This is a genomic window from Neorhizobium alkalisoli (assembly GCF_002968635.1).
GTDB classification, from domain to species: domain Bacteria; phylum Pseudomonadota; class Alphaproteobacteria; order Rhizobiales; family Rhizobiaceae; genus Neorhizobium; species Neorhizobium alkalisoli.
The window spans coordinates 1-56,312 of the sequence record NZ_PVBN01000008.1; the positions used below are offsets into that span (position 1 = coordinate 1).

General features: G+C 59.8%; 56 protein-coding genes and 4 tRNA genes (1 of these 60 running past the window's edge). 45 read left to right on the top strand and 15 right to left on the bottom strand.

Going from position 1 to position 56,312, the window contains the following annotated elements; all coding sequences use genetic code 11:
- Positions 1-172: 172 nt before the first annotated feature.
- From aat to C5L13_RS17510, 6 genes are all read right to left on the bottom strand, one after another.
- Positions 173-790, bottom strand: a complete 618-nt coding sequence (gene aat / locus C5L13_RS17485) for a leucyl/phenylalanyl-tRNA--protein transferase (protein ID WP_105384581.1) — start codon at positions 788-790, stop codon at positions 173-175.
- A gap of 12 nt (positions 791-802) precedes the next feature.
- The gene (gene accC / locus C5L13_RS17490) at positions 803-2,149 is read right to left on the bottom strand and encodes an acetyl-CoA carboxylase biotin carboxylase subunit (RefSeq protein ID WP_105384582.1); all 1,347 of its coding nucleotides are present in this window, start codon (positions 2,147-2,149) and stop codon (positions 803-805) included.
- 10 nt (positions 2,150-2,159) lie between these two features.
- Positions 2,160-2,621, bottom strand: coding sequence for an acetyl-CoA carboxylase biotin carboxyl carrier protein (gene accB / locus C5L13_RS17495; protein ID WP_105384583.1), 462 nt, complete (start codon positions 2,619-2,621; stop codon positions 2,160-2,162).
- Between the two features lie 28 nt (positions 2,622-2,649).
- The gene (gene aroQ / locus C5L13_RS17500) at positions 2,650-3,087 is read right to left on the bottom strand and encodes a type II 3-dehydroquinate dehydratase (RefSeq protein ID WP_105384584.1); all 438 of its coding nucleotides are present in this window, start codon (positions 3,085-3,087) and stop codon (positions 2,650-2,652) included.
- 131 nt (positions 3,088-3,218) lie between these two features.
- Positions 3,219-3,980 carry a DsbA family protein gene (locus C5L13_RS17505; protein WP_105384795.1) on the bottom strand — a complete coding sequence of 254 codons (762 nt, stop codon included), beginning with the start codon at positions 3,978-3,980 and terminating at the stop codon, positions 3,219-3,221.
- A gap of 308 nt (positions 3,981-4,288) precedes the next feature.
- On the bottom strand, positions 4,289-7,237 hold the full coding sequence (locus C5L13_RS17510) for an Rne/Rng family ribonuclease (protein ID WP_105384585.1): 2,949 nt from the start codon (positions 7,235-7,237) through the stop codon (positions 4,289-4,291).
- Positions 7,238-7,864: 627 nt separating this feature from the next.
- Between C5L13_RS17510 and C5L13_RS17515 the strand changes: the two genes are divergently transcribed.
- The 3 genes from C5L13_RS17515 (at position 7,865) to prfB (ending at position 13,056) form a co-directional block, all read left to right on the top strand.
- Complete coding sequence (locus tag C5L13_RS17515; RefSeq protein WP_407070441.1) at positions 7,865-9,109, top strand: N-acetylmuramoyl-L-alanine amidase; 1,245 nt, start codon at positions 7,865-7,867, stop codon at positions 9,107-9,109.
- A 250-nt stretch (positions 9,110-9,359) separates the two neighbouring features.
- Complete coding sequence (locus C5L13_RS17520) at positions 9,360-11,816, top strand: penicillin-binding protein 1A (protein ID WP_105384586.1); 2,457 nt, start codon at positions 9,360-9,362, stop codon at positions 11,814-11,816.
- A 108-nt stretch (positions 11,817-11,924) separates the two neighbouring features.
- Positions 11,925-13,056, top strand: a protein-coding gene (prfB, locus tag C5L13_RS17525) for a peptide chain release factor 2 (protein ID WP_170117283.1) whose coding sequence is annotated in 2 segments (ribosomal slippage) — positions 11,925-11,993 and positions 11,995-13,056 — 1,131 coding nt in all. Because the reading frame shifts where the segments join, the coding sequence is not laid out codon by codon here.
- 73 nt (positions 13,057-13,129) lie between these two features.
- On the opposite strand, the gene C5L13_RS17530 is transcribed toward prfB, so the two are convergent.
- Positions 13,130-14,332 (bottom strand): multidrug effflux MFS transporter, encoded by a 1,203-nt coding sequence (locus C5L13_RS17530; RefSeq protein ID WP_105384588.1) that lies wholly within the window; start codon positions 14,330-14,332, stop codon positions 13,130-13,132.
- A 166-nt stretch (positions 14,333-14,498) separates the two neighbouring features.
- Here C5L13_RS17530 and C5L13_RS17535 point away from each other — a divergent pair, with 166 nt between their 5' ends.
- A complete protein-coding gene (locus tag C5L13_RS17535; protein WP_105384797.1) occupies positions 14,499-15,155 on the top strand; it encodes a TetR/AcrR family transcriptional regulator in 657 nt (218 codons plus the stop codon).
- 46 nt (positions 15,156-15,201) lie between these two features.
- Here C5L13_RS17535 and C5L13_RS17540 read toward each other — a convergent pair whose 3' ends face one another.
- Positions 15,202-15,975, bottom strand: a complete 774-nt coding sequence (locus C5L13_RS17540; RefSeq protein WP_105384589.1) for an NAD kinase — start codon at positions 15,973-15,975, stop codon at positions 15,202-15,204.
- A 245-nt stretch (positions 15,976-16,220) separates the two neighbouring features.
- Between C5L13_RS17540 and C5L13_RS17545 the strand changes: the two genes are divergently transcribed.
- Positions 16,221-16,296, top strand: a tRNA-Thr gene (locus C5L13_RS17545).
- A 100-nt stretch (positions 16,297-16,396) separates the two neighbouring features.
- Here the strand turns inward: C5L13_RS17545 and C5L13_RS17550 are convergent.
- The 5 genes from C5L13_RS17550 to rlmB all read right to left on the bottom strand — a co-directional run bounded on the left by C5L13_RS17550 (position 16,397) and on the right by rlmB (position 21,876).
- Positions 16,397-17,284 (bottom strand): ABC transporter permease, encoded by an 888-nt coding sequence (locus C5L13_RS17550; RefSeq protein ID WP_105384590.1) that lies wholly within the window; start codon positions 17,282-17,284, stop codon positions 16,397-16,399.
- Positions 17,285-17,342: 58 nt separating this feature from the next.
- Positions 17,343-18,344, bottom strand: a complete 1,002-nt coding sequence (locus C5L13_RS17555) for an ABC transporter substrate-binding protein (protein WP_105384591.1) — start codon at positions 18,342-18,344, stop codon at positions 17,343-17,345.
- A gap of 300 nt (positions 18,345-18,644) precedes the next feature.
- Positions 18,645-19,949: a UDP-glucose dehydrogenase family protein gene (locus C5L13_RS17560; protein WP_105384592.1), complete on the bottom strand. Its 1,305-nt coding sequence runs from the start codon at positions 19,947-19,949 to the stop codon at positions 18,645-18,647.
- A 234-nt stretch (positions 19,950-20,183) separates the two neighbouring features.
- On the bottom strand, positions 20,184-20,981 hold the full coding sequence (cysQ, locus tag C5L13_RS17565; RefSeq protein ID WP_407070445.1) for a 3'(2'),5'-bisphosphate nucleotidase CysQ: 798 nt from the start codon (positions 20,979-20,981) through the stop codon (positions 20,184-20,186).
- A 16-nt stretch (positions 20,982-20,997) separates the two neighbouring features.
- A complete protein-coding gene (gene rlmB, locus C5L13_RS17570) occupies positions 20,998-21,876 on the bottom strand; it encodes a 23S rRNA (guanosine(2251)-2'-O)-methyltransferase RlmB (protein WP_105384594.1) in 879 nt (292 codons plus the stop codon).
- 203 nt (positions 21,877-22,079) lie between these two features.
- On the opposite strand from rlmB, the gene C5L13_RS17575 reads away from it, so the two are divergent.
- The 4 genes from C5L13_RS17575 to tuf (C5L13_RS17590) all read left to right on the top strand — a co-directional run bounded on the left by C5L13_RS17575 (position 22,080) and on the right by tuf (C5L13_RS17590) (position 24,321).
- A tRNA-Tyr gene (locus C5L13_RS17575) sits at positions 22,080-22,164 on the top strand.
- Positions 22,165-22,189: 25 nt separating this feature from the next.
- A tRNA-Gly gene (locus C5L13_RS17580) sits at positions 22,190-22,263 on the top strand.
- A gap of 120 nt (positions 22,264-22,383) precedes the next feature.
- Positions 22,384-22,881, top strand: a complete 498-nt coding sequence (locus C5L13_RS17585) for a histidine kinase (RefSeq protein WP_105384595.1) — start codon at positions 22,384-22,386, stop codon at positions 22,879-22,881.
- A 264-nt stretch (positions 22,882-23,145) separates the two neighbouring features.
- The gene (gene tuf, locus C5L13_RS17590; protein ID WP_105384596.1) at positions 23,146-24,321 is read left to right on the top strand and encodes an elongation factor Tu; all 1,176 of its coding nucleotides are present in this window, start codon (positions 23,146-23,148) and stop codon (positions 24,319-24,321) included.
- Between the two features lie 93 nt (positions 24,322-24,414).
- Here tuf (C5L13_RS17590) and C5L13_RS17595 read toward each other — a convergent pair whose 3' ends face one another.
- Positions 24,415-25,707 (bottom strand): capsule biosynthesis protein, encoded by a 1,293-nt coding sequence (locus tag C5L13_RS17595; protein ID WP_105384597.1) that lies wholly within the window; start codon positions 25,705-25,707, stop codon positions 24,415-24,417.
- 160 nt (positions 25,708-25,867) lie between these two features.
- Here C5L13_RS17595 and C5L13_RS17600 point away from each other — a divergent pair, with 160 nt between their 5' ends.
- The 10 genes from C5L13_RS17600 to rpoC all read left to right on the top strand — a co-directional run bounded on the left by C5L13_RS17600 (position 25,868) and on the right by rpoC (position 39,797).
- Complete coding sequence (locus C5L13_RS17600) at positions 25,868-27,259, top strand: capsule biosynthesis protein (protein ID WP_105384798.1); 1,392 nt, start codon at positions 25,868-25,870, stop codon at positions 27,257-27,259.
- A gap of 115 nt (positions 27,260-27,374) precedes the next feature.
- Positions 27,375-27,450, top strand: a tRNA-Trp gene (locus C5L13_RS17605).
- A gap of 197 nt (positions 27,451-27,647) precedes the next feature.
- The gene (gene secE, locus C5L13_RS17610) at positions 27,648-27,848 is read left to right on the top strand and encodes a preprotein translocase subunit SecE (RefSeq protein WP_105384598.1); all 201 of its coding nucleotides are present in this window, start codon (positions 27,648-27,650) and stop codon (positions 27,846-27,848) included.
- A gap of 15 nt (positions 27,849-27,863) precedes the next feature.
- On the top strand, positions 27,864-28,394 hold the full coding sequence (gene nusG, locus C5L13_RS17615) for a transcription termination/antitermination protein NusG (RefSeq protein WP_007770615.1): 531 nt from the start codon (positions 27,864-27,866) through the stop codon (positions 28,392-28,394).
- A 178-nt stretch (positions 28,395-28,572) separates the two neighbouring features.
- Positions 28,573-29,004 carry a 50S ribosomal protein L11 gene (rplK, locus tag C5L13_RS17620; protein WP_105384599.1) on the top strand — a complete coding sequence of 144 codons (432 nt, stop codon included), beginning with the start codon at positions 28,573-28,575 and terminating at the stop codon, positions 29,002-29,004.
- 1 nt (position 29,005) lies between these two features.
- Positions 29,006-29,701, top strand: a complete 696-nt coding sequence (gene rplA, locus C5L13_RS17625) for a 50S ribosomal protein L1 (protein ID WP_105384600.1) — start codon at positions 29,006-29,008, stop codon at positions 29,699-29,701.
- A gap of 352 nt (positions 29,702-30,053) precedes the next feature.
- A complete protein-coding gene (gene rplJ, locus C5L13_RS17630; RefSeq protein WP_105384601.1) occupies positions 30,054-30,575 on the top strand; it encodes a 50S ribosomal protein L10 in 522 nt (173 codons plus the stop codon).
- 57 nt (positions 30,576-30,632) lie between these two features.
- Entirely contained in the window at positions 30,633-31,010 is a 378-nt protein-coding gene (gene rplL / locus C5L13_RS17635; protein WP_105384602.1) for a 50S ribosomal protein L7/L12, read from the top strand.
- 254 nt (positions 31,011-31,264) lie between these two features.
- Complete coding sequence (rpoB, locus tag C5L13_RS17640) at positions 31,265-35,404, top strand: DNA-directed RNA polymerase subunit beta (RefSeq protein ID WP_105384603.1); 4,140 nt, start codon at positions 31,265-31,267, stop codon at positions 35,402-35,404.
- A 184-nt stretch (positions 35,405-35,588) separates the two neighbouring features.
- Positions 35,589-39,797, top strand: coding sequence for a DNA-directed RNA polymerase subunit beta' (gene rpoC, locus C5L13_RS17645; protein WP_105384604.1), 4,209 nt, complete (start codon positions 35,589-35,591; stop codon positions 39,795-39,797).
- Between the two features lie 340 nt (positions 39,798-40,137).
- On the opposite strand, the gene C5L13_RS17650 is transcribed toward rpoC, so the two are convergent.
- Entirely contained in the window at positions 40,138-40,431 is a 294-nt protein-coding gene (locus tag C5L13_RS17650; protein ID WP_105384605.1) for a transcriptional regulator, read from the bottom strand.
- A 484-nt stretch (positions 40,432-40,915) separates the two neighbouring features.
- On the opposite strand from C5L13_RS17650, the gene rpsL reads away from it, so the two are divergent.
- From rpsL to secY, 26 genes are all read left to right on the top strand, one after another.
- Complete coding sequence (rpsL, locus tag C5L13_RS17655; RefSeq protein ID WP_003507760.1) at positions 40,916-41,287, top strand: 30S ribosomal protein S12; 372 nt, start codon at positions 40,916-40,918, stop codon at positions 41,285-41,287.
- A gap of 84 nt (positions 41,288-41,371) precedes the next feature.
- The gene (gene rpsG / locus C5L13_RS17660; RefSeq protein ID WP_037151038.1) at positions 41,372-41,842 is read left to right on the top strand and encodes a 30S ribosomal protein S7; all 471 of its coding nucleotides are present in this window, start codon (positions 41,372-41,374) and stop codon (positions 41,840-41,842) included.
- Between the two features lie 33 nt (positions 41,843-41,875).
- Positions 41,876-43,975 carry an elongation factor G gene (gene fusA, locus C5L13_RS17665; protein ID WP_105384606.1) on the top strand — a complete coding sequence of 700 codons (2,100 nt, stop codon included), beginning with the start codon at positions 41,876-41,878 and terminating at the stop codon, positions 43,973-43,975.
- A 66-nt stretch (positions 43,976-44,041) separates the two neighbouring features.
- Positions 44,042-45,217 carry an elongation factor Tu gene (gene tuf / locus C5L13_RS17670; protein WP_105384596.1) on the top strand — a complete coding sequence of 392 codons (1,176 nt, stop codon included), beginning with the start codon at positions 44,042-44,044 and terminating at the stop codon, positions 45,215-45,217.
- A gap of 305 nt (positions 45,218-45,522) precedes the next feature.
- A complete protein-coding gene (gene rpsJ, locus C5L13_RS17675) occupies positions 45,523-45,831 on the top strand; it encodes a 30S ribosomal protein S10 (protein ID WP_003547547.1) in 309 nt (102 codons plus the stop codon).
- Between the two features lie 37 nt (positions 45,832-45,868).
- Positions 45,869-46,510 (top strand): 50S ribosomal protein L3, encoded by a 642-nt coding sequence (gene rplC, locus C5L13_RS17680; RefSeq protein ID WP_105384607.1) that lies wholly within the window; start codon positions 45,869-45,871, stop codon positions 46,508-46,510.
- A 13-nt stretch (positions 46,511-46,523) separates the two neighbouring features.
- Complete coding sequence (gene rplD / locus C5L13_RS17685) at positions 46,524-47,144, top strand: 50S ribosomal protein L4 (protein WP_105374401.1); 621 nt, start codon at positions 46,524-46,526, stop codon at positions 47,142-47,144.
- A complete protein-coding gene (locus tag C5L13_RS17690) occupies positions 47,141-47,434 on the top strand; it encodes a 50S ribosomal protein L23 (RefSeq protein WP_037151093.1) in 294 nt (97 codons plus the stop codon). The genes rplD and C5L13_RS17690 overlap by 4 nt, the downstream gene beginning before the upstream one ends.
- 11 nt (positions 47,435-47,445) lie before the next feature.
- On the top strand, positions 47,446-48,279 hold the full coding sequence (gene rplB, locus C5L13_RS17695) for a 50S ribosomal protein L2 (protein ID WP_105384608.1): 834 nt from the start codon (positions 47,446-47,448) through the stop codon (positions 48,277-48,279).
- Positions 48,280-48,295: 16 nt separating this feature from the next.
- Positions 48,296-48,574: a 30S ribosomal protein S19 gene (gene rpsS, locus C5L13_RS17700; protein ID WP_029620128.1), complete on the top strand. Its 279-nt coding sequence runs from the start codon at positions 48,296-48,298 to the stop codon at positions 48,572-48,574.
- 2 nt (positions 48,575-48,576) lie between these two features.
- Complete coding sequence (gene rplV, locus C5L13_RS17705) at positions 48,577-48,966, top strand: 50S ribosomal protein L22 (RefSeq protein ID WP_052638126.1); 390 nt, start codon at positions 48,577-48,579, stop codon at positions 48,964-48,966.
- Positions 48,966-49,709, top strand: coding sequence for a 30S ribosomal protein S3 (gene rpsC, locus C5L13_RS17710; RefSeq protein WP_105384609.1), 744 nt, complete (start codon positions 48,966-48,968; stop codon positions 49,707-49,709). Before rplV ends, rpsC begins: the two co-directional genes overlap by 1 nt.
- Before the next feature lie 38 nt (positions 49,710-49,747).
- Complete coding sequence (gene rplP, locus C5L13_RS17715) at positions 49,748-50,161, top strand: 50S ribosomal protein L16 (RefSeq protein ID WP_105374404.1); 414 nt, start codon at positions 49,748-49,750, stop codon at positions 50,159-50,161.
- Positions 50,162-50,173: 12 nt separating this feature from the next.
- Complete coding sequence (rpmC, locus tag C5L13_RS17720; protein ID WP_037151107.1) at positions 50,174-50,374, top strand: 50S ribosomal protein L29; 201 nt, start codon at positions 50,174-50,176, stop codon at positions 50,372-50,374.
- An 11-nt stretch (positions 50,375-50,385) separates the two neighbouring features.
- Entirely contained in the window at positions 50,386-50,622 is a 237-nt protein-coding gene (gene rpsQ / locus C5L13_RS17725; protein WP_037084728.1) for a 30S ribosomal protein S17, read from the top strand.
- Between the two features lie 235 nt (positions 50,623-50,857).
- Positions 50,858-51,226 carry a 50S ribosomal protein L14 gene (rplN, locus tag C5L13_RS17730; RefSeq protein ID WP_007770138.1) on the top strand — a complete coding sequence of 123 codons (369 nt, stop codon included), beginning with the start codon at positions 50,858-50,860 and terminating at the stop codon, positions 51,224-51,226.
- A 14-nt stretch (positions 51,227-51,240) separates the two neighbouring features.
- Positions 51,241-51,549 (top strand): 50S ribosomal protein L24, encoded by a 309-nt coding sequence (rplX, locus tag C5L13_RS17735; RefSeq protein WP_105384610.1) that lies wholly within the window; start codon positions 51,241-51,243, stop codon positions 51,547-51,549.
- The gene (gene rplE, locus C5L13_RS17740; RefSeq protein WP_038542155.1) at positions 51,542-52,099 is read left to right on the top strand and encodes a 50S ribosomal protein L5; all 558 of its coding nucleotides are present in this window, start codon (positions 51,542-51,544) and stop codon (positions 52,097-52,099) included. The genes rplX and rplE overlap by 8 nt, the downstream gene beginning before the upstream one ends.
- 33 nt (positions 52,100-52,132) lie before the next feature.
- Positions 52,133-52,438 carry a 30S ribosomal protein S14 gene (gene rpsN, locus C5L13_RS17745; protein ID WP_105384611.1) on the top strand — a complete coding sequence of 102 codons (306 nt, stop codon included), beginning with the start codon at positions 52,133-52,135 and terminating at the stop codon, positions 52,436-52,438.
- Positions 52,439-52,450: 12 nt separating this feature from the next.
- Entirely contained in the window at positions 52,451-52,849 is a 399-nt protein-coding gene (gene rpsH, locus C5L13_RS17750; RefSeq protein WP_007770127.1) for a 30S ribosomal protein S8, read from the top strand.
- A gap of 43 nt (positions 52,850-52,892) precedes the next feature.
- Entirely contained in the window at positions 52,893-53,426 is a 534-nt protein-coding gene (gene rplF, locus C5L13_RS17755; RefSeq protein WP_007770122.1) for a 50S ribosomal protein L6, read from the top strand.
- Between the two features lie 12 nt (positions 53,427-53,438).
- On the top strand, positions 53,439-53,801 hold the full coding sequence (gene rplR, locus C5L13_RS17760) for a 50S ribosomal protein L18 (protein WP_105384612.1): 363 nt from the start codon (positions 53,439-53,441) through the stop codon (positions 53,799-53,801).
- A gap of 151 nt (positions 53,802-53,952) precedes the next feature.
- Complete coding sequence (gene rpsE, locus C5L13_RS17765; RefSeq protein ID WP_105384613.1) at positions 53,953-54,522, top strand: 30S ribosomal protein S5; 570 nt, start codon at positions 53,953-53,955, stop codon at positions 54,520-54,522.
- A 14-nt stretch (positions 54,523-54,536) separates the two neighbouring features.
- Positions 54,537-54,746: a 50S ribosomal protein L30 gene (rpmD, locus tag C5L13_RS17770; protein WP_105384614.1), complete on the top strand. Its 210-nt coding sequence runs from the start codon at positions 54,537-54,539 to the stop codon at positions 54,744-54,746.
- A gap of 16 nt (positions 54,747-54,762) precedes the next feature.
- Entirely contained in the window at positions 54,763-55,242 is a 480-nt protein-coding gene (rplO, locus tag C5L13_RS17775) for a 50S ribosomal protein L15 (protein ID WP_105384615.1), read from the top strand.
- Positions 55,243-55,479: 237 nt separating this feature from the next.
- Positions 55,480-56,312: the 5' portion of a preprotein translocase subunit SecY gene (gene secY / locus C5L13_RS17780; RefSeq protein ID WP_105384616.1), read on the top strand. It continues 508 nt past the right edge of the window; 833 of the gene's 1,341 nt are visible here — the first part of the coding sequence; it begins with the start codon at positions 55,480-55,482; its stop codon lies off the right edge, out of view.

Sequence of the window (56,312 nt, forward strand, 5' to 3'; positions counted from 1 at the left end):
CCGAACGGCAGTTCTCACCGGCCACAACCGCCGCCACAACACGCTCGCGAAGATCATTCGAAAGAGCTCGTGTCATCAGATGCTGGCCTCCGCCCAGCCAGCACCTTGAATCACAAAACCGGCCCACAGGGAATCCCATCAGATTCAGTCAAGCGATGAAACGCTCTAGGCGTCAAAACTCCCTGTGCGGCAGATCGACCGCCTTCCTTAGAAGCTTGAGGTATTCATCCTTGGGAATATCGATTGTGCCGAAAGTCTTCAGGTGTTCGGTGGTGAATTGCGTGTCGAGCAGGGTGAAGCCATTTGCCCTTAATCGTTCGACCAGATGGACCAGGCAGATCTTCGAGGCGTTGGTGCGCCGGGAAAACATGCTTTCCCCGAAAAAAGCTGAGCCGAGCGATACGCCGTAGAGGCCGCCTACCAGTTCGTCGCCCTCCCACGCCTCGACGCTGTGCGCATGCCCCATTCGATGCAACTCGCTATAGAGCTTGCGAATGGTGGAGTTGATCCAGGTGCTTGGCCGATCTCCGGCCGGTTCGGCACAGCAGGCGATCACCCGTTCGAAGGCCGTATCGAAGCGAATATCGAACGGCTTTTTTCGGACCGCCTTGGCAAGGCTTTTCGAGACATGAAAACCGTCAAGCGGCAGGACGCCGCGCATTTCCGGTTCGACCCAGAAGATTTCCGGGTCTTCGGAGGACTCGGCCATTGGGAAGAGGCCGATGGAATAGGCGCGCAGCAGTATGTCCGGAGTGATTGCCGGGTAATATTTGCCGCGCCGCCCTGCCATTCAGGTCTTTCTCTAGTGCGCTTTGTCTCCGGCCAGATAGTTCTCCAGCCAGTGAATGTCGTAATCGCCGTTGGCTATATCCGGGTTGGACACGAGGTCCTGGAACAACGGCAGGGTTGTCTTGATACCGTCGACGACAAATTCGTCCAGAACGCGGCGCAGACGCATCATGCATTCGACGCGGGTGCGGCCGTGCACGATGAGCTTGCCGATCAGGCTGTCGTAATAAGGCGGGATACGGTAGCCCGCATAGGCGCCCGAATCGACTCGCACACCGAGGCCGCCGGGAGCGTGGAAATGGGTAATCGTTCCTGGCGAAGGCACGAAGGTGCGTGGGTCTTCGGCGTTGATGCGGCATTCGATGGCATGGCCGGAGAAGACGATGTCTTCCTGCTTCACCGATAGCCCGCCGCCCGATGCCACACGAATCTGTTCATGCACGAGATCGATGCCGGTGATTGCCTCGGTAATCGGGTGCTCCACCTGCAGGCGGGTGTTCATTTCGATGAAATAGAACTCGCCGTTTTCATAGAGGAACTCGATGGTGCCGGCGCCGCGGTACTTCAGTTTTTTCATCGCATCGGCGCAAACTTGGCCGATCTTCATCCGCTGCTCCACATTGAGGGCAGGCGAGTTGGCCTCTTCCCAGACCTTCTGGTGACGGCGCTGCAGCGAGCAATCCCGCTCCCCCAGATGGATCGCGTTGCCTTCGCCGTCGCCGACCACCTGGATCTCGATATGACGAGGCTTGCCGAGATATTTCTCCATATAGACGGCGTCATTGCCGAAAGCGGCCAAAGCTTCGGAACGCGCCGTGGAAACGGCTTCTTCGAGATCCGCTTCCGTCCTGGCGACCTTCATGCCGCGACCGCCGCCGCCGGCGGTTGCCTTGATAAGCACGGGAAAACCGATCTTACGGGCGATTTCCAGCGCATTTTCCGGCTTGACCTCGCCATCCGAACCCGGAACGACAGGAATGCCGAGTTCCTGGGCGGTCAGCTTGGCGGTGATCTTGTCACCCATGATGCGGATGTGCTCGGCGGTCGGACCGATGAAGGTGATGCCGTGCGCGTCGAGGATATCGGCGAACTTGGCGTTTTCCGAGAGAAAACCGTAGCCCGGATGAACGGCGTCGGCGCCGGTGATCTCGCAGGCCGCGACGATCTGATGGATGTTCAGATAGCTCTCTCGCGACGGCGGGGGGCCGATGCAGACGCTTTCGTCGGCAAGCCGCACGTGCATGGCGTCGGCGTCTGCGGTGGAATGGACCGCGACGGTGGCGATGCCCAGTTCCTTACAGGCGCGAAGCACACGAAGTGCAATCTCACCGCGGTTGGCTATGAGGATCTTGGAAATCATGGATCCGGCCTTACTCGATTACGACGAGCGGTTGACCGTATTCCACGGGCTGCGAGTCGTTGACCAGGATCTCCGTGATCTTGCCGGAACGCGGCGATGGAATCTGGTTCATCGTCTTCATGGCCTCGATGATGAGCAGCGTCTGGCCTTCCTTGATGGAAGCGCCCACTTCGATGAAGGGGCGGGCGCCTGGGGCGGCAGCGAGATAGACAGTACCCACCATCGGCGCCGTCACGGCGTTCTTGTTGTCCTGTGGTGCGGGAACTGCAGCGACCGGCGCGGCGGCAGCCGAAGGAGCAAACGCCGGAGCGGCAGCAATCGGCGCCTGAACATACTGCGTCGTGCCGGCGCGGGATACCCGGATGCGCAGGTCGTCCTGCTCGACTTCGATCTCGGTGAGGTCGGTCTCGTTGAGGATGTTCGCGAGGTCGCGGATCAATCCTTTGTCGATCCCATTCTTCTTCTCAGACATGGCAAACCCTATTGTTCTGTTTATCTTGTCAGGCGGTAATGGATTTCAAGGCGTGAAGCGCAAGAATGTAGCTTGCGGTACCAAAGCCGCAGATCACGCCTTTTACAGCCGGTGCGATCATCGAATGGTGACGGAATTCTTCCCGTGCATGGACATTCGAAATATGAAGTTCCACCACTGGAACGGAAATGGCCTTGATTGCATCATGCAACGCAATCGAAGTGTGGGTATAGGCGCCAGCGTTGATCGCGACGCCCACGGCCTTCTCGCCGGCCTCATGAATCCAGTCGATGAGAACGCCTTCATGATTGCTCTGGCGGAAATCGACGTCGAAGCCTAATTCCCGACCAGCAGCGATGCAGTCGTTTTCAATGTCCGTGAGTGTCTTGCCGCCGTAGATGCCGGGCTCGCGCTTTCCCAGCATGTTGAGGTTGGGGCCGTTGAGGACGAAGACCGTCTTGCTCATCAGTGATCTGTTGTTCCATCCATAAATTCAGGGCCACCTATAGACCGGAGAGCCCGCAAGGAAAAGCCCCCGCCACGCTGAAAGCCGGGGCGTCCACTGTGATGGAAGATTTGATGAGCAATAGCGGGCGGTCAGCAGGTCGCCTTGCCGCAGGCGCGGACGTTGGCGACCTTTTCCTCGATCGTTTCGGAGCCGACGGCGCCGAAGACCGCCTCGTCGCCGAGGATATAGGTCGGCGTGCCGGTAATGCCGATGCTGTTGGCGAGCTGATAGGCCTGCCGGACGATATCGTCGTTCGGTTTCTCGGTCATGGACTTGCGGATTGCCGCCTCGTTCAGTCCGAGGGACGTGGCGACTGCAACTGCCGTGGCCTCCGACGCGTGCTCTTCGCTGCCAAGCAGCGTGCGATGGAACTGGGCATATTTCTCCGGTGCGAGAAGACGCACCGCATTGGCCACACGATGCGCGGCCAGTGAATCCGGTCCGAGGATCGGGAATTCCTTCAGGATGAAGCGGATGTTCTTATCCTTGGCAAGAATGTCCTCCATATCGCTGAGTGCACGCTTGCAGTAGCCGCAATTGTAATCGAAGAACTCCACGACCGTGACGTCGCCCTTCGGATTGCCGAGCGTGATGTCCGTCGGGGAGGAGAATATCTGCTGGCGGTTGTCGGCGATGCCCTTCATCGACTGCTCGACGCGCTTCGACTGCTGTTTGGCTTCCAGCGCGTTCTGCGCTTCGATGAGAACCTCGGGGTTCTCGATCAGGTATTGGCGGATGAAAGCGCCCATCTCCTTCTTCTGCTGTTCATCCAGTGCGACGGCCGGAGCGGCAGAAAAAAGTGCCAATGCCAGCATCGAGCCGGTGATGAGCGTTTTAAAGGGGTAGCGCATCCATATCCTCATCGGGTCGGGCACAAGCGAAGCCGGTGCACCATTGTTTCGGTTTGCGCCAAAAATAAGCCACGCGCTCTTTCCAAAAAACTGCAAAATCGCATCTTCGTGGTGTTGGCGCATCACAACTGCGTATGAACGCGCTCCCTAATCCGAGAAAATGGATTCTCTTTCAAGAAGGTAGCGAACTTTTCGGAATCGATCCCTTATCCGGTTGATTCAGTTTCTCATCCGCAGGCCCGAGCGCGGGCAAAATAAAACGGCCGCGTTTGGCGCGGCCGTCGTCTTCAAAAGTAGCCCCTTGCGGATCAGAAGAAACCGCGGCGCTGCCACCAGCCGGCCTTCTTCGGCTTTGCTGCGTCGCCATCAATTTCCTGGGGGGCGACCGGATCCGAACTCTTCACAACGGCCTCGGACGAGGACGAGATGTTGGAGGCACGATTGGCGCGCACCGGTTTTGCCTCCTCGGCATCCGCTTGCTCCAACTCGTCAGGGCTGATTTCCCGCACGGCTGTTTCTACGGGGGCCTGCGGCTCCTCGCCAAGCGCTGCTTCGACCTGTTCCACCACGGTCTCGATCGGCGGCGATACTTCATCGCCAGCCGGAGCTTCCACCGCGGCTGCCTTTCCACGACGCGACCGCCGTGGCTTTGCAGTGGTCTCGACAGGCGGCGCCACTTCCGGTTCGGCGGCGACGGTTACTGCCTCGGCGGGGGCCGCCTCGGAGACTTCGACGGCAGCTGCCGCTTCGTCACTTTCAGCCTCATCCGTCTCGCCGGCGTCGTCGGCGCTCAGTTCACCGCCCTCGTCGCCATTGCGATTGCGGCGTCCACCGCGCTTGCCGCGGCGGCGGCGCTTGCGGCGGTTGCTCTCATCGGTGTCGCCGCCGGCATCGGCCTCGGGGGCTTCCGCAGCTTCGGAGACTTCCGTGGCGTCGTCTTCGCCTTCGTCGCCATCCTCGTCATCACCGGTGACATTCTCGCTGCCGCCCTGTGCTGCCTGGGCATCCGTACCGCGTTCGCCATTGCGGTTGCGACGACGACGACGGCGCTTGCGCTTGCGGCCATTCTGGTCGTCGCCTTGCGCGGCACGCTCGGCGCCGGCAGCAGGCGGTTGCGACGCGATGATCTCTTCTTCTTCGTCCTCGTCTGCTTCGATGATGACGTCGTCATCGTCCTCTTCGACGGGGATGGCAGCGAACTGCATCAGGCTTTCGATCTTGACCGGGTTCTCGACGGGCTCGCCGCGGTCGATCGCGAAATGGTTCGAACCGATGCTGACATCCGATTCGATGAAGATCGAGACGCCGAAGCGGTTCTCGTAATCGACGACGGTGCCGCGCTTGTGGTTCAGGAGGTAGAGCGCGATGTCCGGTGTGGTGCGGACGTTGATGTCATGCGTGGTGTTCTTGAGGAGATATTCCTCGATACCGCGCAGCACATGCAGGGCGACCGACGACTGCGAGCGCACATGGCCTGTGCCGCCGCAATGCGAGCAGATCTGGGTCGTCGATTCCAGCACCGAGGCGCGGATGCGCTGGCGCGACATTTCGAGCAGTCCGAAATGCGAAATGCGGCCGACCTGGATGCGGGCGCGGTCGTTCTTCAGGCAATCCTTGAGCTTCTTCTCGACGGCGCGGTTGTTGCGCTTTTCTTCCATGTCGATGAAGTCGATGACGATCAGGCCGGCCAAGTCGCGCAGTCGCAGTTGACGAGCGACTTCTTCCGCTGCTTCCAGGTTGGTCTGGAGCGCGGTTTCTTCGATCGAGTGTTCGCGGGTCGAACGGCCGGAGTTGACGTCGATGGCGACCAGCGCTTCCGTCTGGTTCATGATCAGGTAGCCGCCGGACTTCAGCGTCACCTGCGGCTGCAGCATGCGGTCGAGCTGCGCCTCGATGCCTGAACGGGCGAAGATCGGATGCAGGTCGCGATAGGGCTGGACCACCTTGGCGTGGCTCGGCATCAGCATCTTCATGAAGTCTTTCGCTTCACGATAGCCTTCTTCGCCGGACACGATGATCTCGGAAATGTCCTTGTTGTAGAGGTCGCGGATCGAGCGCTTGATCAGCGAACCTTCCTCATAGACGAGGCAGGGCGCGGTCGAGTTCAGCGTCAGCGTCCGGACGTTTTCCCACAGGCGCATCAGGTATTCGAAATCGCGCTTGACCTCGACGCGGGTGCGGTTGGCACCGGCGGTGCGCAGGATCACGCCCATGCCCTGCGGCACGTCGAGTTCGCGGGCGATTTCCTTCAGGCGCTTGCGGTCCTGCGGCTGTGTGATCTTGCGGGAAATGCCGCCGCCGCGCGCGGTGTTCGGCATCAGCACCGAGTAACGGCCGGCAAGTGAAAGATAGGTGGTGAGAGCCGCGCCCTTGTTGCCGCGCTCTTCCTTGGCGACCTGGACGAGCAGGATCTGGCGGCGCTTGATCACTTCCTGGATGCGGTACTGCTTGCGCGGCTTGCGGACGATCCGGTCCGGCACTTCTTCCATGGCGTCTTCGGCGCCGACCGATTCGATAACTTCCTTTTCGCCGTGATCATCGTCATCGTCGTCGTCATCCACATCGTCGCGACCGCGACGGATGTCGACATCTTCCGAGATCGAATCGGTATCGACCATCGCGGCCATTTCGCCAGGCGTGGAGCCTTCGTCGTCGCCATGGGTTTCGCTAGAGGAGGGGGCGTTACCTTCGCTCGGAGCATCCTCGGCGGATGCGGGAGTTTCCTCTGCAGCGGCTTCGACCGGCTTCTTCCGGGAGCGGCTGCGCTTCGGCTTGGCTTTCGGTTTTTCGCTCTCTTGTTCTACTTCCGCCGCCGCTTCGTTCGGGCTGGCTTCGATCGCTTCGGATCCTGCTTCACTGACAGGTTCGGCTACCGGGGCCGGAGCGGAAGCAATGCCGATATCCGGCTGCTCCTGATGGGCGAGATCGGTCGCCGGATCCGCGGATTCGGCTTCCGCGATTTTGCGCTGATCTTCCGCTTCCTGCTGCATCAGGGCCTGACGGTCGGCAAGCGGGATCTGGTAATAATCCGGATGGATTTCCGCAAAGGCCAGGAAGCCGTGGCGATTGCCGCCATAGTCGACAAAGGCGGCCTGCAAGGAGGGTTCGACCCTCGTCACCTTCGCCAGATAGATATTGCCGCGTATCTGCTTCTTATGCTGCGATTCGAAATCGAATTCTTCGATCCGGTTGCCGCGAACGACGACTACGCGCGTCTCCTCTTCGTGAGACGCATCGATAAGCATTTTGTCTGCCATTGAAATTCTGCTCCTCGGCGCCGCCGGGAGAGTGCAGTAGAGCCTGCCGCGAGGACTGGGCCGTCATGCAGTACGGTCGTTGCGCCGGATAAATATGCTCCCGTTAGGCGCGGCTGTGACGGCAACCGGAAAGATGACAGGGCTCCTCGCTCCCTCAGTCTCTCCAGATTCTGAAAATTGTGCCGTGACATCAAAGACCAAACGAGAATGACGATACTATAGGCCTTCAGAGGCCCGATGAATGTGCTCCGTATGAGCGGTGGGTGGCATGCCACCCGGTACTGTTCCGGCCACCGCCGGATGGATCGAGTATCAGGACAAAGTGTAACGACGGCGGATGTCTGTCGGTCTTCGGCGCCAGTTTCCATTGTGGCTGGCGGCCTATCGGCAGACTATCCCGTCAACACTTTAACCCTCATTCGCGTTGTATGGTTTATCTGTCACAATAGCAAGGGAAAAGCCAAGTTTGCCATATTCTGGATGGAATTAGCGCCCTTATGAATGGCATGGAACGGGTGAATGATTCGCGTGCGCGGAAGGCCAAATGCCTTCCAAAGCGGGCGCTTGGCGGCGGATCTTCTAGGTAGGTGGCGGGTCTTTGATGCGGGTTTCGAGTTGAGGTCGGGTGTGAAGGCTAGGGCGGTCGCCGCTTCCAGCGGTCGGCCGAAGCTGGCGTTGGCGCGAATCATTGCTGTATTGATCCTCCTGACGGGCGTCGCCGGCGCCGTGCCATCGCTGCCTGCGCATGCCTCGACACAGCCCCTTCTGGCGTTCAGCGCGCGGGTCGCAGGCGACGAGGCGCGCACCCGAATCGTGATCGATTTCGAAAAGAAGCCGGAATTTTCCGTCCATTATGTCGCTGCACCCGAGCGGGTGGTCGTCGAGTTGCCCGCAACAGCTTTCGGCTTTCCCGCCGAGGATCTTTCCGCTCGCGGACTGTTCAGGGACATTCGGTACGGCACGATGGACGAATCGAGCGCCCGCATCGTGCTGACGGCGAAGAAACCGGTCAAACTGGTGCTCGCCGAAACGCAGCTGAATGAAAATGGCACCTTTCGCCTGGTGCTGGATGCGGAGATGACCTCCAAGGAGATCTTCAGCGATCTCGTGAAGACGCAGGATTGGCAAATGCCGGTCGAACCCGCGCCGGACGCCTTGGCAACGGGCGAACAGGATAATGTTTTCACAGTCGCAGTCGATGCCGGACACGGCGGCATCGATGCGGGTGCCACGGGCGCCGCGACCAAGACGTCGGAAAAGACGATCACGCTCGCTTTCGCCAAGATGCTTTCCGAGCGGCTGAACAAGATCGCAGGGATCAAGGCTTTTCTGACCCGCGACGACGACACCTTCCTGTCCCTCTCCGAGCGCGTAACGCTCGCTCGCCAGGGCCATGCGGACCTCTTCGTTTCGCTGCATGCCGATACGCTGGCGCAGAAGGATATTCGCGGTGCGACCGTCTATACCCTGTCCGACCGGGCTTCCGACCGTATGGCCGAAAATCTTGCAACCCGCGAAAACCTGTCGGACGAACTCGCGGGCTTCAGCATCCACAGCGGCCCGCCGGAAGTGGCCGACATTTTGCTCGACCTGGCGCGGCGCGAGACCCAGGCCTTTTCGGTTGCGCTCGCCTCGAATGTCGTCGAATCCTTCGAAGGTCAGATCGGACTGATCAACAACCCGCATCGATATGCCGGTTTTCAGGTTTTGCGCGCCCCAGACATCCCCTCCGTCCTGCTAGAACTGGGCTTCCTTTCCAATGCGGAGGACGAGAAGCTGCTGCTCGATGAGACCTGGCGCACAAAGGTCATCGATCGCCTTGGCGAGGCGGTGCGACGCTATCGGGATCGGGCGCTGGCAAACGGCGGTTGAGGCGTTCTTCCGTGGCCCGCATGCCACAGGCTTCGGGAATATCCGCAGAACCGGGCGGCCCGCTCCAAAACGGGTGTGAAAGCCCTATTTTACTCACATTCCGGCGATTACTCAGTGGTTGTCAGATATAAATAATGACGGACGATTGATCCGCCTCCGCCTTGCGTTGCCGCAACCACCGTGCAAAACGCGTCAATTCATGCGATGGTGCGTCTCGTGCGCCGAATGAAAGCCGAACGGTAGCTTTGATATGATCAGATTGATTGGTTATCTCTTTGGATTGGCTTGCGTCCTGTTTCTGGTCGTAGCCGCCGGTGTGGGTATCTACCTCACAGGGATGACCAAGGGGTTGCCGAATTACGAGGTGCTGGCCTCCTATGAGCCGCCGGTCGCGACGCGCGTCCATGCCGGCAATGGCGCCTTGATGGCGGAATACGCTCGTGAACGGCGGTTGTTTCTGCCCATCCAGGCCGTCCCTGATCGCGTGAAGGCGGCTTTCCTGTCGGCGGAAGACAAGAATTTTTACAACCATCCGGGCATCGATATTACCGGTCTCGGTCGCGCGATCCTGACCAACCTGCAGAATTTCGGTTCCGGCCGGCGTCCAGAGGGCGCTTCCACGATCACCCAGCAGGTCGCGAAGAACTTCCTTTTGACCGCCGACCAGACGATGGACCGCAAGGTCAAGGAAGCAATTCTGTCGTTCCGCATCGAACAGACCTATTCGAAGGACAAGATTCTCGAGCTTTATTTGAACGAGATTTTCTTCGGCCTTAACTCCTACGGCATCGCCGGCGCCGCATTGACCTATTTCGACAAGTCGGTAACGGAATTGACCACGGCGGAAGCGGCCTATCTTGCCGCACTTCCGAAGGGACCTGCCAATTACCACCCGTTCCGTCGCGAAAAGCAGGCGCTCGAACGCCGCAACTGGGTCATCGATCGGATGGCGGAGAACGGTTACATCACCCAGCCCGATGCGGACGATGCCAAGAAGCAGCCGCTCGGCGTCAAGCAGCGGCGTACGGGCACGCATCTCTTTGCGTCCGATTATTTCTCGGAAGAGGTTCGCCGCCAGATCATCGAGCGTTATGGCGACAAGTCGCTCTACGAAGGCGGCCTTTCGGTGCGCACCTCGCTTGACCCCGATCTCCAGGTGATCGCGCGTCGCGTCCTCCAGGAGGGCCTCCTGGACTATGACGAACGTCGTGGTTTCCACGGCCCCGCCGCTCAGATCGGCGTGACCGGCGACTGGGGACCTGAACTCGCCAAACTGCCGTCGCTGCGCGATGTGCCGGAATGGAAGCTCGCCGTCGTCACCGATGTTTCGGCCAAATCGGTCTCGATCGGGCTGCAGCCTTCAACCGATGCCGGCGGCAAGGTTGACCCTGCCCGAGAGACCGGTGTGATCGCAGCCGAGGATATGAAGTGGGCGTTCCGTGAAGCCTCCGGCACCCGCAAGACGGCGAAGTCGCCGGATGGCGTGCTAAAGCCGGGGGATGTCATATACGTCGAACCGATCAGCGAAGCGTCGAAGACCTACAAGCTGCGTCAGCCGCCGAAAGTGCAGGGTGGTCTTGTCGCGATGGACCCGAATACCGGCCGCGTGCTCGCCATGGTCGGCGGTTTTTCCTATTCGCAATCCGAGTTCAATCGCGCCACCCAGGCGATGCGCCAGCCGGGTTCCTCCTTCAAGCCTTTCGTTTATGCGGCGGCGCTCGACAATGGCTATACGCCGGCGTCGGTCATTATGGACGCTCCGATTGAAATCGTCTCCGGCGGTCAGGTCTGGAGGCCGGAAAACTACGGCGGCGATTCCGGCGGCCCGTCGACGCTGCGGACGGGTATCGAAAAATCGCGAAACCAGATGACGGTGCGCCTGGCGCAGGACATGGGCATGGAGCTTGTCGCCGAATATGCCGAACGCTTCGGCATCTATGACAAGATGATGCCTGTTCTGGCCATGTCTCTCGGGTCCGGCGAAACGACCGTGATGCGGATGGTGTCCGCCTATGCCGTGTTTGCCAATGGTGGAAAGCAGATCAAGCCGACCGTGATCGACCGCATCCAGGACCGGTACGGCAAGACGATCTTCCGCCACGAGGAGCGCACCTGCGAAGGTTGCAACGCCAATGATTGGGCGAACCAGGAGGAGCCGACCGTGGCCGATAACCGTGAACAGGTTCTCGACCCGATGACCGCCTATCAGATCACGTCGATGATGGAAGGCGTGGTTGCGCGGGGTACGGCCGCCGGCAAGATCCCGGTCAAGGACCGCCCGGTCGCCGGCAAGACCGGCACCACCAATGACGAGAAGGACGCCTGGTTCGTCGGTTACACGCCGAACCTGGTGGCTGGCCTCTATCTCGGCTTCGATACGCCGACCCCTCTCGGCAGGGGTGGCACCGGCGGGTCCCTGTCCGCTCCGATCTTCGGCAAGTTCCTGGCCGAAGCCGCCAAGCTGACGCCTGCCGAAAAGTTCCATGTTCCGGAAGGCATGCAGTTCATCGCGGTGAACCGCAAGACCGGCATGGCTGCAATGGAAGGCGAACCGGATACGATCGTCGAAGGCTTCAAGCCCGGCACAGGCCCGGCCGACGTCTTCCAGGTTATCGGCGAAGGGGAATATCTGACCCAGGACCAGATCTTCAACAACTCGCCCCAGGCTCAGCAGGCTGTGACCTCGGGCATGCCGGGCCTCTTCTGACCCGTCGATGACCGATAGCCATCGGGCCTGGGCTTTACATCTAGGTCCGGTGCAACTATGTCCTCGGCACAGAGAAACACCCAAAATGAAGAGTGAAAAGCAAGCGCCATGCGTGCGGAAATCATCAATATAGTCGACGAAATCAAGCAGGCCATAAGCCTGCTGAGGAGGCATCTTTGACTGGGACCAGGCGGTAAGACGACTGGACTGGTTGAACAACAAGGCCGAGGATCCAAACCTCTGGAACGATGCGGCGGAAGCCCAGAAACTGATGCGCGAACGTCAGCAGCTTGATGACGGCATCAATGGAGTGAGGGCCCTCGACCAGCAGCTCAACGACAATATCGGGCTCATCGAACTCGGCGAGGAAGAGGGCGACGAGGCGATCGTCAAGGAAGCCGAGGATGCGCTGAAGGCGCTGAAGGTCGAAGCTGGACGCCGTCAGGTGGAAGCGATGCTTTCGGGTGAGGCGGACGGCAACGACACTTATCTGGAAGTGCATTCCGGCGCCGGCGGCACCGAGAGCCAGGACTGGGCGAACATGCTGCTTCGCATGTACACCCGCTGGGCCGAGCGTCAGCGTTTCAAGGTCGAACTTCTGGAAGTGCATGACGGCGAAGAGGCCGGCATCAAGTCCGCGACCATCCTCGTCAAAGGCCACAATGCCTATGGCTGGCTGAAGACCGAATCGGGCGTCCACCGCCTGGTCCGCATTTCGCCCTATGACAGCAATGCCCGCCGGCACACATCCTTCTCGTCGATCTGGGTCTATCCGGTCGTCGACGACTCGATCAACATCGAGATCAACGAGAGCGATTGCCGCATCGATACCTACCGTTCCTCCGGTGCGGGCGGCCAGCACGTCAACACCACCGACTCGGCGGTCCGCATCACGCATATCCCCTCCGGCATCGTCGTTCAGTGCCAGCAGGAGCGGTCACAGCACAAGAACCGGGCCAAGGCCTGGGACATGCTGCGTGCCCGTCTCTACGAAGCGGAGCTGAAGAAGCGGGAAGAGGCGGCGAATGCCGAGGCGGCCTCGAAGACCGATATCGGCTGGGGCCATCAGATTCGTTCTTACGTGCTTCAGCCCTATCAGCTGGTGAAGGATCTGCGCACCGGCGTGGAAAGCACCGCGCCCGGCGATGTGCTGGATGGCGACTTGAACGAGTTCATGGAAGCAGCGCTCGCCCACCGCATCAGCGGCAAGGCGGACATGGAAGTTGCCGACGTCGACTGACGTTTCTTCCCCAGAGACTAAAAAGCGGCCGGGCTTCAAAAGCCGGCCGCTTTTCGTTTGGTGCGTCAAGATTCTATTCTGCGGCCGCCATGGCGCCGCGTTGGCTGCGCAGCACCATCAGTGACAGCATGAGAACCACCACGGAGCAGATCGCGATGACCGTGACCATAGGTCTGGAAGTGCCGTCGGCAAATAGGCCGCCGATACCGACAACGACAGCTGATGTGACGAACTGAAGGGTACCCATCATCGCAGAAGCCGTACCGGCGATCCGGCCGTGGTGTTCGAGTGCCAGCACCGCGGCGGTCGGGATGATCATGCCGAGGAAGCCATAACCTCCGAACAGGAAAGCCGCCATCACTTCGAGCCGGTCGAAGCCGAGCGAGGTGACGAGCGCCAGCATGACCATCATCGTCGAATAGCCGACTACCGCGCCACGAATGACTTTTCTGAGCCCGATCTTGCGAGAAAGCCAGCCGTTCATCTGCGACATGCCGATGAAGGCCACCGCGTTGCAGGAGAAGACCACGCTGTAGAAGGATGGCGACAGGCCGTAATGATCGATCAGCACGAAGGCGGAGTTCGCCACGTAGATCATGTAGCTGGACATGCCGAACGAGGCGATCAGCACCAGCCCGAGATAGTAGCGGTCCTTGAGCAGCGTCGTATAGGACGAAAGCGCGCTGGCAATGCTGCTCTCGCTACGGGCGGCAGGCAGCCGCGTTTCCTCAAGGAAGAAGATCGCGACGACAAGCCCCAGAGCTCCGGCGCCAACCATGACGAGAAAGATCACCCGCCAGTCTCCGAAGGCCGTGATCATGCTGCCGGCAAGCGGGGCGAGGATCGGCGAGACGCTGAAGACCAGCATCAGCCGCGACATCAGCTGGGCTGCGGCAGGACCCGTATAGAGATCGCGGACGATGGCGCGAGAGATGACAACCCCGGCGCAGGCGCCCATGCCTTGCAGGAAACGGAACGCAATCAGCCATTCGATCGAGGGCGACAGGGCGCAGCCGATTGCCCCAATGCTATAAAGAACAAGGCCGGCATAGAGGGGCCGCTTGCGTCCGAACATATCGGAGAGGGGGCCGTAGACGATCTGCGAGACTGCCATGGCGGCGAAGAAGGAAATCAGGCTCGCCTGAACCGCGTGCGTGTCGGCATTCAAGTTGGCGCTGATGGTGGGAAGTGATGGAAGATACATGTCGAGGGCAAAAAGCCCGATGGCCGAGAGCAGCCCGAGCGAAAGGGCATGCGATGAGACTCTGCTTGGCATTGGAAAAAACCTTTCCCGTCACCACATCTGCCGTGGTACGGCAGGGCGGAAGACGACTATGGAAGATAAATATGAGAGCCGGCGCGAACATGGCGGATGCACAGCAATCATGTAAAATATTTTGGACACGATTGTCCAATTTGTCAAGTTCCGGTATGGTAGTGTCATGAAAAATTCGTCTGCCGAACGCAATCAGGATCAGGACACATGGCCGCCGGCGCAAAACAAGCGGCAGGCAATCCTGAATGCTGCGGCGGATATTTTCGCCGAGGAAGGTTTTGCCGGGGCGAGCATCGATGCGATTGCGGCAAGGGCCGGGGTATCGCGTCAGACGATCTACAATCAGCTCGGCGACAAGGACAATCTTTTCCAGGTCGTCGTGACCGAGATTACCGAACGGTCGACCGCAGGCTTCTTTCGGGTTCTGGACACGTTTCCCGTTGCGCCGCAGGATCTTGAAAAGGAGTTGACCGAATTTTCGGCGCAGCTGCTGCGAAAGGCGATTTGCGACCCGAACGGTCGGTGGCTGCGCAAGCTCGTTGAAACCGAAGGTACGCGCTTCCCACAGCTCTTCGAGACCTGGAAGGAATACGGTCCGGGAAAGAAATATCCGGCCGTCGCCGCCCGTCTCGCCCAGCTTGCCCTTGCCGGCTATCTTGACCTCGACGATCCGGCGCTTGCCGCCCGTCAATATATGGCGCTCCTGGGTGCCGATCTTCGCATCGACCAGCAGCTTGGGCGGCAGACGCCGGAATCGGAGATCGACCAGATGGCAGCGAACGCAACGCGCACCTTTCTGCGCGCCTTCGCCCGCGGGCGCTGACCTTCCCGTAGAGTCAGAAGCTTCCCTAGAGTCAGCTGGCGCTGCGTCAGTTGTTGAACTGTTCCGCCAGGATTCGATCCGACCAGGAATGGTCCGGATCGGACAGGATACGCGCGGCGAGTTCGGTGGATTGCGCGACCCTCACATGCAGCACGGACTTGACCTCGGCATTGTCGGCTACGGCGTTGACCGGTCGCTTTTCCGGTTCAAGGATATCGATGTCGACGCAGACATGGTTCGGGAGTAGCGCACCGCGCCAGCGCCTCGGTCTGAAAGCTGAAACCGGCGTCATGGCGAGCAGGGGCGCTTCCAGCGGCAGGATCGGCCCATGGGCGGAGAGGTTGTAGGCGGTCGATCCGGCCGGAGTGGCAATCATGAGGCCGTCGCAGATCAGTTCCTCCAACCGCACGTGGCCATCGATCTCCACCTTGAGCTTGGCTGCCTGATAGGACTGGCGGAAGAGATAGACCTCGTTGATGGCAAGCGCCACGGACGTCGAGCCGTCGGCATTGGTGGTTGTCATCTTGAGCGGGTGAAATTCGTTCTCGACGGCAGAGCCGATCCGTTCGTGAAGGTTTTCGGTGCGGTAGTCGTTCATCAGAAAACCGACCGAACCGCAATTCATGCCATAGACGCGTTTTGCGGTATTGATCGTCTCGTGCAGCGTCTGCAGCATGAAACCGTCACCGCCGAGCGCAACGATCACATCGGCCTCCGCGGGCGGCACGTTACCGTACAATCGGCTCAGTTCTTCCAGCCCGGACTGCGCCTCCGGCGTCGCGGATGCTATGAAGGAAAGCTTTTTCGATTGCAGCGACATGAACGAGCTTTCGACGGCGCCGTCGCCCGAGGGCGTGCAGGGACGCTGAACCGTTTGATCTGACACTGCTCCGGAGGAAGCGTGCCGGCGAGAGGGCCTTTGGTACAGGAAAAACCGGCTTCTGGACAAGCGCCTTCCGCTGCCCAACCGTTCCGTCTTTGCGCAAAGATCGCATCTCACCCGAGGGGGCGGGCGATTTTCCCTTTACAGGAAGAGAAAATCTGGTAACTCCCCGTCTGGAAAGTGCCCTTGTAGCTCAGTTGGTAGAGCACCTGATTTGTAATCAGGGGGTCGCGGGTTCGAACCCTGCCGGGGGCACCATCAAAATCAACCACTTAATTCAATAGACGTTCCGACGCACTCCTGCGGCGTTTCGGCTTGCCGTTCCCGGTCGTTACGGCAGGCCATGCGATAAACCCAATCACTGATGGGTCGTCTCCATATGCCTCTGGAGACGACGGCCATAGGCCTGGCTGATGCGGTCGAACACGATCGCAATGCCGACGATTGCCATCCCGTTGAAGATGCCGAGCGTGAAATATTGGTTGGCGATGGCCTTCAGCACCGGCTGGCCGAGGCCTTGCACTCCGATCATCGAGGCGATGACAACCATGGCCAGAGCCATCATGATGGTCTGGTTGATTCCCGCCATGATCGTCGGCAGAGCAAGGGGCATCTGCACGTCGCGCAGCTTTTGCCAGCTCGAGGAGCCGAAGGCGCTGGCCGCCTCCAGCACTTCCTTGTCCACCAGCCGGATTCCGAGATTCGTCAGCCGTATCATCGGCGGGATCGCGTAGATCACGACGGCGATCAGTCCGGGCACCTTGCCGATGCCGAGCAGCATGACCACTGGAATGAGGTAGACGAAGCTCGGCATCGTCTGCATGACGTCGAGGATGGGATTGATAGTATTCTGCAGTCGCTCCGAGCGCGACATGGCAATGCCCATGGGTAGTCCGATCACGATCGACAGGACCGTGCAGACGAAGATCATCGACATGGTCTTCATCGTGTCTTCCCACATGTCGAAGTAGCCGATGGCAAACAGGGTGGCCACGCAGCCTATCACGATCTTCCAATTGCGGCTGGCAAACCAGGCAATGGCGGCGACAGCCAGAATGATGATCGGCCAGGGGGTTTTGACCATGATCCGTTCCGCATAGATCAGAAAGAACTGCAGCGGATCGAAGAAAGACTCGATCGCATCGCCATAGGTGCGCGTGAAGGTGCGGAATCCTTCATCGATGCTCTTTTTCAGGTTCCGCAGCGTCTCGTCGTCCATATGCGGGAAATTGGTAAGCCAGTCCATCGCCTGCTCCCTCCTTGAAAGGGCCGTCGCCAGCCGTTGCCGGCGACGGCGCGTCTGGTTAGAGCGCGGACTTGATCTTTTCGGCCGCCTCCGGCGTTACCCACTTGGTCCAAAGATCTTCATGTTCCTTCAGGAACTGCTTGGCACCATCGTCGCCGCTCGACTGGTTGTCGGTCATCCAGGCCATCAGGGTGTTGACCGTATCGTTGGTCCAGGACCGCTTGTTGAGATAGGCCATGATGTCGGCACCGGCACGATCTGCAAAGGCTTTGGTGACGAGTGTCTGCACTTTGTCCTTCGGCCAGTCGTTCGGCTTGGGATCTGCACAGTCAGCAACCGTGTTGCACCGCTTCCATTCGGCCGCGTCGGCCGGTACCCCGTGGCCGAGCTTGACCATCTGGTACTTTCCGAGAAGCGCAGTCGGGGCCCAATAGTATCCGACCCATCCTTCCTTGCGCTCATAGGCCTTGGCGATCGAGCCGTCGAGGCCAGCCGCCGAGCCGGTATCGACAAGCGTGAAGCCCGCCTTTTCGGCGCCGTAGGCCTTGTAGAACTGGGTCGTGGCAACGGTCCCGCCCCAACCCTGGGGACCATTGTGGACTGCGCCCTTCTTCTTGTCTTCGGGATCCGGGAAAAGTTCCGGATGCTTGAGAGCGTCCTGGATGGTCTTGATATCGGGATGGGCGTCAGCGACGTATTTCGGGATCCACCAACCCTGCACGGCGCCATCGGAAAGCGCCACGGCGGCGCCTACCAGCTTGCCCTCGGCAATGCCGCGGCTGACGACTTCCGGTAACAGATCCACCCAGCCTTCGGGTGCGATGTCCGGCTCACCCTTTTCCACCATCGAGGTAATGGTGGGAACCGTGTCCCCGACGATGATTTCCGCGTCGCAGCCGTAGCCTTCGTTCAGGATGAACTTGTCGAGGCTTGCCAGCACCTCGGCGCTCTGCCAGTTCATGCTCGCGATCGTGACGTCACCGCATTCCGCTGCTTCGGCGCCTGCAAAGCCTCCGAACATGCCCAAGGCAAGGCAGGTCGAGGCGAGTAGCTTGTTCATTTCGCAGTTCCCTCTTCTGTATGGTTTTTTAAGAGGAGGCAGATCCACCCTCCCATGACAGTCTTGCAAGGTCCAGAAATGACGCTGTTTCAATCACGCCTATCGTGATCCTTTTTCCGCCAAGCTGCCGAAAAGGAAAGCGTAAAATCCACCGGGCAATGAGGCGCAGCTACCTTGAAGCCCATGGACATGCTGAGCCGTCCGGTTGTGATGCAGCGATCCCCATTCGGATATCGGAATGCGAAAACGCCCGCAACGCGTAGCGCTGCGGGCGTCCGTCAAGACTGCCGTTGGGGAGTGTCAGAGCGGCTTGCCGATGCCGGAATAGGTGAACCCATGCGCTTCGACTTCCGGCTTGCGGTAGACGTTGCGCAGATCGACCAGCACGGGGCTCTTCATTACCGACTTGAGGCGTTCGAGATCCAATGCCCGAAACTCGTTCCATTCCGTGACGAGGACGGCAACATCGGCTCCTTCCGCGGCCTGATAAGGGCCGCTGGCGAATTCGATATCCATCATCTGTTTTGCGTTTTCCATTCCCTCAGGATCGTAGCCGGATACGATTGCACCCGCATCCTTCAGGGTCTGGACAACCGCGATCGCCGGGCTGTCGCGCATGTCGTCGGTATTCGGCTTGAAGGTGAGGCCGAAGACTGCGACCTTCTTTCCCCGCACTTCTCCGCCGGCAGCGGCGATCACTTTGCGCCCCATGGCGCGCTTGCGGTTGTCGTTGACTGCGATGGTCGCTTCGATCAGACGGACAGGGCTGTCATTGTCCTGTGCAGTCTTGGCAAGCGCCAGCGTGTCCTTCGGGAAGCATGAGCCGCCGTAGCCAGGGCCGGCATGCAGGAATTTCGAGCCGATGCGGCCGTCGAGGCCGATGCCGCGCGAGACATCCTGGACATCGGCGCCGACGCGCTCGCAAAGATCGGCCATCTCGTTGATGAAGGTGATCTTCATCGCCAGGAAGCCGTTGGCCGCATATTTGATGAGCTCGGACGTGCGGCGGCTCGTGAACAGCAGCGGCGACTGGTTGAGGTAGAGCGGCCTGTAGACTTCCGTCATCACGCCGCGGGCGCGCTCGTCGGAAAGCCCGACGACGATTCGGTCCGGGCGCTTGAAGTCTTCGATCGCGGCTCCTTCGCGGAGGAATTCCGGGTTGGAGACGACGGCAAAATCGGCTTGCGGATTGGTTTCGCGGATGATCCGCTCGACCTCGTCACCGGTGCCGACAGGGACGGTGGATTTGGTAACGACGACCGTGAAGCCATCGAGCGCCTCGGCGATCTCTGCGGCGGCAGCATAGACATAACCAAGGTCGGCATGGCCATCTCCGCGACGAGAGGGTGTGCCGACTGCGATGAAGACGACGTCGGCCTGGGCAACGGCGCTCTTCAGATCGGTCGTGAAGGACAGGCGTCCTGATTTGACATTCGACTCGACCAGCGCATCGAGACCAGGTTCGAAGATCGGGATCACACCCTTCTTCAGCGCCTCGATTTTTTCGACGGCCTTGTCGACGCAGGTGACGTGATGTCCGAAATCCGCAAAGCAAGCTCCGGAAACGAGACCGACATAACCAGATCCAACCATTACAATATGCATCTGCAATCCTCATCGCGGTCGAGCAGGATCTTCTGCCCTCGATTTTTACTTTTCCTAGCGCATCCAGGTTTTATTGCAACGCATCAAGCGTGTTAGGATTAATCCGCATTGCCCCAGCGATTTTTACCTGATCTGCATCTGGGTGTCGGCCAGGAATACTTGGTCGCTCCCGAACATCGGCGTTGCGCATGACCTGAATATGAAGGCCTGGGGACAATCGCTGGTGATTGAGGGTTACGTTTTCGACATGCGCCTTCCCCAGGCGATGAAATCCGGATTCGCGAAGTCGATCACACCAGCCTGGCTGGTCTTGCCGTAGCGAAGCGGCTCGCCGTCAAGACCGAGTGTGACGCCGCCCGCTGCCCGCAAAACCGCGTCTCCCGCCGCCGTGTCCCATTCCATCGTCCGCCCGAAACGGGGATAGAGATCGGCAGCCCCTTCGGCCAGCAGGCAGAATTTCAAAGACGAGCCGATGCAACGGATGTCACAGGCACCGGACTGTTTCAGAAAGGCCTCGGTCTCGGCGGAGCCGTGCGAGCGGCTTGCGACCGCGACGGGCGGAGTGGAGACCGGTCGTGCCGAAATCCTCTCGCGGCTTGCCACCGCATGATCGTTATCGATGATCAGTTTTTCAGCGGTCCCGTTTCCGCCGAGATAAGCGACTTTGAGAGCGGGGGCATAGACCGCGCCCAGCACGGGTGTTCCGTTTTCCACCAAGGCGATATTGACGGTGAAGTCCATCTGTTTGCCGATGAATTCCTTAGTCCCGTCCAGCGGATCGACGAGGATGAACGTGCGGCCTTCGATCTGCGGCACTCGTCCCGCTGCAACCGATTCTTCCGCGATGACCGGAATTCCCGGACATGCCGTTGCAAGTTCGGAAAGGATGATCGCTTCGGCCCGCTCATCCGCTTCCGTGACCGGCGAGCGGTCGTCCTTGTATCGGGTAATAGGCCCCGCCTCGTAAATGTCGAGAATCACTTTCCCGGCGAGCAGGGCGGCGTGTTCGAAGGCGGCCAGCATGGACATCAGCGCGACCCCAAACGGCTCACTTTGCCCTGGCCAGATGCTGGCGGGTGGCATAGAGCGCCACTGCGGCGGCATTCGACACGTTGAGTGACTTGATCGCGCCCGGCATGTCGAGCCTCGCCAATGCCGCGACCGTCTCGCGGGTTTTCTGCCGCAGTCCCTTGCCCTCCGAGCCCAGCACGAGTGCGACCTTGTCGGCAGCAAACGTTCCTTCGAGCGGGGCGGGGCCTTCCGAATCAAGCCCGATCGTCTGGAAACCGAGCCGGTGCAATTCCTCGATCGCGTCGGCGAGGTTGGTGATCTGTATATAAGGTATGAGTTCCAGCGCGCCGGAGGCCGACTTGGCCAGTACTCCGGATTCGGTCGGGCTATGTCTCTGGGTGGTGACGATGGCGCCGGCGCCGAAGGCCACGGCCGAACGCATGATCGCTCCGACGTTATGCGGGTCGGTCACCTGATCGAGCACCAGAAGCAGGGGGCTGTCCTTCAGCGCCTCCAGCCGGCGCAAGGGCAGGGGTCGAGTTTCCAGCATGACACCCTGGTGGATGGCTTCGGGACCCAGCACCTTGTCGATATCCTGAGGGGAGACGAATTCGACCGGGAAGGGCAGTGCGTCTGGCTCCCCGACATCGAGGCGCGCAAAGGCATTTCGTGTAACCGAGAGTTTGATCAGCTTGCGCTCGGGATTCTCAAGAGCTGCTCGCACCGTATGCAAGCCGTAAAGAAAGACCTGTTCGGGCTGCAGCTGCGGGGGCTTCCAATCCTTGTTGGATTTCTGCCGTTTCTGCTGCGGGGTCGGAATTTCCCCGCGCTCCCGCTTGGCATCGCGCACGGCGCGCCTCAGCGTGGCATAGTGACCATCGCGGCCGGATTTGTCTTGTTTGCTGTCCTTGCTCATGGCGCCTTATAGCGATGCCGGCTCATTCGGCAAAGCCCCACGATGGACGCGCAGTCCGGTGAGCAGTGATTATTTTTCCTCATTTTTCCAAAAACCTCGTGTTGACAGACGAGAACGGTGCGGTCATATACGCGGCGCAGATCGAGGGGCACGGAAGTGCTCCTGGGCCTGACGAGCTTGGTCGCTGATCCAGACGGAAAACTGGAGGGATGCCCGAGTGGTTAAAGGGGACGGACTGTAAATCCGTTGGCTCAGCCTACGTTGGTTCAAATCCAACTCCCTCCACCATTCTGTCGCCGGATCGGACCACCCCGCGGGTATAGCTCAATGGTAGAGCAGCAGCCTTCCAAGCTGAATACGCGGGTTCGATTCCCGCTACCCGCTCCATTCCCTGTTTCCATCGTTGCTTAGCTTTTTTGGCATGTTGCTTGAGACTTCTTAAGCCATTCCGGATAGAGCTTATGCTTGGCTCCTGAAGCCGTCTCCTCCTTGAATGGAAACTCGTCCATGAAGAAAATAATAGCCGCCGCGGCATTTGCGACCATGCTGCTGCCGTCTGTATCCTTTGCAGAAACCATGCGTTTCCCAAGCGATGCGCCCGTCGCAGAGATCACCATCCCCGACTCCTGGAGCCCGGAAGAAACCGAAACCGGAATTCAGGCGACGTCGGAGGATGAGGCGATCTATCTTTCGATCGATATCGCCGACGAAACGACGACCGACAAGGTGATTGAAGATGCGATCGCCTTCCTGGACGACAACGGTGTGACGGTCGATCCAGCCACCCAGAAACAGTCTGAAGATACCTTCAACGGCATGAAGATGTCGAATTTCGACTGGAGCGGTACGGACAAGGACGGCCCTGCAAGCATCGGCCTGTCGCTCGTGTCGCCGAAGCGAGGCAAACTGCTGGTCATCACCTACTGGGGAACCAAGGGCGAGCAGGAAAAGCATGCCGAAGAACTGCTGGCGCTCATCAGTTCGTTGAAGCCGGCCAGCAAATAAAATTCTACGAAACGGCGGGCGATGGCAGGGTTTCGGTTGAAACGACTCCCGGTCCTGATTTCGTCTGCCTGTCATCCCGCCGTTTCACGCGTTTCGGTTGCTGCCGAAAGCGCATATTCGGCGGGCCTTCCGCATCCATTTTCTACGGTCCCCTTGTCCCGGCACGCGTCGTAATTATGTCTTGCGCATTCTGGTGGAAAGCCTTAAACGGCGACACCAAACCCGCCCGCCGGGTTCACCTCTTATGTTCACAGGAAGCTTTCAATGGCAAAGAGCAAGTTTGAGCGCAACAAGCCTCACGTCAACATTGGCACGATCGGTCACGTTGACCATGGCAAGACGTCGCTGACGGCCGCGATCACGAAGTACTTCGGCGAGTACAAGGCCTATGACCAGATCGACGCCGCTCCTGAAGAAAAGGCTCGTGGCATCACGATTTCGACGGCGCACGTCGAATACGAGACGCCGGCCCGCCACTATGCGCACGTCGACTGCCCCGGCCACGCCGACTATGTGAAGAACATGATCACCGGTGCGGCGCAGATGGACGGCGCGATCCTGGTTTGCTCGGCTGCCGACGGCCCGATGCCGCAGACCCGCGAGCACATCTTGCTCGCCCGTCAGGTCGGCGTTCCCGCGATCGTGGTATTCTTGAACAAGGTCGACCAGGTTGACGACGCCGAGCTTCTCGAGCTCGTCGAGCTGGAAGTTCGCGAACTTCTGTCGTCCTACGATTTTCCGGGCGACGACATCCCGATCATCAAGGGTTCGGCGCTTGCTGCTCTTGAAGATTCCGACAAGAAGATCGGCGAAGACGCGATCCGCGAGCTGATGGCGGCTGTTGACGCCTACATCCCGACGCCTGAGCGTCCGATCGACCAGCCGTTCCTGATGCCGATCGAAGACGTGTTCTCGATCTCGGGCCGTGGTACGGTCGTGACCGGCCGCGTCGAGCGTGGCATCGTCAAGGTTGGCGAAGAAGTCGAGATCGTCGGCATCCGTCCGACCTCGAAGACGACGGTGACCGGCGTTGAAATGTTCCGCAAGCTGCTCGACCAGGGCCAGGCCGGCGACAACATCGGCGCGCTGATCCGCGGTGTGAACCGTGACGGCGTCGAGCGTGGCCAGATTCTGTGCAAGCCGGGTTCGGTCAAGCCGCACAAGAAGTTCAAGGCCGAAGCCTACATCCTGACGAAGGAAGAAGGCGGCCGTCATACGCCGTTCTTCACCAACTACCGTCCGCAGTTCTACTTCCGCACCACGGACGTGACCGGCATCGTGACGCTTCCGGAAGGCACCGAAATGGTCATGCCTGGCGACAACGTCACCGTTGACGTCGAGCTGATCGTGCCGATCGCCATGGAAGAAAAGCTGCGCTTCGCCATCCGCGAAGGCGGCCGCACCGTCGGCGCCGGCATCGTCGCTTCCATCATCGAGTAATCGATACCGGAATTGAATAGGAAAGGCCCTGCCAGAAACGGTGGGGCCTTTTGCTTTGGAGCTTCACGTCGGGTGAGGTGGGTTCGGCATCGATCAGCCGAGCAATTCGCTCTCGTGACGGTAGTAGGGGGTGTCGCGCGACTTGCGGAAGGCAAGGGGAAGCCGTTCTTCGGTTTCCAGGAGACGCGCTGCGACATTTTCCACGCCCGCCTGAATTGCCTCCCGGCCGATGAAGCCGCCACGGACCTGGGTGGTCGCGGCAAGTGCTCGCGTAAAGGCGTCGAAGAGGTCCGGATCGGGGGCGGTTGGGTTCTGCCAGAAGGCGGCAAGGCTTTCCTGGAAGGCGAGGCCCGGCACGTCGTAGATCGCGGAGCCGAGGGCGATGACCGGCCTACCGGCAGCCAGCGCCGTTAGCCCGACCGTCGAATTGACTGTCACCACGCCATGAGACTTCGCGATCAGCAGATCGGTATCGCCTCCGTCCGCGACGAAGACGCGATCGGCGACGCCATGCTTCGTTGCGGCTGAGTCGATACGGTTTGGCCAGCGGGAGAGGCCGTTGTCGATCGGGTGGATCTTGAAGAGAAGCCGGGTGTTCGCAGGCGCGTGATCGGCAAACGATGCGATCGTCGCATCGACGAGCCTGAAGAGATCTCCGCCAGGCGCATGGCGCCTGATCTGATAGTCGCCCGGTAATTGCAGTGGAAAGAAATAGAAAGGAGAGGGAGCCCCACTTCGTGCGGAGAGGCAGGCTTCAATTGCCGTTCTTGCCTGGCGCCGGCGTTTGCGGCGCGTGAGGGCTTTCCAGATCCAGCCGCTGTATTCGACCGCCGGATGAACCGGCCCGTGCGTGCGATAATGCGGATGGACGAGCCAGCCGAGCGCGACGTTCGGAATATGGAATGCGAGATCGTAAAGGGCGTAGGTCAGAAAGCTCGAAGGATAGAGCTTTTCGGAGGAAACCGACGGTTGACCGGCCGCGAGCGCGCTTATGTCCGCTGGTTTGGCAGGAAAGCGGGAATGCCCCGACATGCCATCCGGCTCGATCGTCAGCCAGTCGGGCCTGAGATAGCCGTGCTCCAGAATATGGACGCGCAGCCCCGCGCCGATCCCGAGCTCGGCCGCCACCGCATGTGGCGCGCGGCCATCACCCAACATGACGATGTCGGTAATATTGTGATCGCGAATGTAGCAATTGAGATACACCGGCCAATCATTTGCGCGGCCGCGGAAGAAGTTGCTTTCCTTCGGCCACCAAAATACCACATCCCCAAGGCAGAGGCTGATCTTTCGGATCGAAGCTCCTTTGTTTTCAACCGCTTCTGCCAGCCGTCGGAGGAATGGCGAGGCGGGACCTTGAAGGAACAGGAACGTGCGGGCTTTCATGTCACACAACCTGAGGAATGTTGGGGAACGTCTGGTGGAGCATTGACGGGAGGGGGACCTTCGTGAAAATACCCGTCCGGTGTATATCGGCCTTCGCGCAATTGAAATCGCTTTTCGCAGGCTTGTCGTTGGTTCAGTCTCAAGCAGCATTGGCTCTCGCATGACCAAAGTTCTGTTCCTTCAAGGTCCTCCATCGGTTTTCTGGCGCGAGTTGGCTGGGGCGTTCGAGACGCAGGGCGTCGAGACCAAGAGGGTGAACTTCTCGTTTGGCGACCAGCTCTTCTGGTTCAAGCGCGGCGCGATCAATTATCGCGGGTCGCTGCGGGCCTGGCCGCGTTACCTGGCTAACCTGATTCGCCGCGAAGGCATCACCGACATTCTCTACTATGCCGACCGGCTTCCTTATCACCGTCTTGCCGCGCGGGTTGGCCGCAAGCTCGGCGTCCGCTGCCATGCCGTGGAATTCGGTTATCTGCGGCCCGATTGGATCACGCTCGAACGCGACGGAATGGGGCGATTCTCGCATTTCCCGAACGATCCGGATCACATTCGCCAGATCGCCGCCAAACTCGACCTTCCTGATCTACACGCCCGTTACGGCCACACCTTCGGCCAGGAGGCCACCAGCGAAGTTGTCTACAACCTCGGAGCCTATTTCGGGCGTCTGATGTTTCCGTTCTACCGTGCCGACAAATATTACGACCCCCTGTTCGATTACATGTCCTGGCTTCCCCGCATGATGCGTCGCCGTCATCGCTTGCCGGAAGATTTCTGGACGGAAGAATCGCCGCCCACCTATCTCGTGGCGCTGCAGTTGCAGAGCGACTACCAGATTCGCGCCAATTCGCCCTATCGGCATCTCTCTCAGATGCTGTCGCAGGTTTTCCGGTCGTTCGCACGCAATGCTCCCGAGGGAGCAAGGCTTCTTATAAAGCAGCATCCTCTCGACAATGATCTCGAACGGTGGGGCAAGGTCGTCACCAAGCTTGCCGAAGATTATCGTATCCGGGAGCGCGTCTTCTTTATCGAGGAAGGAGAGCTGGGCGGCATTCTGAAGCGTTCGGCAGGGGTGATCATCGTAAACTCCACCACCGGGCTTCAAAGCCTCCGCGCCGGCGTGCCGACCATCGCTCTCGGCGCTGCCATCTATGATATTCCGGGGCTCACGCATCAGGCGGGGATCGACAGCTTCTGGCAGCGCCCGGAGCCGATCGACAACGAGTTGCTGCTCGATTTCATCAAGACGATCGCGGCGACGATCCAGGTAAAGGGCAATTTCTATCATTCGGAGGGGCGCAAGCTCGCGGTCGAAACGATCGTTCACCGCGTCCGCGAAGGCTTGGTGAATGAGCCCGGCGCTTACGTGGAAAAGCCGCCGCGCCTTTCCTGGCGGCGCCTTCCGTTTGCGCCCGAAAGGAATGTGCAGCCAGGCATTTTGTCGGGCGGGCTCGAGCTGCCGGGCAAGGAAATTCTCGTTGGGCGGCCTGAGCCGGTCCTCTCCGTGGGGCGCTTTGCGGATGCCTCCGAGCCGCGCAACAGAAACCGGAGATAGAAGGCGGGGATATTCAAAAATGCGCTTGCAAAGCGCAGCGCATCCCCTTAAAGGGAGCGCCTAGCCAGTTGGCGGCGAACCGGAGTTTCCGGTTTGCGAATTCCGCCAGGGTTGAAGGGGTGTAGCTCAGTTGGTAGAGCGGCGGTCTCCAAAACCGCAGGTCGTCGGTTCAAGCCCGGCCGCCCCTGCCACTTCCAGATGATTGGCGCGAGATTATCCGCAGCGGAATTGTCGGGAAATGGCCGTCGTGCAAAACGGCGAAATTTCATCGAACACTGTTTTCCCTCTTGTGTAAAGGGGAAGGGGTGTTTATGTAGGTCAAAACAGACACGCGGTGCGTGGGGCTGAGCGAGTTCAGCTTTACGTGCCGTAATTGCGTGGACAATCTATGGCATCCAAAACCAATCCCGTTACGTTTCTGCGCCAGGTGCGCTCCGAAGCGACGAAAATTCATTGGCCGTCTCGTCGCGAGACTATGATCTCTACGGCCATGGTCTTGGTGATGGTTGTTTTCGCTGCGCTGTTTTTCTTCGCTGCGGACCAGCTTTTGGGCTGGTTGCTACGTTTGGTACTGAACGTCAGCGTTTGATTCTGGAGAATGAAGATGGCGGCGCGTTGGTACATCGTCCACGCATATTCGAATTTTGAGAAGAAGGTTGCCGAGGATATCGAGAACAAGGCTCGCCAGAAGGGGCTGGAGCATCTGTTCGAGAAGATCCTGGTGCCGACCGAGAAGGTCGTCGAGGTGCGCCGCGGCCGCAAGGTCGATTCCGAGCGCAAGTTCTTTCCGGGTTACGTCATGGTTCGGGCAAACCTGACCGACGAAGCGTATCACCTGATCAAGAACACCCCGAAGGTGACTGGCTTCCTCGGTTCCGACAATAAGCCGGTTCCGATTCCGGACTTCGAAGCCGAGCGCATCCTGGGTCAGGTCCAGGAGGGTGTCGAGCGGCCGAAGTCCTCGATCACCTTCGAGATCGGCGAGCAGGTTCGCGTTTCGGATGGTCCCTTCGCGTCCTTCAACGGCACCGTTCAAGATGTCGACGAAGAGCGCTCCCGCCTCAAGGTGGAAGTCTCGATCTTCGGTCGTGCGACCCCGGTTGAGCTGGAATACGCTCAGGTCGAAAAGGTCTGATGAAGTTTTAAAATGGGGCCTGCTGTTTACTCAGTGGGCCTCGTGCGGCGTTTGCCGCAAGCGCGTGGGAGGAACGGTGCCTTAGCCGGGCACCTCTACCGAACCACGCAACCGCAGCCGCCGACGAAGGTCGGCATATGGGGCCGGGCGACCGGTCCGCAACGAAAGGCAGAGAGAAATGGCTAAGAAAGTAGCAGGCCAGCTCAAGCTTCAGGTCAAGGCAGGATCGGCAAACCCGTCCCCGCCGATCGGCCCGGCGCTTGGTCAGCGTGGCATCAACATCATGGAATTCTGCAAGGCGTTCAATGCCGCCACGCAGGAAATGGAAAAGGGCATGCCGATCCCGGTCGTCATCACCTATTACCAGGACAAGTCCTTCACCTTCGCGATGAAGCAGCCGCCGGTCAGCTATTGGCTGAAGAAGGAAGCGAAGATCACCTCCGGTTCCAAGACGCCGGGCAAGGGCGCCAAGGCCGGCACCCTCACCAAGGCTCAGATCAAGGCGATCGCCGAAGCCAAGATGAAGGATCTGAACGCCGCCGATATCGAAGGCGCAATGGCCATGATCGAGGGCTCTGCCCGCGCCATGGGTCTGGAAGTGGTGGCTTAACATGGCAAAGCTTGCAAAGCGTATTCAGAAGATCCGCGAAGGCGTTGATCCGACCAAGCTGGTCGCCCTTAACGATGCCATCTCGATGGTCAAGGAACGTGCCGTCGCCAAGTTCGACGAAACAATCGAAATCGCCATGAACCTCGGCGTCGATCCGCGTCACGCAGACCAGATGGTCCGCGGCGTGGTCAATCTGCCGAACGGCACCGGCCGTGACGTTCGTGTCGCCGTGTTCGCTCGTGGCGCCAAGGCTGACGAAGCCAAGGCTGCCGGCGCCGACATCGTCGGTGCGGAAGATCTCCTCGAGATCGTCCAGGGCGGCAAGATCGATTTCGATCGCTGCATCGCGACCCCGGACATGATGCCGCTCGTTGGCCGTCTCGGTAAGGTTCTTGGCCCCCGTGGCATGATGCCGAACCCGAAGGTCGGAACCGTCACCATGGACGTCACCGGCGCCGTCAAGGCTTCCAAGGGCGGCGCTGTTGAGTTCCGCGTCGAGAAGGCTGGTATCGTTCACGCCGGCATCGGCAAGGCTTCCTTCGAGGCCAAGGCTCTTGAAGAAAACATCAAGGCCTTCGCTGATGCCGTCATCAAGGCAAAGCCGGCTGGCGCCAAGGGCAACTACGTCAAGCGCGTAGCGATTTCGTCGACCATGGGTCCGGGCGTCAAGATCGACCCGACCACGGTAACGGCCTGACAAGAATTTTCCGGCGCCCCAGGGCGTCGGAAAGACTGAATTCCGGCCCTTCGGGGCCGGGATTTCCGGAGAGATCCGGAATTCCTGTCCGAGATTGCAGGTGGCTTAGGCCTTAATTGCCTGCATGAGACGGGTAAGACCCGATTTTGATAAGCGCCGAGGCGCTTTCGGTTTCGGTTCGAGCCTAGTGTGCCTTGTGCCTGTAGCCATTCGGCGACAGAGCGAGGGGACAGGATCCTCAAGCGTCGCTTGGGGTCCTATAGGGTCCGTGAGGATCCCGCCAGGATCCCTTGAGGCAAAGGCAAACCGATGGGGCCTGCAGGATTGCGGTCCCGTCAACTGGAGACAGACAGTGGAAAGAGCGGAAAAACGCGAATTTGTCACGGAGCTGAGCGAAGTCTTCAAGGCTTCAGGCTCGGTTGTCGTGGCCCACTATGCTGGTGTCACAGTTGCGCAGATGAACGATTTTCGTTCGAAGATGCGCGCTGCTGGCGGCACCGTCAAAGTCGCGAAAAACCGCCTGGCCAAGATCGCTCTTCAGGGTACGGAGTCGGAAGGGATGTCGAATCTCTTCAAGGGTCAGACGCTGATCGCATTCAGCGAAGACCCGGTAACGGCTCCGAAGGTCGTCATGGATTTCGCCAAGACCAACGACAAGATCGTTGTCCTGGGCGGCGCCATGGGTGCAACCACGCTCACTGCGGATGCGGTCAAGTCGCTTGCGACCCTGCCTTCGCTGGACGAGCTTCGCGGCAAGCTGCTGGGCCTTCTCAATGCCCCGGCTACCCGCGTCGCCACGGTTGTCGCCGCACCGGCAAGCCAGCTTGCCCGCGTGTTCGCGGCCTACGCCAAGAAGGACGAAGAAGCCGCTTAAGGTGGTTTTTTGCTGTTCAAATCAAACCAGATCGAACCGAATATAAGGAACTAGAAAATGGCTGATCTCGCAAAGATCGTTGAAGACCTCTCTGCTCTCACCGTCCTGGAAGCTGCTGAGCTTTCCAAGCTGCTTGAAGAAAAGTGGGGCGTTTCTGCCGCTGCTCCGGTAGCCGTTGCTGCTGCTGGCGGTGGCGCTGCTGCTGCCGTTGTTGAAGAAGAAAAGACCGAGTTCGACGTCGTCCTGACGGATGCCGGCGCCAACAAGATCAACGTCATCAAGGAAGTCCGCGCCATCACCGGTCTCGGCCTCAAGGAAGCCAAGGACCTCGTCGAAGGCGCTCCGAAGGCTGTCAAGGAAGGCGTTTCCAAGGCTGAAGCCGCTGACCTCAAGAAGAAGCTTGAGGATGCCGGCGCTAAGGTCGACGTCAAGTAATACTGGAATGCGGTGGGAAAGGGACTATCTCTTTCCCACCGATTTCCCCCCGAACTTATTACCCAGGGACCGTCTGGCACGGTCCCTGGGTAATGGGTTCTCAAGAGGATGGTCCCCAACCAAACCGCTTTTAGGCAATCCGGCCGGCGCGTTTGGGAGACGGGACGAGATTGAGAATACCATGTCGACGGGAGATCGAATGGCCAGCGAACCCCGTCCGTTGCAGGCCCGGATGCAATTTTGAAGGAGCGACGATGGCTCAGACCCTTTCCTTTAATGGTCGTAGGCGCGTACGCAAGTTTTTTGGAAAAATCCCCGAAGTCACCGAGATGCCGAACCTTATCGAGGTTCAGAAGGCGTCCTATGACCAGTTCCTTATGGTCGACGAGCCGAAGGGCGGCCGCCCGGACGAAGGTCTGAACGCCGTCTTCAAGTCCGTCTTCCCGATCACTGATTTCTCCGGCGCTTCGATGCTGGAATTCGTGTCCTACGAATTCGAGCCGCCGAAGTTCGACGTCGAGGAATGCCGCCAGCGCGATCTGACCTACGCGGCGCCTTTGAAGGTGACCCTGCGTCTCATCGTATTTGATATCGACGAGGATACCGGCTCCAAGTCCATCAAGGACATCAAGGAACAGTCCGTCTATATGGGCGATATGCCGCTCATGACCGACAACGGTACGTTCATCGTGAACGGCACCGAGCGCGTGATCGTGTCCCAGATGCACCGCTCGCCGGGCGTCTTCTTCGACCACGACAAGGGCAAGAGCCATTCGTCGGGCAAGCTGCTTTTCGCCGCTCGCGTCATCCCGTATCGCGGTTCCTGGCTCGACATCGAGTTCGACGCCAAGGACATCGTCTATGCCCGCATCGATCGCCGCCGCAAGATTCCGGTATCGTCGCTGCTGATGGCGCTTGGAATGGATGGCGAAGACATTCTGTCGACCTTCTATTCGAAGTCCAACTACGAGCGCGATGGCGACGGCTGGCGGATTCCGTTCCAGCCGGAGACCTTGAAGGGCGCCAAGACTCTTTCAGACATGATCGACGCCGACACCGGCGAAGTGGTGGTCGAGTCCGGCAAGAAGCTGACCCCGCGTCTGCTCCGGCAGCTGTCCGAGAAGGGCCTCAAGGCACTCAAGGCAACCAACGACGATCTCTACGGCAACTATCTCGCCGAAGATGTCGTCAACACGGAAACCGGTGAGATTTATCTCGAGGCCGGCGACGAGATCGACGAGAAGACCCTGCCGGTCATCCTCAATGCCGGTTTCGACGAAATTCCGGTTCTAGGCATCGATCACATCAATGTCGGCGCCTACATCCGCAACACGCTCGCCGCTGACAAGAACGAGAACCGCCAGGACGCTCTGTTCGATATCTACCGCGTCATGCGTCCGGGTGAACCGCCGACCATGGAATCGGCAGAAGCCATGTTCAACTCGCTGTTCTTCGATGCGGAGCGTTACGACCTCTCCGCCGTCGGCCGCGTGAAGATGAACATGCGTCTTGATCTCGACGTTGCCGACACCGTCCGCACGTTGCGTAAGGACGACATCCTGGCCGTGGTCAAGATGCTTGTCGAACTGCGCGACGGCAAGGGCGAGATCGACGACATCGACAACCTCGGCAACCGCCGTGTCCGTTCCGTCGGCGAGCTGATGGAAAACCAGTACCGTCTCGGTCTGCTCCGCATGGAGCGTGCGATCAAGGAACGCATGTCCTCGATCGAGATCGACACCGTTATGCCGCAGGACCTGATCAACGCGAAGCCGGCAGCTGCTGCCGTTCGCGAGTTCTTCGGTTCCTCGCAGCTGTCGCAGTTCATGGACCAGGTGAACCCGCTTTCGGAAATCACCCACAAGCGCCGTCTCTCGGCTCTTGGCCCGGGTGGTCTGACCCGCGAGCGCGCCGGCTTCGAAGTCCGCGACGTTCATCCGACCCACTACGGCCGTATCTGCCCGATCGAAACGCCGGAAGGCCCGAACATCGGTCTGATCAACTCGCTTGCCACCTTCGCCCGCGTCAACAAGTACGGTTTCATCGAAAGCCCGTACCGCAAGATCGTCGACGGCAAGGTGACCAACGACGTTCTTTACCTCTCCGCCATGGAAGAGGCGAAGTATTACGTCGCGCAGGCGAACGCCGAGCTGGATAAGAACGGTTCGTTCGTGGAAGAGTTCGTGGTCTGCCGCCATGCGGGCGAAGTGATGCTGTCGCCGCGCGACACCATCAACCTGATGGACGTCTCGCCGAAGCAGCTCGTTTCGGTCGCAGCCGCGCTGATCCCGTTCCTGGAAAACGACGACGCCAACCGCGCTCTCATGGGCTCGAACATGCAGCGTCAGGCCGTGCCGCTGGTGCGTGCCGAAGCTCCGTTCGTCGGCACCGGCATGGAGCCGGTCGTCGCCCGCGACTCCGGTGCGGCGATTGCTGCCCGCCGTGGCGGTGTGGTCGACCAGGTCGACGCGACCCGTATCGTTATCCGCGCCACCGAAGACCTCGATCCGTCGAAGTCGGGCGTCGATATCTATCGTCTGCAGAAGTTCCAGCGTTCGAACCAGAACACCTGCGTCAACCAGCGCCCGCTGGTCGCCGTCGGTGACATCCTGAACAAGGGCGACATCATCGCCGACGGTCCGTCGACGGACCTCGGTGACCTGGCGCTCGGCCGCAACGCGCTCGTCGCGTTCATGCCCTGGAACGGCTACAACTACGAAGACTCGATCCTGCTCTCCGAGCGTATCGTGTCGGACGACGTGTTCACCTCCATCCACATCGAGGAATTCGAAGTGATGGCGCGCGACACCAAGCTTGGTCCGGAAGAAATCACGCGCGACATTCCGAACGTTTCGGAAGAAGCGCTGAAGAACCTCGACGAAGCCGGCATCGTCTATATCGGAGCCGAAGTCCAGCCGGGCGACATCCTCGTCGGCAAGATCACGCCGAAGGGCGAAAGCCCGATGACGCCGGAAGAAAAGCTTCTGCGCGCGATCTTCGGTGAAAAGGCCTCCGACGTTCGCGACACCTCCATGCGCATGCCTCCGGGCACGTTCGGCACGGTCGTCGAAGTCCGCGTCTTCAACCGTCACGGTGTGGAGAAGGACGAACGCGCCATGGCGATCGAGCGTGAGGAAATCGAACGCCTCGCCAAGGACCGCGACGACGAACAGGCGATCCTCGACCGCAACGTTTATGGCCGTTTGACGGACATGCTGCGCGGCCAGATGGCGGTTGCCGGTCCGAAGGGCTTCAAGAAGGGCATCGAGCTCACCAACGCCGTCATCTCCGAATATCCCCGCTCGCAGTGGTGGATGTTCGCAGTCGAGGACGAAAAGGTGCAGGGCGAAGTCGAAGCTCTCCGCGGCCAGTATGACGAGTCCAAGTCGCGCCTTGAACAGCGCTTCATGGACAAGGTCGAGAAGGTCCAGCGCGGCGACGAAATGCCTCCGGGCGTCATGAAGATGGTCAAGGTCTTCGTCGCTGTGAAGCGCAAGATCCAGCCAGGCGACAAGATGGCCGGCCGTCACGGCAACAAGGGTGTCGTATCGCGCATCGTTCCCGTCGAGGACATGCCGTTCCTCGAAGACGGTACGCATGTCGACATCGTCTTGAACCCGCTCGGCGTGCCTTCGCGCATGAACGTCGGCCAGATTCTCGAGACCCATCTTGCATGGGCCTGCGCCGGTATGGGCAGGCGTATCGGCCAGATGCTCGAAGAGTACAAGAAGTCGAGCGACATCACGGACCTCAAGCGCGAGCTGAGAGACGTCTACGAGAGCGTGGCGAATGACGAAGTGGCGAACTTCGACGACGAATCTCTCGTCCGTCTCGCCGAGCAGTCGAAGCGCGGTGTTTCGATCGCGACGCCGGTCTTTGACGGCGCTCACGAGCCGGATGTGGCGTCCATGCTGAAGAAGGCTGGTCTCGATCCGTCGGGCCAGTCGGTCCTGTACGATGGCCGTACCGGTGAAGCCTTCGACCGTAAGGTCACCGTCGGCTACATGTACATGATCAAGCTGAACCACCTCGTGGACGACAAGATCCACGCCCGTTCGATCGGTCCGTACTCGCTCGTTACCCAGCAGCCGCTGGGAGGTAAGGCGCAGTTCGGTGGCCAGCGCTTCGGGGAAATGGAGGTCTGGGCACTGGAAGCTTACGGCGCCGCCTACACGCTGCAGGAAATGCTGACCGTGAAGTCGGATGACGTGGCAGGTCGTACAAAGGTCTACGAGGCGATCGTCCGTGGTGACGACACGTTCGAGGCCGGCATTCCGGAGAGCTTCAACGTTCTCGTCAAGGAAATGCGCTCGCTGGGTCTCTCGGTCGAACTCGAAAACTCGAAGATCGAGACGGGCGAGGGTGGCCAGCAACTGCCTGACGCTGCAGAATAATCCATGAAAAGGCGCGCGCCCGACGATGGCGCGCGCCGCTCCCGCCGCCGGCCTGTCGGCCGTGTCGGGGAACTTTTGCCGCATTTCGCGGCTACGACCGTTTTAGAGCATCGGACTGTCCGCCCCGGGAATCTGGACAGTACCGATCGCAAGCCGAGGGCTTCCGCCCCTAAAGGAGATAGGCATGAACCAAGAGGTCATGAATCTTTTCAATCCGCAGGTGCCTGCGCAGCACTTTGACTCGATCCGTATTTCGATCGCGTCCCCGGAGAAGATTCTCTCCTGGTCCTACGGTGAAATCAAAAAGCCGGAGACCATCAACTACCGCACGTTCAAGCCGGAACGCGACGGCCTCTTCTGCGCGCGCATCTTCGGGCCGATCAAGGACTACGAGTGCCTTTGCGGCAAGTACAAGCGCATGAAGTACAAGGGCATCATCTGCGAAAAGTGCGGCGTCGAAGTGACGCTGTCGCGCGTTCGCCGTGAGCGCATGGGCCATATCGAGCTCGCCGCTCCCGTCGCCCATATCTGGTTCCTGAAGTCGCTGCCGTCCCGTATCGCGACCCTTCTCGACATGACGCTGAAGGATGTCGAGCGCGTTCTCTATTTCGAGAACTACATCGTGACCGAGCCGGGCCTGACCGCGCTCAAGGAAAACCAGCTTCTTTCCGAAGAAGAATACATGATCGCCGTCGACGAATACGGCGAGGACCAGTTCACGGCGATGATCGGCGCCGAGGCCATCTATGAGATGCTCGCCTCGATGAATCTCGAGAAGATCGCTGGCGACCTGCGTTCGGAGCTTGCCGACACCACGTCGGATCTCAAGCAGAAGAAGCTGATGAAGCGTCTGAAGATCGTCGAGAACTTCATCGAGTCCGGCAACCGTCCGGAATGGATGATCATGAAGGTCGTTCCGGTCATCCCGCCGGATCTGCGTCCGCTTGTTCCGCTAGATGGCGGCCGTTTCGCGACGTCCGACCTGAACGATCTCTATCGTCGCGTCATCAACCGTAACAATCGTCTGAAGCGCCTGATCGAACTGCGCGCTCCGGGCATCATCATCCGCAACGAAAAGCGCATGCTGCAGGAATCTGTCGATGCGCTGTTCGACAACGGCCGTCGTGGCCGCGTCATCACCGGCGCCAACAAGCGTCCGCTGAAGTCGCTCTCCGACATGCTGAAGGGCAAGCAGGGCCGCTTCCGTCAGAACCTGCTCGGCAAGCGCGTCGACTATTCCGGCCGCTCGGTCATCGTGACCGGTCCGGAACTCAAGCTGCACCAGTGCGGCCTGCCGAAGAAGATGGCGCTCGAGCTCTTCAAGCCGTTCATCTATGCCCGTCTTGACGCCAAGGGTTACTCCTCCACCGTCAAGCAGGCCAAGAAGCTGGTCGAGAAGGAAAAGCCGGAAGTCTGGGATATCCTCGATGAGGTCATCCGCGAACATCCGGTTCTCTTGAACCGCGCGCCGACGCTGCACCGCCTGGGCATCCAGGCCTTCGAACCGATCCTGGTCGAAGGCAAGGCGATCCAGCTGCATCCGCTCGTCTGCACGGCCTTCAACGCCGACTTCGACGGGGACCAGATGGCCGTTCACGTGCCGCTGTCGCTCGAAGCTCAGCTCGAAGCTCGCGTGCTGATGATGTCGACGAACAACATCCTGCATCCCGCGAACGGTGCGCCGATCATCGTTCCGTCGCAGGACATGGTTCTCGGCCTCTACTATCTGTCGATCATGAACCAGAACGAGCCGGGCGAAGGCATGGTGTTCTCCGACATGGGCGAACTGCACCATGCGCTGGAAAACAAGGTCGTCACCCTGCATGCCAAGATCCGGGGTCGCTTCAAGACCGTGGATGCCGAAGGCAAGCCGGTTTCCAAGATCTATGAAACGACCCCCGGCCGCATGATCATCGGTGAACTTCTGCCGAAGAACGTCAACGTGCCGTTCGAGACCTGCAACCAGGAAATGACCAAGAAGAACATCTCCAAGATGATCGACACGGTCTACCGTCATTGCGGTCAGAAGGACACGGTGATCTTCTGCGACCGCATCATGCAGCTCGGCTTCACCCATGCGTGCAAGGCCGGCATTTCGTTCGGCAAGGACGACATGATCATCCCGGAAACCAAGGCGCAGATCGTCGGTGATACAGAAACTCTGGTGAAGGAATACGAGCAGCAGTACAACGACGGCCTGATCACCCAGGGCGAGAAGTACAACAAGGTCGTCGACGCCTGGGGCAAGGCCACCGAAAAGGTTGCGGAAGACATGATGGCCCGCATCAAGGCCGTCGAGTTCGACCCTGAAACCGGTCGCCAGAAGCAGATGAACGCCATCTACATGATGTCGCACTCGGGTGCCCGCGGTTCTCCGAACCAGATGCGCCAGCTGGGCGGCATGCGTGGCCTGATGGCCAAGCCCTCGGGCGAGATCATCGAGACGCCGATCATCTCGAACTTCAAGGAAGGCCTGACCGTTAACGAGTACTTCAACTCGACCCACGGTGCCCGTAAGGGTCTCGCAGACACCGCCTTGAAGACCGCGAACTCCGGTTACCTGACCCGTCGTCTCGTCGACGTCGCGCAGGACTGCATCGTCAATCTGGTCGATTGCGGCACCGAAAGCGGTCTCACCATGACCGCGATCGTTGACGCCGGCCAGGTCGTGGCTTCGATCGGCGCCCGCGTTCTCGGCCGCACAGCACTCGACGATATCGATCATCCGGTCACGGGTGCCCGTATCGTCGATGCCGGCAAGATGATCCTCGAGCCGGATGTCATCGAGATCGAAAAGGCTGGTATCCAGTCGATCCGCATCCGTTCGGCGCTGACCTGCGAAGTTCAGACGGGCGTCTGCTCGGTCTGCTACGGCCGAGATCTGGCCCGTGGTACTCCGGTCAACATGGGCGAAGCCGTTGGCGTTATCGCGGCTCAGTCGATCGGCGAGCCGGGCACCCAGCTCACCATGCGTACCTTCCACTTGGGCGGTACGGCAAACGTGGTCGACCAGTCGTTCCTGGAAGCGTCGTATGAAGGCACGATCCAGATCAAGAACCGCAACATGCTGCGGAATTCGGAAGGCGTTCTCGTCGCGATGGGCCGCAACATGGCGGTCACCATTCTCGACGAGCGCGGCGTGGAACGTTCCTCGCAGCGCGTCGCCTACGGTTCGAAGCTGTTCGTGGATGACGGCGACAAGGTTCGTCGCGGTCAGCGTCTGGCAGAGTGGGACCCCTACACACGCCCGATGATGACGGAAGTGGAAGGTACGGTTCAATTCGAAGACGTGGTCGACTCGATTTCGGTTTCGGAATCGACCGACGAATCCACCGGCATCACCAAGCGTCAGGTCATCGACTGGCGTTCGACGCCGCGCGGTACGGACCTGAAGCCTGCGATCGTCATCAAGGACGCGTCCGGCAACATCATGAAACTGGCCCGCGGTGGCGAAGCCCGCTTCAACCTGTCGGTCGACGCCATCCTGTCGGTCGAGCCGGGTGCCAAGGTCTCCCAGGGCGACGTTCTCGCCCGTGTGCCGATGGAAAGCGCTAAGACCAAGGACATCACCGGTGGTCTGCCGCGCGTTGCAGAACTCTTCGAAGCCCGTCGTCCGAAGGATCATGCCATCATCGCTGAGATCGATGGTACGATCCGCCTCGGCCGCGACTACAAGAACAAGCGTCGCGTCATGATCGAGCCGGCGGAAGACGGTGTCGAACCGGTCGAATACCTGATCCCGAAGGGCAAGCCCTTCCATCTTCAGGAAGGCGACTACATCGAAAAGGGCGATTACATCCTCGACGGCAATCCTGCGCCGCACGACATCCTGGCGATCAAGGGCGTGGAAGCACTCGCTTCCTACCTGGTGAACGAAATCCAGGAAGTCTACCGTCTGCAGGGCGTTGTCATCAACGACAAGCACATCGAGGTCATCGTCCGTCAGATGCTGCAGAAGGTCGAGATCACCGATGCCGGCGACAGCCAGTACATCGTCGGTGACAATGTCGATCGGATCGAGCTGGAAGATGGCAACGAGCGTCTTGCCGAAGAAGGCAAGAAGCCCGCTTACGGCGAGCCGGTTCTGCTCGGCATCACCAAGGCATCGCTGCAGACGCCGTCCTTCATCTCGGCCGCATCCTTCCAGGAAACCACCAAGGTTCTCACGGAAGCTGCGATCGCCGGCAAGATGGACACGCTGCAGGGTCTCAAGGAAAACGTCATTGTCGGCCGTCTCATCCCGGCCGGTACGGGCGGCACCATGACCCAGATCCGCCGCATCGCCACCTCGCGCGACGACCTCATTATCGAGGAACGCAAGAAGGGCACCGGCGCATCGGCTGCAACGCCGATGCTGCAGGACTTGGCGGGCGAAAACGCTCCGGCCGAATGACCGGGCAGGGTGCGAATCTATCGCACCCTCTGGAATTGACGAAGAAAACGCCCGGAGAAATCCGGGCGTTTTTCGTTGTGGAAGGGAAATGTGAAACGTAAAGGCAAGGCGGTCGAAGTTCGCGGCGGCGCCATATGACGGACGAGGCCAGGCAGGATCTTGGAAACCAACTCGGCATCGATGTAGGCGGGGAGGGTACTTTCCCTTGGGCCTGATCGAGAGGCCCGCTGCTGAGATGCTGCCGCAAAGGACGAGCCGTTTCGCCGTTAGGAATACCGCAGGCGATTCCTATGTCTTCCGCGCGGCGGCGTAGCGCAACATCACTGACCGCGCCTGAACCTCAGTCGAAGCGGATGATCGCTACCTCGCCTTCGAGCGCCCCCTGGTAGGCTGAAGCATGCGGTTCCTCGGTGGGTTCGTCGGTAAGGACGCCGATCTGATCCAGATCCGCTTCGAGGAAGCCTTCTTCCGAGAGGGCGTTGAGCGCCTCGCGGACGGCGGTGTCGTCGTCCGGTGCGCGCAGCATGATGTGAAGCTCGACGCCTTCGCCGCCCTTCACCTCGTAGCCCTTGCCGATGATGATGAATACCATCGGCGCATCGAGCCGGTTGTCATTGTCGGGCGTGCTGATCATCGTTGTCTCCGCGGCTTGGTTCCTATTACGTCCAAGACAGAAGCCGGACGGAAAGTTCCCCTTCTGTTTAGTCCATTGCCGGTGATTCCCAAATATTAATGCATGGGGCGGCAAAAAATCGTAAAACAAGGTAACTTGCGTCCTGCCAAGGGCCGGAACCCCGGCTTTTGGGCATTATTTTCGGTGCAGCCCTTGACGGGCAGGGGGGAAAACAGTAAACGCCCCGCATCGGAAGCGATGTGAGGCTTGTCCGTCCGGGATGACTCGTTCCGGAGTACGCCTCAGACACGGTTCCATACGCACGTTGAAGACACGAATGCTGCACGCATGACGCATGAGGAATGCGTCCTCTGCCTTTTGTGGTCCATCCGGAAAAGCGGATCGGGCCACGTTTTGCGCATGAGGAGATGTGTGTGTCGTCGCCGGAAACGGCATCAGAATGGCCCGCAAGGGCTTGGAAGAAGATTTTGCAAGGGATGGTTATATGCCTACCGTAAACCAGCTGATCCGCAAGCCGCGTCAGGCACAGGTAAAGCGCAACAAGGTTCCTGCTCTGCAGGAAAACCCGCAGAAGCGCGGCGTTTGCACCCGCGTTTACACGACGACCCCGAAGAAGCCGAACTCGGCTCTGCGTAAGGTCGCCAAGATTCGCCTGACCAACGGCTTCGAAGTCATCGGCTACATCCCGGGTGAAGGTCACAACCTTCAGGAACACTCGGTGGTGATGATCCGTGGCGGCCGCGTAAAGGACTTGCCGGGCGTTCGTTATCACATCATCCGCGGCGTTCTCGACACCCAGGGCGTCAAGAACCGCAAGCAGCGCCGTTCGAAGTACGGTGCGAAGCGTCCGAAGTAATCCTTCGGATTTCATCCTATCCGGCGCTGCGCGAGGTTCTCCGCGTGATAAAGCGCCAGCAACATATCAGAGACGAGAAGAAGTATGTCCCGACGCCATCGTGCAGAAAAGCGTGAGATCAACCCGGACCCGAAGTTCGGCGATCTCGTCGTCACCAAGTTCATGAATGCGATCATGCTCCACGGCAAGAAGTCCGTGGCTGAAAACATTGTCTATGGCGCGTTCGACGCCGTGCAGGGTAAGTCCAAGGCCGACCCGCTGGGCATCTTCCATCAGGCGCTCGACAACGTCGCGCCGCATGTTGAAGTTCGCTCGCGCCGCGTTGGTGGTGCTACGTACCAGGTTCCGGTCGACGTTCGTCCGGAGCGCCGCCAGGCTCTCGCGATCCGCTGGGTGATCGCTGCTGCCCGCAAGCGTAACGAAACGACCATGGTCGATCGTCTTTCCGGTGAACTTATGGATGCCGCAAACAACCGCGGCAGCGCCGTCAAGAAGCGTGAAGACACGCACAAGATGGCCGACGCCAACCGCGCCTTCTCGCATTACCGTTGGTAATCTTCACCCGATCGAATTTCGAAAGGCAGTCCTATGGCTCGCGAATATAAAATCGAAGACTACCGCAATTTCGGTATCATGGCGCATATCGACGCCGGCAAGACGACGACCACCGAGCGTATCCTCTATTACACCGGGAAGTCGCACAAGATCGGCGAAGTTCACGATGGCGCAGCCACGATGGACTGGATGGAGCAGGAGCAGGAACGCGGCATCACGATCACGTCCGCTGCCACCACGACCTTCTGGAAGGGTCGTGACGGCAAGATGCGCCGCTTCAACATCATCGACACCCCCGGCCACGTCGACTTCACCATCGAAGTCGAACGCTCGCTGCGCGTTCTCGACGGTGCGATTGCTCTTCTCGACGCCAACGCTGGCGTAGAGCCGCAGACGGAAACCGTCTGGCGTCAGGCCGAGAAGTACAACGTTCCGCGCATGATCTTCTGCAACAAGATGGACAAGACCGGTGCGGACTTCTACCGCTCCGTCGAGATGATCAAGACCCGTCTCGGTGCCACGGCCGTCGTCATGCAGCTGCCGATCGGCGCAGAAACGGAATTCAAGGGCGTTGTCGACCTGATCGAGATGAACGCTCTCGTCTGGCGCGATGAATCGCTCGGCGCCCAGTGGGACGTCGTCGAAATTCCGGAAGACCTGAAGGAAAAGGCTGAGGAATATCGCGAAAAGCTGATCGAGACGGTTGTCGAAGTCGACGAGCAGGCGATGGAAGACTACCTGAACGGCATCATGCCGGACAACGACAAGATCCGCGCCCTGGTTCGCCGCGGCACGATCGACGTCAAGTTCCATCCGATGTTCTGCGGCACCGCGTTCAAGAACAAGGGCGTTCAGCCGCTGCTCGACGCCGTTGTCGAATACCTGCCGTCGCCGCTCGACATCCCGGCGATCAAGGGCATCGACTTCAAGACCGAAGCCGAAATCGAACGTCATGCTGACGACGCTGAGCCGCTTTCTATGCTCGCGTTCAAGATCATGAACGACCCCTTCGTCGGTTCGCTCACCTTCGCCCGCATCTATTCCGGCAAGCTCGAAAAGGGTTCGTCGGTCATGAACACGGTCAAGGACAAGCGCGAGCGCGTCGGCCGCATGCTGCAGATGCACTCCAACTCCCGTGAAGACATCGAAGAAGCCTTCGCTGGCGACATCGTTGCTCTCGCAGGCCTCAAGGAAACCACCACGGGCGATACGCTTTGCGATCCCCTGAAGCCGGTTATCCTCGAGCGCATGGAGTTCCCCGAGCCGGTCATCCAGATCGCCATCGAACCGAAGTCCAAGGGCGACCAGGAAAAGATGGGCCTCGCGCTCAACCGCCTGGCAGCCGAAGACCCGTCCTTCCGCGTGAAGACGGACCAGGAATCGGGCCAGACGATCATCGCCGGCATGGGCGAACTGCATCTCGACATCATCGTCGACCGCATGCGTCGTGAGTTCAAGGTTGAAGCAAACGTCGGTGCGCCGCAGGTTGCTTACCGCGAAACCATCACGCGTCAGACGGAAAAGGACTACACCCACAAGAAGCAGTCGGGTGGTACCGGTCAGTTCGCACGCGTCAAGATCGTGTTCGAACCGAACCCTGAAGGCGACGACTTCAAGTTCGAGTCCAAGATCGTCGGCGGTGCTGTTCCGAAGGAATACATCCCGGGCGTTCAGAAGGGTATCGAAAGCGTTCTGTCCTCCGGCCCGTTGGCTGGCTTCCCGATGCTCGGCGTCAAGGCGACGCTGATCGACGGTGCCTTCCACGACGTCGACTCGTCGGTTCTGGCCTTCGAAATCGCTTCTCGTGCCTGCTTCCGTGAAGCAGCCCGCGAAGCTGGTGCTCAGCTCCTCGAGCCGATGATGAAGGTCGAAGTTGTGACGCCGGAAGATTACGTCGGTGACGTGATCGGTGACCTGAACTCCCGCCGTGGTCAGATCCAGGGTCAGGAATCGCGTGGCATCGCCGTCGTGATCGCCGCCCACGTGCCGCTGGCGAACATGTTCAAGTACGTGGACAACCTGCGCTCCATGTCGCAGGGCCGTGCACAGTACTCGATGGTCTTCGATCACTACGCACCGGTTCCGAACAACGTCGCGACCGAAATCCAGGCAAAGTACTCCGGTCAGAAGTGACCGGAGTAATCCGCCCAATAATTTGAGAGAATAACCCCTGACGGGGATAAGAACGGAGAGCCGGAAATGGCAAAGAGCAAGTTTGAGCGCAACAAGCCTCACGTCAACATTGGCACGATCGGTCACGTTGACCATGGCAAGACGTCGCTGACGGCCGCGATCACGAAGTACTTCGGCGAGTACAAGGCCTATGACCAGATCGACGCCGCTCCTGAAGAAAAGGCTCGTGGCATCACGATTTCGACGGCGCACGTCGAATACGAGACGCCGGCCCGCCACTATGCGCACGTCGACTGCCCCGGCCACGCCGACTATGTGAAGAACATGATCACCGGTGCGGCGCAGATGGACGGCGCGATCCTGGTTTGCTCGGCTGCCGACGGCCCGATGCCGCAGACCCGCGAGCACATCTTGCTCGCCCGTCAGGTCGGCGTTCCCGCGATCGTGGTATTCTTGAACAAGGTCGACCAGGTTGACGACGCCGAGCTTCTCGAGCTCGTCGAGCTGGAAGTTCGCGAACTTCTGTCGTCCTACGATTTTCCGGGCGACGACATCCCGATCATCAAGGGTTCGGCGCTTGCTGCTCTTGAAGATTCCGACAAGAAGATCGGCGAAGACGCGATCCGCGAGCTGATGGCGGCTGTTGACGCCTACATCCCGACGCCTGAGCGTCCGATCGACCAGCCGTTCCTGATGCCGATCGAAGACGTGTTCTCGATCTCGGGCCGTGGTACGGTCGTGACCGGCCGCGTCGAGCGTGGCATCGTCAAGGTTGGCGAAGAAGTCGAGATCGTCGGCATCCGTCCGACCTCGAAGACGACGGTGACCGGCGTTGAAATGTTCCGCAAGCTGCTCGACCAGGGCCAGGCCGGCGACAACATCGGCGCGCTGATCCGCGGTGTGAACCGTGACGGCGTCGAGCGTGGCCAGATTCTGTGCAAGCCGGGTTCGGTCAAGCCGCACAAGAAGTTCAAGGCCGAAGCCTACATCCTGACGAAGGAAGAAGGCGGCCGTCATACGCCGTTCTTCACCAACTACCGTCCGCAGTTCTACTTCCGCACCACGGACGTGACCGGCATCGTGACGCTTCCGGAAGGCACCGAAATGGTCATGCCTGGCGACAACGTCACCGTTGACGTCGAGCTGATCGTGCCGATCGCCATGGAAGAAAAGCTGCGCTTCGCCATCCGCGAAGGCGGCCGCACCGTCGGCGCCGGCATCGTCGCTTCCATCATCGAGTAATCGATGATGGGGCCGACGCAGAGCTGATCTGCGCCGGATGCATAAATTCTTTTAAGCAAGCGGCCCTTTAGCCGCTTGCTTATGACATAAAAATGTAGCAAATGGCGCGCGAGCGCGATTTGCCCCTGCTTCGCTATCGGGGCAGCAATCAAAATATAAGGTGGGTCGAAAGGCCTGGAGAGTGGAAAGGGATACCGGCTCGGTGTCCCCTTCGATCTTTGAAACCGGTGGTCCGCCTTAGGAAAAAGAACAAACCCGTGCCTTTCGTTCGGCACGTGGATAACAGACAACAAGGATAACGTCGAATGAACGGCCAAAATATCCGCATTCGCCTGAAGGCGTTCGATCACCGGATTCTCGATGCTTCCACGCGCGAGATCGTGTCGACGGCGAAGCGCACCGGTGCTAGCGTCCGGGGCCCCGTTCCGCTTCCGACCCGCATCGAGAAGTTTACGGTTAACCGGTCCCCCCACATCGACAAGAAGAGCCGCGAGCAGTTCGAGATGCGCACCCATAAGCGCCTTCTCGATATCGTTGACCCGACACCGCAGACGGTAGACGCGCTGATGAAGCTCGATCTCGCCGCTGGTGTCGATGTTGAGATCAAGCTCTGAGACTTCGGTTTCAGACTGAGTGAGAAGGATTGAACCGATGCGTTCGGGTGTAATTGCACAGAAGGTGGGAATGACCCGCGTCTACAACGACGCCGGCGAGCATATCCCGGTAACCGTATTGCGGCTGGAGAATTGCCAGGTCGTCGCACACCGCACCGTTGAGAAGAATGGCTACACCGCCGTTCAGCTCGGTGCCGGCGCGGCGAAGGTGAAGAACACCTCCAAGGCGATGCGCGGCAACTTTGCCGTTGCAAACGTCGAGCCGAAGGCGAAGCTCGTAGAGTTTCGCGTTTCCGAAGACAACATGATCGATGTCGGCACCGAGCTGAAGGCCGATCATTTCACGGCCGGTCAGCTGGTGGACGTCACTGGCACCTCGATCGGTAAAGGTTTTGCTGGCGCCATGAAGCGTCACAACTTCGGTGGTCTGCGCGCCACGCACGGTGTGTCCGTTTCGCACCGTTCGCATGGTTCGACTGGTAACAACCAGGATCCGGGCAAGGTCTGGAAGGGCAAGCGCATGGCTGGTCATATGGGCCAGACGCGCGTCACCACCCAGAACCTCGAGATCGTCTCCACCGACGAGAACCGTGGCCTGATCCTCGTCAAGGGCGCCGTACCTGGCTCCAAGGGCGCTTGGATCGTCGTTCGCGATGCCGTCAAGTCGGCCGCGAAGTAAGGGAGCCAAGCACATGGAATATAACGTCAAGACCCTCGAGGGAAAAGACGCCGGCAAGGTCTCCCTGTCGGACGAAATTTTCGGCCTCGATCCCCGCGAAGACATTCTGGCCCGCATGGTTCGTTGGCAGCTCGCCAAGAAGCAGCAGGGTAGCCACAAGACCAAGAGCCGTTCGGAAGTTTCCCGCACCGGCGCGAAGATGTACAAGCAGAAGGGTACGGGCCGCGCTCGTCACCATTCGGCTCGCGCTCCGCAGTTCCGTGGCGGTGGCCGTGCTCATGGTCCGGTCGTCCGCAGCCACGAGCATGACCTTCCCAAGAAGGTTCGCGCTCTCGCCCTGCGTCACGCCCTGTCTGCCAAGATGAAGTCGGAAGACCTCATCATTGTCGACAACCTGGTGGCCGCTGAAGCGAAGACCAAGGCTCTGGCCGGCTCCTTCGCCGAACTCGGCTTCACCAACGCACTGTTCATCGGTGGCGCCGAACTCGACAACAACTTCAAGCTCGCCGCTCAGAACATCCCGAACGTCGATGTTCTGCCGGTTCAGGGCATCAATGTTTACGACATCCTGCGCCGCGGCAAGCTCGTGCTTTCCAAGGCTGCGGTAGAAGCTCTGGAGGAGCGGTTCAAATGACGGATCTTCGCCACTATGATGTGATCGTCTCGCCGGCGATCACCGAAAAGTCGACGCTGGCATCCGAACAGAACCAGGTCGTCTTCAACGTTGCCAAGACTGCTTCCAAGCCGGAAATCAAGGCTGCCGTAGAGGCGCTGTTCGGCGTGAAGGTCACGGCCGTCAACACGCTTGTCCGCAAGGGCAAGGTGAAGCGGTTCCGCGGCTTCATCGGCAAGCAGAAGGACGTCAAGAAGGCTGTCGTCACCCTGGCCGAAGGTCAGACGATCGACGTCTCCACCGGTCTCTGAGGTATAAGATAATGGCATTGAAAAGCTTCAACCCGACCACCCCGAGCCAGCGTCAGCTGGTCATCGTCGATCGGTCCGGCCTCTGGAAGGGCAAACCGGTCAAGACGCTGACGGAAGGTCTCTCCAAGAGTGGCGGCCGTAACAACCTCGGTCGCATCACCGCCCGCTTCATCGGCGGCGGTCACAAGCGTACTTACCGCCTGGTCGACTTCAAGCGTCGCAAGTTCGACGTCGAAGGCACGGTCGAGCGTCTGGAATACGACCCGAACCGCACTGCGTTCATCGCGCTCGTCAAGTACGAGGACGGCGAATTGGCCTACATCCTCGCTCCGCAGCGCCTCGCTGCGGGCGATAAGGTCATCGCTTCCAACAAGGCCGTTGACGTAAAGCCGGGCAACACCATGCCGCTGCAGTACATCCCGGTCGGCTCGATCGTTCACAACGTCGAAATGAAGCCGGGCAAGGGCGGTCAGATCGCCCGTTCGGCAGGCACCTACGTCCAGCTCGTCGGCCGCGATGCCGGCATGGCGATCCTCCGCCTCAACTCGGGTGAACAGCGCCTGGTACCGGGCTCCTGCCTTGCGACCGTCGGCGCCGTATCCAACCCGGACCACGGCAACATCAACGACGGCAAGGCCGGTCGTACCGTCTGGCGCGGCAAGCGTCCGCATAACCGCGGCGTCGTCATGAACCCGGTCGACCACCCGCACGGCGGTGGTGAAGGCCGCACCTCCGGTGGTCGCCATCCGGTGAGCCCGTGGGGCAAGCCCACCAAGGGCAAGCGCACGCGTTCGAACAAGTCCACGGACAAGTTCATCATGCGCTCGCGCCACGTGAAGAAGTAAGAGAGGAAGTCGTTCAATGGCTCGTTCAGTATGGAAAGGTCCGTTTGTTGACGGCTATCTTCTCAAGAAGGCTGAGAAGGTACGTGAAGGCGGACGCAGTGAAGTGATCAAGATGTGGAGCCGTCGCTCCACGATCTTGCCCCAGTTCGTTGGTTTGACGTTCGGCGTCTACAACGGCAGCAAGCACATTCCGGTCAGCGTCAACGAAGACATGGTCGGACACAAGTTCGGTGAATTCGCTCCCACCCGTACCTATTACGGTCACGGCGCGGACAAGAAGGCGAAGAGGAAGTAATTATGGCGAAGGCTAAGACCGAACGCCGGCTGAAGGACAATGAGGCGCAGGCAGTTGCCCGCACGCTCCGCGTCAGCCCCCAAAAGCTGAACCTCGTTGCCGCCCTGATCCGCGGCAAGAAGGTCGATCGCGCGCTTGCAGAGCTTGAATTCTCCCGCAAGCGCATCGCCGGCACGGTGAAGAAGACTCTCGAGTCCGCTATCGCCAATGCCGAGAACAACCATGACCTCGACGTCGACTCGCTGATCGTTTCGGAAGCGTATGTCGGCAAGTCGATTGTGATGAAGCGTTTCCACGCTCGTGGCCGCGGCCGTGCATCTCGCATCGAGAAGCCGTTCGCGCACCTGACGATCGTCGTTCGCGAAGTCGAGGAAAAAGGGGAGGCCGCATAATGGGCCAGAAAATTAATCCGATCGGTTTCCGCCTCGGCATCAACCGTACCTGGGACAGCCGTTGGTTCGCCGACAACGCCGAATACGGCCAGCTCCTCCATGAGGACCTGAAGATCCGCGCCTACCTGATGCAGGAGCTGAAGCAGGCCGGCATCGCCAAGGTGGTCATCGAGCGTCCGCACAAGAAGTGCCGCGTCACGATCCACTCGGCTCGCCCGGGTCTGATCATCGGCAAGAAGGGCGCCGACATCGAAAAGCTCCGCAAGAAGCTTTCCGAGATGACGTCTTCGGAAACGCACCTCAACATCGTTGAAGTGCGCAAGCCGGAAATCGACTCGACGCTCGTCGCCCAGTCGATCGCTCAGCAGCTCGAGCGCCGCGTGGCTTTCCGCCGTGCGATGAAGCGCGCTGTTCAGTCCGCCATGCGTCTTGGCGCCGAAGGCATCAAGATCACCTGCGCCGGCCGTCTCGGCGGTGCTGAAATCGCCCGTACGGAATGGTACCGTGAAGGTCGCGTTCCGCTTCACACGCTGCGTGCAGACATCGACTACGGTACGGCGGAAGCCGAAACCGCATTCGGCATCTGCGGCATCAAGGTCTGGATCTTCAAGGGCGAAATCCTTGAGCATGATCCGATGGCTTCGGAACGTCGCGCGCTGGAAGGCGACGCACAGGGTCCGGCAAGCCGCGAACGTGACCGTGGCGATCGTGGTGATCGTCGCCGCGAACGCGAAAACGCTTGATCAACGCTGGCGAAAGATAAGCTCGGAGAAGTAAGAAAATGTTGCAGCCAAAGCGTACCAAGTACCGCAAGCAGTTCAAGGGTCGCATCAAGGGTGTGGCCAAGGGCGGCTTCGATCTGGCCTTCGGCGAATTCGGCCTGAAGTCCCAGGAACCCAACCGCGTCAACGCTCGCGAGATCGAGGCGGCCCGCCGCGCGATCACGCGTGCCATGAAGCGCGCCGGTCGTGTCTGGATCCGCGTGTTCCCGGACGTTCCGGTAACCGCCAAGCCGACCGAAGTGCGTATGGGTAAGGGCAAGGGCTCTGTCGAATACTGGGCATGCAAGGTCAAGCCCGGCCGCATGATGTTCGAGATCGATGGTGTTTCGGAGGAGCTCGCCCGCGAGGCGCTTCGTCTCGGCGCCGCCAAGCTCTCGGTCAAGACGCGCTTCGTACAGCGCATCGCAGAGTAAGGAGAAGGCACGATGAAAGCCGAAGACGTACGCGGCCTCACGGCCGACCAGCTCAAGGACAAGCTCGCCGACCTGAAGAAGGAGCAGTTCAACCTGCGCTTCCAGAAGGCCACCGGTCAGTTGGAAAAGTCCTCGCGCATCAACGAGGTTCGCAAGGACATCGCCCGCGTGAAAACCATTGCCCGCCAGAAGGCGGCAGAAGCCAAGGCTTAAGGAAGAATAATATGCCGAAACGCATTCTGCAGGGCGTAGTCGTTTCCGACAAGAACGAGAAGACCGTTGTTGTCCGGGTCGAGCGCCGATTCGCGCATCCGCTGCTTCAGAAGACGGTCCGCCGTTCCAAGAAGTACAAGGCGCATGACGAGAACAACCAGTACAAGGTAGGTGACGTCGTTTCCATCGAGGAATGCGCACCGATCTCCAAGGACAAGACCTGGACGGTCGTTTCCGCCCAGGCTTAATTTGCTTCGGATTTGCGTCAGGGTCTTGCGCCCGGCGCAGAATCCTGTATGAAGCACCCCACTGGCGCAGGACGCTCGGAAACGAGCGTTCTTTTGCTTTGAGCGCAGGGAAGGTCCTTTTGAGGAAACCACCTTGGCAAGACCCCACCCGCGCACAACAAAATTCTGTCCATAAGCCGAAACGGGGCGTTTTTTGCGCCCGGTCGTTTCGGTCATTAGAAAAAGGCGACCTGACATGATTCAGATGCAAACAAACCTCGACGTGGCGGATAATTCCGGCGCACGTCGTGTCATGTGCATCAAGGTGCTGGGCGGCTCCAAGCGCAAGTACGCTTCGATCGGCGACATCATTGTCGTTTCGATCAAGGAAGCTATCCCGCGCGGCCGCGTCAAGAAGGGTGACGTGATGAAGGCGGTTGTTGTGCGCACCGCCAAGGACATCCGTCGTCCGGACGGCAGCGTCATCCGCTTCGACAACAACGCAGCGGTCCTCATCGACAACAAGAAAGAGCCGATCGGCACCCGTATCTTCGGACCGGTTCCGCGCGAACTTCGCGCCAAGAACCACATGAAGATCATCTCGCTGGCTCCAGAAGTACTGTAAGGGAGCGGAAAGCGATGAATAAGATCCGCAAGGGCGACAGCGTCGTCGTATTGGCTGGCAAGGACAAGGGCCGCACCGGCGAGGTCCTTCAGGTCATGCCGAAGGAAGACCGCGCCGTCGTGCGTGGCATCAACATGGTGAAGCGCCACCAGCGTCAGTCTCAGACGCAGGAAGCCGGCATCATCAACAAGGAAGCGTCCATTCATCTGTCGAACATCGCGATCGTCGCGAAAGACGGGAAGCCGACCCGCGTTGGCTTCTCTGTCGTCGACGGCAAGAAGGTGCGTGTAGCCAAGCGTACGGGAGATGTGATCGATGGCTGAGGCAAAGTATGAGCCGCGGCTCAAGGCGGAATACAATTCCCGCATCCGTGCCGCACTGAAGGAGCAATTCTCCTTCGCAAACGACATGATGATCCCCAAGCTGGACAAGATCGTCATCAACATGGGTGTTGGCGAAGCGACGGCTGACTCGAAGAAGCCTTCCGTGGCTGCTGCCGACCTGGCCGCCATTGCCGGCCAGAAGCCGGTCATCACCAAGGCGCGGAATTCCATCGCGGGCTTCAAGGTTCGCGAATTCATGCCGATCGGCGCCAAGGTTACGCTTCGCGGCGCCCGCATGTACGAATTCTTGGATCGTCTGATCAACATCGCGCTTCCGCGCGTTCGCGACTTTCGCGGCTTGAACCCGAAAAGCTTTGACGGCCGTGGCAACTTCGCCATGGGCATCAAGGAACACATTGTGTTCCCTGAGATCAACTACGACAAGGTTGATCAGATGTGGGGCATGGACATCATCGTTTGCACGACGGCTACCAAGGACGACGAAGCACGGGCTCTTCTGAAAGAGTTCAACTTCCCGTTCCGCCAGTAACCGTAACGACGAGCGTTTAAAAGGAACTCCGATATGGCGAAAACCAGCGCAGTTGAAAAGAACAAGCGCCGCCGCAAGACCGTCGCTCAGCACGCTGCAAAGCGCGCTGTCCTGAAGGCGACCATCATGAACCAGGATCTTCCGATCGAAGACCGGTTCAAGGCAACTATCAAGCTCGCTTCTCTGCCGCGCGATGGCTCGAAGACGCGTATTCGCAACCGTTGCGAAGTCACCGGTCGCCCGCGCGCTTTCTATCGCAAGCTCAAGATGTCGCGTATTGCGCTTCGTGAGCTCGGCAACCTCGGCAAAGTGCCGGGCATCGTCAAGTCGAGCTGGTAAGGAGATCGTTAGATGACCATGACTGATCCCTTGGGCGATATGCTCACCCGTATCCGCAACGGCGCAGCCCGCCGCAAGTCGACCGTTTCCACGCCTGCTTCCAAGCTGCGTGCACGCGTTCTCGATGTCCTGCAGGCTGAAGGCTACATCCGCGGTTATTCGGAAATCGATTACGGTAACGGCAAGGCCGAGATCGAAATCGAACTCAAGTACTACGAAGGCGCGTCGGTGATCCGTGAGATCGGCCGCGTGTCCAAGCCGGGCCGCCGGGTCTATGTCTCGGTAAAGTCCATTCCGCAGGTTTCGAACGGCCTCGGCATCACCATCCTTTCGACCCCGAAGGGTGTGATGGCTGATCACCAGGCTCGCGAACAGAACGTTGGTGGCGAGGTTCTCTGCTCTGTCTTCTAAGGCAGAGTAGGGGAACTCCATAGCGAACAGACAGGATTGAAACATGTCTCGTATCGGTAAAAAGCCCGTTCAGGTTCCTGCAGGGATCACGGCCACTGTTGATGGCCAGAAGGTGACTGCCAAGGGCCCGAAGGGTGAGCTTTTCTTCGTCGCAAACGACGAAATCAAGCTGGCACTTGAAGACAATGCCATTTCGGTGACTCCGGTCAACGATTCGAAGGATGCTCGCTCGAAGTGGGGCATGTCCCGCACGATGATCGAGAACATCCTGAAGGGTGTTAAGGATGGTTTTGAGCGCAAGCTCGAAATCAACGGCGTTGGTTACCGCGCATCCATGCAGGGCAAGAACCTGCAGCTGGCGCTCGGTTTCAGCCACGACGTGGTCTACCAGACCCCGGAAGGCATCACCATTGCCGTGCCGAAGCCGACGGAAATCGTCGTCACCGGCATCAATAAGCAGCAGGTCGGTCAGGTTGCCGCGGAAATCCGCGAATACCGCGGTCCCGAGCCCTACAAGGGCAAAGGCGTCAAGTACGCCGAGGAACGGATCGTCCGCAAGGAAGGCAAGAAGAAGTAAGGACGACGGATCATGGCTACCAGAAAAGAAGCACTCACCAAGCGTGCGAGCCGTGTTCGCCGCCAGATCAAGAAGGTCGCAAACGGCCGTCCGCGTCTGTCGGTTCACCGCTCGTCCAAGAACATCTATGTCCAGGTTATCGACGACGTGGCCGGCCGCACGCTTGCAGCCGCCTCTACGCTCGATGCCGGTCTGCGCACGTCGCTGAAGACCGGTGCTGACGTTGCGGCTGCCGCCGCCGTCGGCAAGCTGGTGGCCGAACGCGCCGCCAAGGCTGGCGTGAAGGAAGTCGTGTTCGATCGCGGCGCCTTCATCTATCACGGCCGCATCAAGGCGCTTGCCGAAGCTGCCCGCGAAGGCGGCCTGAGCTTCTAAGAATTTTCGCCCGCATCCCTGAACGAGGGGAGGCGGGCGAAACGCGGTTCGCCGCATGCATCAGTCGTTCCATCCTAGTCCTTCATGGGCAGGGGATGGTTGGCTCCCGGAAATTGCCCGTTGCACCCGGAAAAGAAAAAGGAAAAGGACAATGGCACAAGAAAGAAGAGGCCAGCGCGAAGATCGCCAGAGCCGCGAAGAGCGCGATAGCGAATTCGTCGACAAGCTGGTCGCGATTAACCGCGTCGCCAAGGTCGTCAAGGGCGGCCGTCGTTTTGGTTTTGCAGCTCTCGTCGTCGTTGGCGACCAGAAGGGCCGTGTTGGCTTCGGCCATGGCAAGGCACGTGAAGTGCCGGAAGCCATCCGCAAGGCAACTGAAGCTGCCAAGCGCGAGCTGATCTTCGTACCGCTGCGCGATGGCCGTACGCTGCATCACGACGTCAACGGCCGTCACGGCGCCGGCAAGGTTCTGCTGCGCTCCGCCAAGGCCGGTACCGGCATCATCGCCGGTGGCCCGATGCGTGCTGTATTCGAAACCCTCGGCATGCACGACGTCGTCGCCAAGTCGACCGGTTCGTCGAACCCTTACAACATGGTTCGTGCCACGTTCGACGCCCTGAAGCATCAGGTGCATCCGAAGGACATCGCGGCTCAGCGCGGCATCAAGTATGCGACGCTGCAGGCCCGCCGTGCCGCTTCCGGCAATGCGTCGGAAGAATAAGAGGAGTCTGATCCATGGCTAAGGCTACGAAGAAGACTGAAGCAAAGACGGTTACCATCGAGCAGATCGGTAGCCCCATCCGCCGCCCGGAAGTACAGCGCAAGACGCTGATCGGCCTGGGTCTCAACAAGATGCACCGGACCCGTACGCTGGAAGATACTCCTTCCGTTCGTGGCATGATCCGGGCTGTCCAGCATCTCGTTCGCGTCGTCGACGAGAAGTGAGACGGAGGAATTGACCATGAAACTGAATGAGATCAAGGACAACGAAGGCGCCACCAAGGATCGTATCCGCGTTGGTCGCGGTATCGGTTCCGGCAAGGGCAAGACCGGTGGTCGCGGCGTGAAGGGTCAGAAGGCCCGTTCCGGCGTTGCAATCAACGGCTTCGAGGGCGGCCAGATGCCGATCTACCGTCGCCTGCCGAAGCGCGGCTTCAACAACATCTTCGCATCTGACTACGTCGTCGTTTCGCTCGGCCGTATCCAGACCGCGATCGATGCCGAGAAGCTCGACCCGAAGGCTACGATCGACGCTGCTGCCCTCAAGGCAGCCGGTGTCATCCGTCGCCCGAAGGACGGCGTTCGCGTCCTCGCCGATGGCGAGCTGAAGGCCAAGGTATCGATCGAAGTTGCCGGCGCTTCCAAGGCTGCCGTCGAAAAGATCGAGAAGGCCGGCGGTTCGATCAAGCTTCTCGCTGTGGCGGAAGCTCCGGCGGAATAAATCGTTTGAAAATCGCCCGGTTTGAGCTTCACACCGGGCGATTTTATCTCCATATGTGAGCCTCACGATCCCGAAGCGATCCTGTTGGTCGCCTGACCGGGATCATACGGAAAACAGGGTGAGGCATCCGATTGCGCTCGCAATCTCCGCGCCCGTTTTTTGAACCAGAATTTTTAGACTGCTTTCCGGGTCCGGCACTTCCCCCGCCGCCGGAGATTTGGTCGGGCGGAGAATTGCATGGCTTCTGCAGCGGAACAACTTGCCTCCAATCTGAATTTTTCGACCTTCGCCAAGGCGGAGGACCTCAAAAAGCGGCTGTGGTTTACCCTTGCAGCATTGCTCGTTTATCGCCTCGGCACGCATATCCCGCTTCCGGGCCTGAACCCGGAGGCCTATGCTCAGGCCTTCCGCGGCCAGGCCGGCGGCATTCTCGGTCTCTTCAACATGTTTGCCGGCGGCGCCGTGGAGCGCATGGCGATCTTCGCGCTGGGCATCATGCCCTATATTTCCGCGTCGATCATCGTGCAGCTGATGACCTCGGTCGTACCTTCGCTTGAGAACCTCAAGAAGGAAGGTGAAGCCGGCCGCAAGATCATCAACCAGTACACCCGTTATGGTACCGTGCTGCTCGGCACGCTGCAGGCCTATGGCATTGCGGTAGGCCTCGAAAGCGGGCAGGGGATCGTGGCCGATCCGGGCTGGTTCTTCCGCATTTCGACCGTCGTGACGCTGCTTGGCGGAACCATGTTCCTGATGTGGCTCGGCGAACAGATCACCTCGCGCGGCATCGGCAACGGCATTTCGCTGATCATCTTCGCAGGTATCGCCGCAGGTCTTCCGACCGCACTCGCCGGCACTCTGGAGCTCGGCCGCACCGGCGCGCTTCCGACGGCACTGATTCTCACCGTTATCGTGGTGGCCATAGGCGTCATAGCGCTGATCGTCTTCGTCGAGCGCGCCCAGCGCCGCCTTCTGATCCAGTATCCGAAGCGCCAGGTGGGCAACCGCATGTTCCAGGGCGATACGTCGCACCTGCCGCTGAAGCTCAATACCTCGGGCGTCATCCCGGC

Coding starts and splice junctions, on each gene's coding strand:
- rplE (WP_038542155.1), top strand. CDS start 51,542: ATGGCTGAGGCAAAGTATGAGCCGCGGCTCAAGGCGGAATACAATTCC.
- rpoB (WP_105384603.1), top strand. CDS start 31,265: ATGGCTCAGACCCTTTCCTTTAATGGTCGTAGGCGCGTACGCAAGTTT.
- aat (WP_105384581.1), bottom strand. CDS start 790: ATGGCAGGGCGGCGCGGCAAATATTACCCGGCAATCACTCCGGACATA.
- secE (WP_105384598.1), top strand. CDS start 27,648: ATGGCATCCAAAACCAATCCCGTTACGTTTCTGCGCCAGGTGCGCTCC.
- rpmC (WP_037151107.1), top strand. CDS start 50,174: ATGAAAGCCGAAGACGTACGCGGCCTCACGGCCGACCAGCTCAAGGAC.
- nusG (WP_007770615.1), top strand. CDS start 27,864: ATGGCGGCGCGTTGGTACATCGTCCACGCATATTCGAATTTTGAGAAG.
- rplO (WP_105384615.1), top strand. CDS start 54,763: ATGAAACTGAATGAGATCAAGGACAACGAAGGCGCCACCAAGGATCGT.
- rpmD (WP_105384614.1), top strand. CDS start 54,537: ATGGCTAAGGCTACGAAGAAGACTGAAGCAAAGACGGTTACCATCGAG.
- C5L13_RS17560 (WP_105384592.1), bottom strand. CDS start 19,949: ATGCATATTGTAATGGTTGGATCTGGTTATGTCGGTCTCGTTTCCGGA.
- C5L13_RS17550 (WP_105384590.1), bottom strand. CDS start 17,284: ATGGACTGGCTTACCAATTTCCCGCATATGGACGACGAGACGCTGCGG.
- rpsG (WP_037151038.1), top strand. CDS start 41,372: ATGTCCCGACGCCATCGTGCAGAAAAGCGTGAGATCAACCCGGACCCG.
- C5L13_RS17520 (WP_105384586.1), top strand. CDS start 9,360: ATGATCAGATTGATTGGTTATCTCTTTGGATTGGCTTGCGTCCTGTTT.
- fusA (WP_105384606.1), top strand. CDS start 41,876: ATGGCTCGCGAATATAAAATCGAAGACTACCGCAATTTCGGTATCATG.
- rplK (WP_105384599.1), top strand. CDS start 28,573: ATGGCTAAGAAAGTAGCAGGCCAGCTCAAGCTTCAGGTCAAGGCAGGA.
- C5L13_RS17555 (WP_105384591.1), bottom strand. CDS start 18,344: ATGAACAAGCTACTCGCCTCGACCTGCCTTGCCTTGGGCATGTTCGGA.
- C5L13_RS17650 (WP_105384605.1), bottom strand. CDS start 40,431: ATGATCAGCACGCCCGACAATGACAACCGGCTCGATGCGCCGATGGTA.
- accB (WP_105384583.1), bottom strand. CDS start 2,621: ATGTCTGAGAAGAAGAATGGGATCGACAAAGGATTGATCCGCGACCTC.
- accC (WP_105384582.1), bottom strand. CDS start 2,149: ATGATTTCCAAGATCCTCATAGCCAACCGCGGTGAGATTGCACTTCGT.
- C5L13_RS17585 (WP_105384595.1), top strand. CDS start 22,384: ATGAAGAAAATAATAGCCGCCGCGGCATTTGCGACCATGCTGCTGCCG.
- rplD (WP_105374401.1), top strand. CDS start 46,524: ATGGAATATAACGTCAAGACCCTCGAGGGAAAAGACGCCGGCAAGGTC.
- rpsN (WP_105384611.1), top strand. CDS start 52,133: ATGGCGAAAACCAGCGCAGTTGAAAAGAACAAGCGCCGCCGCAAGACC.
- aroQ (WP_105384584.1), bottom strand. CDS start 3,087: ATGAGCAAGACGGTCTTCGTCCTCAACGGCCCCAACCTCAACATGCTG.
- rplF (WP_007770122.1), top strand. CDS start 52,893: ATGTCTCGTATCGGTAAAAAGCCCGTTCAGGTTCCTGCAGGGATCACG.
- C5L13_RS17595 (WP_105384597.1), bottom strand. CDS start 25,707: ATGAAAGCCCGCACGTTCCTGTTCCTTCAAGGTCCCGCCTCGCCATTC.
- rpsL (WP_003507760.1), top strand. CDS start 40,916: ATGCCTACCGTAAACCAGCTGATCCGCAAGCCGCGTCAGGCACAGGTA.
- rplP (WP_105374404.1), top strand. CDS start 49,748: ATGTTGCAGCCAAAGCGTACCAAGTACCGCAAGCAGTTCAAGGGTCGC.
- C5L13_RS17690 (WP_037151093.1), top strand. CDS start 47,141: ATGACGGATCTTCGCCACTATGATGTGATCGTCTCGCCGGCGATCACC.
- rplV (WP_052638126.1), top strand. CDS start 48,577: ATGGCGAAGGCTAAGACCGAACGCCGGCTGAAGGACAATGAGGCGCAG.
- rplB (WP_105384608.1), top strand. CDS start 47,446: ATGGCATTGAAAAGCTTCAACCCGACCACCCCGAGCCAGCGTCAGCTG.
- rpoC (WP_105384604.1), top strand. CDS start 35,589: ATGAACCAAGAGGTCATGAATCTTTTCAATCCGCAGGTGCCTGCGCAG.
- tuf (WP_105384596.1), top strand. CDS start 44,042: ATGGCAAAGAGCAAGTTTGAGCGCAACAAGCCTCACGTCAACATTGGC.
- rpsQ (WP_037084728.1), top strand. CDS start 50,386: ATGCCGAAACGCATTCTGCAGGGCGTAGTCGTTTCCGACAAGAACGAG.
- rplC (WP_105384607.1), top strand. CDS start 45,869: ATGCGTTCGGGTGTAATTGCACAGAAGGTGGGAATGACCCGCGTCTAC.
- rplX (WP_105384610.1), top strand. CDS start 51,241: ATGAATAAGATCCGCAAGGGCGACAGCGTCGTCGTATTGGCTGGCAAG.
- rlmB (WP_105384594.1), bottom strand. CDS start 21,876: ATGAGCAAGGACAGCAAACAAGACAAATCCGGCCGCGATGGTCACTAT.
- C5L13_RS17510 (WP_105384585.1), bottom strand. CDS start 7,237: ATGGCAGACAAAATGCTTATCGATGCGTCTCACGAAGAGGAGACGCGC.
- C5L13_RS17505 (WP_105384795.1), bottom strand. CDS start 3,980: ATGCGCTACCCCTTTAAAACGCTCATCACCGGCTCGATGCTGGCATTG.
- C5L13_RS17535 (WP_105384797.1), top strand. CDS start 14,499: ATGAAAAATTCGTCTGCCGAACGCAATCAGGATCAGGACACATGGCCG.
- rplL (WP_105384602.1), top strand. CDS start 30,633: ATGGCTGATCTCGCAAAGATCGTTGAAGACCTCTCTGCTCTCACCGTC.
- rpsE (WP_105384613.1), top strand. CDS start 53,953: ATGGCACAAGAAAGAAGAGGCCAGCGCGAAGATCGCCAGAGCCGCGAA.
- rpsS (WP_029620128.1), top strand. CDS start 48,296: ATGGCTCGTTCAGTATGGAAAGGTCCGTTTGTTGACGGCTATCTTCTC.
- C5L13_RS17540 (WP_105384589.1), bottom strand. CDS start 15,975: ATGTCGCTGCAATCGAAAAAGCTTTCCTTCATAGCATCCGCGACGCCG.
- rpsJ (WP_003547547.1), top strand. CDS start 45,523: ATGAACGGCCAAAATATCCGCATTCGCCTGAAGGCGTTCGATCACCGG.
- rplR (WP_105384612.1), top strand. CDS start 53,439: ATGGCTACCAGAAAAGAAGCACTCACCAAGCGTGCGAGCCGTGTTCGC.
- tuf (WP_105384596.1), top strand. CDS start 23,146: ATGGCAAAGAGCAAGTTTGAGCGCAACAAGCCTCACGTCAACATTGGC.
- rpsH (WP_007770127.1), top strand. CDS start 52,451: ATGACCATGACTGATCCCTTGGGCGATATGCTCACCCGTATCCGCAAC.
- rplA (WP_105384600.1), top strand. CDS start 29,006: ATGGCAAAGCTTGCAAAGCGTATTCAGAAGATCCGCGAAGGCGTTGAT.
- rplN (WP_007770138.1), top strand. CDS start 50,858: ATGATTCAGATGCAAACAAACCTCGACGTGGCGGATAATTCCGGCGCA.
- C5L13_RS17600 (WP_105384798.1), top strand. CDS start 25,868: ATGACCAAAGTTCTGTTCCTTCAAGGTCCTCCATCGGTTTTCTGGCGC.
- rpsC (WP_105384609.1), top strand. CDS start 48,966: ATGGGCCAGAAAATTAATCCGATCGGTTTCCGCCTCGGCATCAACCGT.
- C5L13_RS17530 (WP_105384588.1), bottom strand. CDS start 14,332: ATGCCAAGCAGAGTCTCATCGCATGCCCTTTCGCTCGGGCTGCTCTCG.